We start from the raw sequence: 57671 nt of genomic DNA, 5'->3' as shown, positions 1-57671 counted from the left end.
CTGCGACACCGCATCGACGGGCCCGCCGACGTCGAGGTCACCGGTCGGCGCATCACCGCGATCCGCACCGCCGACGGCTGGCACCGCGCCCGGTTCTTCATCGACGCCTCCTACGAGGGCGACCTGATGGCCGCCGCCGGGGTGCCCTACACGGTGGGTCGGGAACCCGCGAGCCGGTACGACGAGCCGTACGCCGGTTTTCAGCCGGTGCAGGCCTACCGGCGGGGACCGTTCCGGCCCAACACTCTCTACCCGGTCGGGTCGGCACCCCGGATGGCGGCCGGCGACGGTGACGACAAGGTCCAGGCGTACAACTTTCGTGGGGTGCTCACCCGCGAGGCCGAGCGGCTGCCCTTCCCCAAACCGGCCGACTACGACCCGAAGCGCTACCTGTACCTGCGCCAACTCATCGAGCAGCGTGGCATCGCGGGGCTGTCGTCGATCGTCACCCACACCGCGCTGCTGCCCAACGGCAAATACCAGACCAACCAGGCCCTCTTCATCGGCTTCGACCTGCCCGGCGCCTCCTGGGCCTACCCCGACGGAAGCTGGAGCCGCCGCGAGGAGGTCATCGCCGAGCAGGTCCGCTGGCATCAGGGCATGCTCTACTGGCTCGCCAACGACCCCTCGCTGCCGCCGAGCTTCCGCGCCGACGCGCAGACCTTCGGCCTGCCCACCGACGAGTTCCTGGACAGCCCGTACGGGCCGGGCTTTCCGCACGCGCTCTACATCCGGGAGGGCCGTCGCATGGTCGGCGCGAAGGTGCTCACCCAACACGACCTGCGCAAGCCGAACAACACCACCGCCACGCCGGTCTGCTGCTGGAAGTACGGCATGGACTGCCACGTCGTGCAGTACTACGCCGAAGGCGACGACACGATCGTCGGTGAGGGCACGCTCAGCGGCACCGAGAGCAACCCGCCCGTCGACCTCTACCAGATTCCGGCCGAGTGTCTCTTCCCCGCCGCGGGCGGGATCGAGAACATCGCGGTACCGCTGTGCTTCTCGGCCAGTCACGTCGGCTACTCCTCGCCCCGCATGGAGCCGAACTACGGAATGCTCGGCGAGGCATGCGGCGAACTCGCCGCCCAGTCCATCCGGACCGGGCAGCCCGTGCAGGATTACCGCTACCCGGAACTGGCCGCGGCGCTGACCGAGCACGGCAGCGTGCTCGACCTACCCGGGCTGCGGTAGGTGAGCACCGTGGCCGCGCCCACGACGGAACTGACCGCGACGCTCGCCGTCCCCGGCGTGGACCTGCCGGCGTTCCAGCCCGGGCCGCTCAACGCGGGCACCGGCTGGCAGCCGCACCGCGTCGAGGTGCCGCTGCGGGTCCCGGATGCCGTACCGACCGCCGGTTGGGTGCTCAGGCTGGAGTTCGCCGCCGGTCATGGCCCCTGCCCCGACCTGGAGATCGAGGTCGACGGGGCATACCGCGGGCTGTTCCACCCCCGGGTCCGGCGCGCCGACCGTTCCGAGACCTACCGGCACGGGCCGATCGCCGGGGACGTGACCCTCGACGTACGCCTGCCTGCCGCCTGGCTCGGGCCGGGCGAGCACACCATCGCCATCACCACCACGATGGACGTGGCGGCGGCGACCGGACCGGTGCCGGCGGAGCCGGCCGACGCGCCCCGCCGCCACCGCGAGCAGTTCGGCAACCACTTCGGAAGCGGCATCACCTGGCACCGCCTCACCCTGCGTCCCGCCCACGGCCCCGAACCGGCCGGTCCCACGGCGCAACTCGTCGCCACCCCGCTCTTCCTGCACGCCGAGCGGGGGCTGCGGGAGCTGTTGGAGCTGACCGTGTCGGTGCCGGCCCGGTCGGGTTGGCCCCGGCAGGCCGAGGTGCGCATCGGGACCGAGCGCCACCTTGTGGACCTGCACCGACCTGGTCGGCAGTTCGGTGACGTCCGGGTGCGGTTCCCGGTCCCGGAGCCGGCCGTCGGGACCGTCGCCGAGGTGAGCCTCGACGGTGGTACGCCCACCACTGTCGAACTGCGCCCGCCGCGCAAGTGGACGCTGCACCTGATCCCTCATGTGCACCTGGACGTCGGCTACACCGATGTGCAGGGCAAGGTGCTGGAGTTGCACAGCCGCAACCTGGACCGCGCGTTGGACCAGCTCGACCGTGATCCCGGCTTCGCCTTCTCGGTCGACGGCTCCCTGGTGGTCGCCGAATACCTGGCCACCCGCTCCCCGGAGCGGGCCGAACGGTTGCTCGCGGCGTTGCGCTCCGGACGGTTGGCGGTGAACGCCTTCCACAGCCTCTTCCTCTCCGGCGTCGCCAGCCTGGAGGAGACGTACCGGGCCGCCTACCTGGCCGCCCGGCTGCGCGACGAGCACGGTGTGCCGGTCGGCTACGCGAACCTCACCGACGTTCCGTCGTACAGCTCGGCTCTGCCGTCGATGCTGAGCGCGCTCGGTGTGAGCGCGTTCGTCGGCATCGAGAACCACCACCGTGGCGGTAACGCCGACAGCGACGAGCAGCACATGGTCAGCCCGGTGATGTGGGAGGGTGTCGGCGGCGAGCGCATCCTCGCCCACTTCTCCGACACCTACTCGCAGTTGCGGTTCATGGTCGGTGACCCACAGACCCTCGCCGGTGGTGCGCACGCCTTCCCCCGGCTGCTCGCCCGTTACGAGCGGTCCGACTACCTGCCCGACGATCTCGCGGTGATCGGCACCCACGCCGACAACGAGGATCTGGCCGACGGCGACGCCGGCTTCGCCGACCGGTGGAACGCCGTCTACGCGTACCCCCGGATCCGCGTCTCCACGATGGCCGACTACCTGGACGCCGTCCGTCCGTTGGCCGACCGGCTGCCGGTCTGGCGCGGCGACGGCGGCAGTTACTGGGAGGACGGGGTCGGCACCGGCGCCACGGTCACCGCTGAGCACCGGCGGGTGCAGAGCGCTCTGCCGGCCGCCGAGGGCATCGCCGCGATGGTCACCCTCGCCGACCCCCGCTACCGGGTACGCCGCGAGGCACTCGACGCCGCCTGGGACGGCGCGCTGTTCGGCTGTGAGCACACCTGGACGTGGGCACACGGCACCGCCCACCCGCACGGCGAGCAGGTGCACGACCAGCTCGACTGGAAACGGCACCAGGTGCACACCGCGCTGCGCACCGCGCTGGACGAGACCCGTCGGGCGCTCAGCCAACTCGGCGAACTGGTGCACACCCGGGGGCCCACCCTGCTCGTGCACAACCCGCTCGGCTGGCAGCGCGACGTCGAGGTCGAGGCGGAGGCGCTGGCGAGCGCCCCGTTCCTGCTCGACGGTGAGCCGTTGCCGGCCGAGGTGCTCGCCGACTGCAATGGGTTACGGACGTTGCGCCTCACGGTGCCCGACGTTCCCGCGTTCGGCTACCGGGCGTTGCCCGTCGGCGCCGCCCGTACCCTCGCCCCCGGCGCGGAGGACGGCACCGCCACCAGCGCCGCCGGGGCCGCTGACGGTGGGTGGGCGCCGGTCCCCGCACACCTGGAAACCGCGCGCTGGCTGATCACCCTCGACCCGACCACCGGGGCGGTGACCGGTCTGCGGCACCGGCCGACCGGTCGGGAACTGCTCGACCTGTCCGCGCCCTGGCGGCTCGGTGAGGTCCTCTACGTCCGCAACGGCCCCGACTCACTGACCCGGGGAGACCACCTCGAACACACCTCCGTGCCGCACACGCACCCGCCCGCCCCGCGCAGCACGCTGTTGGGGCGGCGGCTCGGCCCGGGGCCCGACGGACAGGTCGAGGTGGACCCACCGGAGTTGACCGTCACCCGGGCACGGGTGCGCCCGGTCGGCGTTCGCCGTACGTACGACGGGTGGCGGTTGCGCACCGTCGGTTCCGCTCCCAGCCTGCCCCGGGTCGAGGTCGACATCCTGCTGCGCGACGGCACCGACCGGGTGGACGTGCTCGTCCGCCTGGAGAAGCAGCGGGTGCTGGCCAAGGAGTCGGTCTACGTGGCGTTTCCGTTCGCCGGCGAGCAGCCGTCGGTGCGCTACGACCGGCAGCAGGGCTGGGTCGACCCGGCCACCGACCACGCCCCCGGCGCCTGCCACGACTGGTTCACCACCCAGTACGGCGTGGTGGTGGAGGCGACCCCGGGCGGCCCGGCGGTGGCCTGGACATCCGTCGACGCTCCGCTGTTCACGGTGGGCGACGTCGTACGCGGGGCCTGGGCGCCGCACTTCGCGCCGGCAAGCGCGCTCTTCTCCTGGGTGCTCAACAACTACTGGCCCACCAACACCCCGCCGGAGCAGGACGGCACGCTGACGCTCCGGTACGCCTTCACCCCGCTCTCCGGCTTCGACCCGGTCGCCGCCGGCCGCTTCGGACGGGAGGTTCGCGCCGCGCCAGCCGTGTCCGAGGTGACCCGGTTGGACAAGTTCGACACCGATCACCGCCCGTTGAGCGCGACGGCCGGCACGCTGCTCGACCTCGACCTGCCGGACTGGGTGCACGCCACCGTCGGCACCGCCCGAGGTGGCGGGCTGCTGCTGCGGTTGCAGGACCTGGCCGGCCGGGCCGGCCGACTGCGGCTGCGTCACCCGGCGGGCAGCACCGGTAATGCCGTGCTCTGTCACGCCGACGAACGGGAGATCACTCGACTGACGCCCGACCAGGACGGTCGGCTGACCGTGGAACTGACCCCGTGGCAGGTCGTCTCGCTCGTCCTGCACGTCCCACATTCCACCGCGACACAATGATTGGAGAGTCGGCCATGCGTGATCCGAATCTGAGCAGACGCCGTTTCCTGACGCTGACCGGAGGCGTCGCCCTCGCCGCCGGCTCCGGCGGCCTGTTGGCCGGCTGCGGCACCAGCGAGTCGACCACTCCGAGGGGGCCAGCCACCGCCAAGCTGCCCGATTACCTGCCGTCCCAACTGGTCAAGCCCGACCTGCCGGCCTCGGCCGACGGGTTGATGGCCGGCTACTACAACTATCCGCGCACCCTGGTCGACGCCTACCGGGACAAGCCCGGTGCGGGTGCGGGGGACGTGTCGGTGCTGACCAACATGTTCAACCCGGCACCGCCGGCAGTGGGCAGTAACCAGTTCTGGCAGCAGCTCAACGGCCGGCTCGGCGCGAACCTGAACGTCACCATGACGCCGTCGGCCGACTACCTCAACAAGCTCTCCACCGTGATCGCCGGCGGCGACCTGCCGGACATGTTGACGATCTCGGCCCGGTTGACCCGCCGGGCGGATGTGCTGACCCGGCTCTGCGCGGACCTCAGCGACCTGGTGTCGGGCAGCGCGATCAAGGACTTTCCGTTCCTGGCGAACATCCCGACCGACTCGTGGTTGCCCACCGCGTTCGGCTCCGGCATCTACGCCATCCCGGTGCCGCGTGCCGTCGTCGGGACCATCACGTTCTCGCGGGCGGACCTGATCCGACAGCGCGGCCTGAACCCCGATCCCGCCAACTACCAGGAGTTCCTTCAGCTGGCCCGGGGGTTGACCGACGCCCGGGGCAACCGGTGGGCGTTCGGCAACCCCAAGCGGGTCATCGAGTTCGTCGGCAACATGCTCGGTGTGCCGAACCTCTGGAAGGAGGAGGGCGGCAAGTTCGTCTCCGAATACGAGACCGAGCAGCGCAAGCAGGCGCTCGTCCGGGCCACCGAGATGTACAAGGAGGGACTGTTCCACCCGGACTCGATCGGCGGCAAGCTGAACCTGCGGGACCTGTTCGGCAACGGCACCATCGCGGTGATCTCCGAGGGTTACGCGGCCTGGGACACCCTCGCGACGACGTACTCCGTCGAGGTGGGCGGGATGGCCGCACCCGGCTACGACGGCGGCGCGGGCACCAACCGCGCCGGTACCGCCATCTTCGCGCTGACCGCCTTCAAGAAGGCCGACCCGGACCGGCTCCGGCAGTTGCTGCGCATCTGCGACTGGCTCGCCACCCCGGTCGGCACCAGCGAGTACATGTTCCGCCGCTTCGGCGTCGAGGGTCAGCACTACACGTGGAAGGACGACGTGCCGGTGCGCACCGGGCTCGGCACCACCGAGGTGAAGCTCCCGTTGGAGTACATCGCCGACGCGCCGCACGTGCTCGGGCCGGGCGACCGGCTTCGGGTGGACGCCCAGCGGGCGTACCAGGAGAAGGTCATTCCGCGGATCGTCCGCAACCCGGCCGAAGGGCTCTACTCGGACGTCGCGGTCGACAAGGCCGGTGAGCTCAGCAAGATCATCGACAACGCGGAACTCGACATCGTCTCCGGTCGCAAGCCGATCGCCCACTGGGACGAGGCGGTCACGGCCTGGCGCCGGGCCGGTGGGGACCAGATGCGCGCCGACTATGAGACGGGCCGGGCCAAGCAGGGCTGACCCGCCGCACTGAGGCCGCCACCGAGTCCGTCAGCGAGAAGAGCGAGAAGAGGAGGAACGAGGATGGCTTCCAGCGTGGTGCCCAGGGGACCGGCGACGGACCCGCACGCCCCGGCGGGCGTCACCGCGGGTGGCCCGGCGAAGGGCCCCGGCACCACCGGAGCGCCTCCACCGTCGACCGGCCGCCCGCCGGCCCCGGCCAACAGAAGACCGTCGGGTTGGCAGCGGTTCAAACGGGACCGCTTCCTGCTCCTGCTCGGGCTGCCCGGGGTGTTCGTGGTCCTGCTCTTCCAGTACGTCCCGCTGCTCGGCAACGTGATCGCGTTCAAGGACTACCAGCCCTACCTGACCATCGCGGAATCGCCCTGGGTGGGCTTCGACAACTTCCGGATCATCTTCAACGGCGACCCGGCGTTCCTCAACGCCCTCACCAACACCCTGATCATCTCGTTCCTGCAGATCGCCCTGGTCTTCCCGGTGCCGATCGGCCTCGCCCTGCTGCTGAACAGCCTGCTCAGTGAACGGATCAAACGGGTCGCACAGTCGATCCTCTACCTACCGCACTTCATGTCCTGGGTGATCGTGGTGGCGTTGTTCCAGCACATGCTCGGCAACGCCGGCCTCTACAACACCTGGGCGCGCATGCAGGAGTTGCCGCTCATCGAGGTGATCGGCAACCCGGACCTGTTCCTCGCCCTGATCACCTCGCAGGTGATCTGGAAGGACGCCGGCTGGGGCACCATCATCTTCCTCGCCGCGATCTCCCGGGTCGACCTGGAGTTGTTCGAGGCGGTCGCCGTCGACGGCGGCGGCCGGCTGCGTCAGCTCTGGCACGTCACCCTGCCCGCCATCCGACCGGTCATCATCCTGCTGTTCATCCTGAAGCTCGGCGACGTGCTCTCGGTCGGGTTCGAGCAGATCTTCCTCCAGCAGGGACCGGTCGGGTTGGAGGCGTCCGAGGTGCTCGACACCTACGTCTACAACTACGGGATCGTCGGCGGCAACTGGGGCACCTCAGCGGCCGTCGGCCTGGTCAAGGGCCTGGTCGGGGCCATCCTGGTGCTCGGTGCGAACAAGGTGGCACACCTGTTCGGGGAGAGGGGCCTGTACGCGAAATGGTGACCTCGACGAAGCGCCGGCCGGGACCGGCGAAGGTGCTGCCGGGCGCCTCACGCGCACGACAACTGAGAACGATCAACGGTGCCGCCGCGCCCAACCTGGCGGTGCGTGGCCTCAAAGGTGTCGTCCTGCTGATCAGCTGCGCCCTGGTGATCGCGCCGTTCCTGGCGGTCATCTCGACGTCCCTGGCCGACCAGGCACAGATCGCCGAGGCGGGCGGTTACGTGCTGTGGCCGCAGAACCCGTCCCTCGACGCCTACCGGGCGATCTTCAGCGGCGGCGTGGTCACCCGGGCCACCCTGGTGTCCATCGGGGTCACGCTGGTCGGCTCGGGCCTGTCGGTCCTGGTCGTCGCGTTCCTGGCGTACTCGTTGTCCCGCCCGGGTAGTTGGGGGCACCGACCGATCCTGCTGCTGGTCCTCTTCACCATGCTCTTCAACGCGGGCATGATCCCCAACTACCTGCTCATCAAGCAGTTGGGCCTGATCGACTCCTACTGGTCGTTGATCCTGCCGACCCTGGTGTCGGCGTTCCAGGTCGTCATCGTGCGCGCCTTCTTCCTGGAGGTGCCGCAGGAGATCATCGACGCCGCCCGGATCGACGGTGCCAGCGAGTTGCAGATCCTCGTCCGCATCATGATGCCGCTGTCCCGCGCGGTGCTCGCGGTCGTGGCGCTCTTCAACGCGGTCAGCTACTGGAGCGCCTTCTTCAACGCCGTGCTCTACATCAACTCCACCGAGAAGTGGCCGCTGCAACTCGTGCTGCGCACGTACGTCATCGACAACACCGCCGTCGGGGCCGACCTGCCAGGTGAGGTCGTGCCACCCCAGCAGTCGCTGCAGATGGCCATCCTCGTCGTCTCGCTCATCCCCATCTGCCTGGTCTACCCGTTCCTGCAGAAGCACTTCGCCAAGGGCGTCGTCATCGGAGCGGTCAAGGGCTGACATCCCCACCACCCAGGAGGAAGCCGTGCAGGAAGACAACAGGCCCCACCAGCACCCACAGCACGACGAGCCGGACCGGTCCGGCGCTCGGATCAGTCGGCGCGCACTGTCCACGCTGGGTGTGGCCGGCGCGGTCCTGGCCGGCGGGCAACTGCTCACCCCGACAGCCGCCCAGGCCAAGCCGGCGGACGCCGACCGGGGCCGACCGAAGGCGGCCGACGCCACCATCGCGAGCGTCGCGCAGTTGCGGACGACGCCCGGCGCGGCCGGCCAGCGGGTCGCCCTGATCGGCTACCACGCCGACCGGCCCGGCGTCGGCGGCGGCGAACTCCACTGGGACGCGAGCAGCACCGAGGCCGACAACGGCGGCACCGTCTTCGCGGTCTCCGGCGTGGCGACCGGGCGCTGGAAGCGCCCGGCGAACAATCGGTTGAGCCTGGCCTGGTTCGGCTGCACGGGCGAGGGTGTGGCGGACGACTCGGCCCGCGTCCAGGCGGCCGTGGACTCCCTGCCCATCGGCGGGGTGATCGAGGCGGGGCCGGGGAAGGTCCGACTCGAACAGACGGTGCGGGTGCAGAACGTGCCGATCCTCTTCCAGGGTGCCGGGGTCACCGACAACGTCGACTACTCCACCCAGTACGTGGTCGCGACGGGCGCCGCCGACGGGTTCCAGTTCGTGGCTGTCCGCGGTGGTGGCCTGCGTGACCTACAGGTACGGGGGGAGGGGCTGACCGGGGGATACCTGGTCGCCACGGAACGCACCGAACTCCAGAACAACTACATGATGACCTTCAGCAACGTCCGGTTCCGCGACGGCTTCAACGGCATGGCCCTGCGCGGCTGCAACTCGATCCGGTTCCTCAACTGCGTCTGGAACGGGTTCCGTGGCGATCAGGTGATCCTGCTCAACGGTGTCGGTGACTTCTCCCGGGCGGATCCGGTCGAGTTCGTGCAATGTGGCATCGCCGCCGGCACCGGCAACAACAACACCGACAACCTCGTCATCGACGGTCTCGGCGGGTCCATCAAGTTCATCGCGACGGCGGTGCTCTTCGGTCGGCACGGCATCTGGTTGCGTAATCGCACCGGACAGGCCGGCCCCAAGTTCCTCTACTTCGAGGGCGGCGGCTTCGAGAACGGCCACGGCGTTCCGGTGCTGCTGGAGGCCGGGGCGCAGGCCCAGTTCACCAACACCTACATCTCCGCCGACAACGAGCACGACGCGGTCCGTGTCGGTGCCGGCTTCACCGGCAGCGCCACCATCACCAACAGCGTCATCCGTGGCTGCGGTCGCAACGGCATCGACATCGGCTCGACCCGGGTCACCGTCACCGGCTGCCTGATCGGCAACAACGGGCGTACCGCTCACCCGTCGTTCTCCCGACCTGTGACCACCGTCGCCGCGAACGGCTCGGGCGGGGTCCGGGTCACCACGAGCGCGCCGCACGGGTGGGAGACCGGTGACCGGATCACGATCGGCGACGTCACCGGAAGCACCGAGGCGAACGGCAAGTGGCGGATCACCGTCGTCAGCGAGACGAGGTTCGACCTGGTCGGCGTCGTGTTCAGCCGGGCGTACGCGGGCGGCGGCGCGGCCTGGCGCAACGGTGCCGGCATCAACATCCGGTCCACCGCGTCCCGTGTGGTGGTCACCGGCAACGCGATCGGTTCGCTGGCCGACGGCATTTCCCGACAGGACTACGGCGTGGTGTGCGACGCCGCCGACGTGCTGGTGACCGGCAACGACCTGGCCGGTAACACGGTTGGGGCGTACCAGATCACCGGTAACGAGACGGCGCAGACCCGGTTCGTCGGAAACAAGGGCGTCGCGCAGTACGACGGTTGGCTCAACGCCCGGGTGGACGGTCCGGTCACCGATGGACTGATCGACTTCGGCAATTTCCTCTACCTGGACGGTCAACGGATCCGGATCGTCCGGGTCACCCGGAGGCTCACCGCCGGCACCTGCAGCGTGCGGCTCGACGCCGACGGGACCGCCGTCGGTGGTGGTGCGCTCAGCACCGACGGCACCGTGCAGGCCACCACCCTCGCCGCCCCGTACGCCCTGGACGGGGTCGGCGGGCCGAAGCGGTTGCGGCTGCGGGTGTCGAACGCCGTCGGTGCGACGGGCCTGGAGGTGCAGTTCGCGTACCAGTTGGTGAGCTGACGGGGTTCTCGTCAGGCGCCGCGTGCGAACAGCGCCAGGCGGACCCGGTTGGGGCTGTCGGTCTTTGCCATCAGGCTGGTGATGTGGGTCTTGACGGTGGTGATTCCGATGTGGAGCCGGTCGGCGATCTCGGTGTTGGACAGCCCCTCGGCGACCAGGTTCAGCACGTCGCGTTCCCGGGCGGTCAGCCCCGGCATGGCCGGTGAGGGCTCGGGGCGGGCGTGCACCGCGCGTTGCACGAGACGTCGCAGCACCTCCGGGCTGAACGGGCTGTCACCGACGGCGGCCCGGCGGATGCCGTCCAGCAACTCGGTCGGGGGCGCGTCCTTGAGCAGGAACCCGCACGCCCCGGCGGTCAGCGCCGGGTAGAGGTGGTCGTCATCGCCGAACGTGGTCAGCACCAGGATGCGGGTGGCAGGGCGCTCGGTGAGGATCCGGCTGGTCGCGGTGATCCCGTCGACGCCGGGCATGCGCAGGTCCATGACGACGACGTCCGGCAGGAGCCGCGCGGCGAGTGTGATCGCCTCGCGGCCGTTGTCGGCCTCCCCGACGACCTCGATGTCGGGTTGGGCGTCGCAGAGCATGCGTAGCCCGGCCCGGATGAGGTGCTGGTCGTCGACCAGCAGCACCCGGATCACGCCGGCTCCGACACGGGCGAGCCGGCGGCGGCGCGGTCGCGGGGCACCGACCGGGCGGACGCTTCGGCGGCTGGGGCGGGGAGCACGGTACGCACCCGCCACCCGGTGCCGGTCGGTCCCGCCTCCAGCCGGCCGCCGAGGACCTCGACGCGCTCGCGCATCCCGGTGATGCCGTGCCCGCCGCCGGCCGGCATGCCCGGCGGCACCCCACCGCGCCCGTCGTCGGTGACCTCCCAGTGCACGGAGCCGTCCCGGACGGCGACCACGAGGTGCGCGAGCGCGGACGTCCCCGCGTGTTTGGCCACGTTGGTCAGCGCCTCCTGGGTCAGGCGCAGCACCGCCATGCCGCGCACCGCGTCGAGGGAACCGATCGCCGGGTCGAGATCGGCTTCCACGGTGACCCCCGCCTGGCGGGCCCGGTCGATGGACGCGCCGATCGCCGCCGGCAGCGCGGACGGTTCGATCGCGGTGAGCGCCGCGTCACCGCGTACCCCGTCGGGGTTGCGCAGCACCGCGACCAGCCGGCGCAGCTCCGCGAGGGCTGCGGTGCCGGTGCCGTGCACGTCGTCGAAGACCTCGTCGACCCGGGGGTCCAGGTCGGTGAGCACGTGCCGTGCGACGCCGACCCGCAGGACCATCGACGCCACATGGTGCGCGACGACGTCGTGCAGCTCGCGGGCGATGGCGCTGCGTTCGTCGGCGCGCGCCGCACGGCTCTCCGACTCGTGCTGGCGTTGCTCGGCCAGGGCCCGCTCGACGGCCTGCCGGCTCAGCTCCCGGTTGGCGCGGATGACGAGGCCGAGCAGCACCGGCACGCCGACCTCCACGGCGAGCCCGACGACCCCGGAGGCGAACCGGCGTGGCGGGTCGCCGATCGAGTCGGTCAGGTCGACCACCACCAGTAGCGCAGTGGCCAACCAGATGGCCCGGGGGCCGCGCGCCCGCATGGTCATCTCGAGCAACGCCCAACTGGCGCCTACCTGGTTGATGGTGAAGTCGTCGATCAGGCTGATGGCGACCGCCAGCAGGGCGGTCTGCGCCACCATGTTCACCACCGGTCGACGGTGCGCCGCCAGCGCCACCGCGAACGCCGGCACCGCGAGGACCCACTGTGCCGTCGTGGGCGTGCTGGTGGAGTGCGGGACGACGAGCAGGTAGCACAACCCGGTGAGGTCGAGCAGCACCATCCGCACGAGTGTGTCCCGCAGGTCGAACAGTCGCACCAGCCAGCTCACGACGGTCAGCCTAGGCGCTGCGGGCCGGTGGCGGCGGTCGCCGGCCGCCGCCAGCGGGTCCGGACCGCGAGGTAGCCAGCCAGGCCGAGCGGTCCGAACAGGATGGTCAGCAGCAGCACCGGAGCCATCACCAGCGCCGGCACCCCCCGTTCCCTGCTGTCCAACCACGCCCACCGCCCGACGAACAGATCGAACGCGATCATGTGCGCCCAGCCCGCCGCCGCCCCGTCGGAGGTGCCGAGCAGGTCGCGTACCCCGGCCAGGGTCGGCGACGCCACCGCCGGCAGCACCTCACCGAACGCCGGCAGCACCAGCAACGCGTAGATCACCACGACCGGCAGCACGATCAGCGGCGAGGCGATGATCCGGGCGGTCCACGACCAGCGCGGCAGCAGGATCATCAGCGCCCAGAACGGCGCAGCCACCGCGAAGGTCAGGGTGAACAGCGTCGCGGTCATGCCGCCAGCGCCAGTTCCGGTCGGCGCCGACGGGCCAGCACCAGCCCGGCGGCGGCCGCGGTCGCGACCACCAGGGCCGCCACCGCGGCGAGGGTGAGGGCGTCCGGCCGCAGCAGCGGCTGTCCGCGCAGCGCCTGCCAGGTCAACATCACCGTGAGTACGCCGTACGCGCCGCCCGCGACGGCCAGCAGCCGGGCGCGGGTGCGCTCGTCCAACCGCGTCGCGAACCGGCTCAGCAGGATCGCCAGGATCGGCAGCGCCTGGAGGGCGTGCAGCCCCACGAAGTGCCCGATGCGCAGGTCACCGCCGGTGGTGCTCCAGCCGACCACTGGCAGGCCCGCCCCGCCGTCGAGCACGCCGACACTGTGCGCCCCGGAGATGCCGTCGATTCCCGGCTCCTGCATGGGCAACACCATCGGCACTGCCGCGAGCATGCCCAGCAGCGACAAGCCGAGCCCCCAACCGACGGCAGTCGAAGCAGCCCGGTCCGGGATCCGCCGGATCAGCACCACGATGCCGATGACGAGGTGCGCGACGAACAGCACCATGATCGCCGCACCCATCACCGTGAACAGCGCGCTGTTCAGCGTGGAGGTGCCGTTGAAGTGGCTGGTCTGCCCGCGTAGCACCTGAGCGACGATCACCATCATCTCGATCACCGACATCGCGACGATGACAGTGACGGCCCACTCAGCGGCACGGCTGCGGCGCGGCAGCAGGGAGAGCATCCAGGCGAGCGTCGCGCCGTACAGCACGAACGACACCGCGAACTTGAACGGCTTGAGCCAGATCGGCGCCCCAGTGAGGACGCGCGGGTCGGCGAGGATGCCGACCCCGGCGACGACGGCGAGCACCGCCATCGCGGACACGAAGACCATCAGGGGGCGGTTCCAGTGCGTCGCCCGGCGCAGCAGAGTTGTCATGCCTGTAGATGGTCGTGGCCGCGCCCGCCGATCGCGTCCGACCGTGAGCCCTGGTTGCGGCCGGTGGTCGGAGCGCGCCTCCTCCCTGGGTAGGAGTCGTCAGGGCCGCAGCCTGCCGTCATCGTGGAGAACAGCGTCCGCCAGCCGTTCGGGGAACATGCGGCGCACACCCGCGGAGTATTCGGCTCCGTCGCCAGGCTGCGTGACCTGATCGCCGTCCACCCGCACCGGCACCGAGACGCTCCAGACGCCCGCGGGACCCGGTGCGGCGTCGCAGTGCGCCCAGGCGAACGAGGAGGAGCCGTCGCGCCCGAGCAGTCGGACGTTGCACGTGCCCGGCCCGCCCAGCAACTCGGCGGGAAGGAGCGTCGCGAGCCGCTCCTCCTCGGCCCGAACGTCAGCCGCGTCGCGGTCCGGCAGCGGGTACGGTGCCTCGGAGCAGCCGGCGAGCAGCCCGATCGCCAACCCGAGCCCGACGGCGTGTCGGCCAGTCACCCGTGCAGCATCCCACCCGGTGGCCGTTGACCGCCATCATCGTCAGGCGGCGGAGCGACCGGGGTGAACAGGCCGAGCACGGCGAAGGAGGCGAACCCGGCGGCTGCCGCGGCCAGGTAACCGGCCCGGGCGCTGATCAGCCTGGCCGCCGAGTTCCTGCCCTGATGAGCCGGGGGTCCGTTTCGCCCTACGGCATCGCCGCCGGTACGTCTCTTCATTCCATACAACGGCACTAAATTCCCGCTTCAGGGTAAGTGCGACCAACACCCCTAACTGCTCCGATAGCTTTCGAAGGAGAGGAAAATTCGGATTCCTCCCTTCGGGTGCACAAGGAGTCAGTGATGAAGCGCAGTGTCGCGTTCGCGGCAGCCCTCCTGGCAGGTCTGACCAGCATCGGATCGATCCCCGGGACCGCCCTCGCCGACGGGGGTGGCCCCGGCTACCACGACGACCGCAAGGGGGGTGATCACCACCACGGCGACGAGGGCGCGGTCTTCGTCCAGACCAACAAGGCCGAGGGCAACACCATCAAGGTGTACGACCGCGACGAGGACGGCCGTCTCACCAAGGCGGGCGAGTACGAGACCGGCGGGCTGGGCGGTTTCACCATCGGCGCGCCGCTCGACGCGCTGGCGTCGCAGGGCTCTCTGACTTATCACAAGGGTCTGCTGTTCGCCGTCAACGCCGGCAGCAACACCGTCACTGTCTTCCGGGTCGACGGCACCAGGCTGCACAAGCTCCAGGTCATCTGGTCCGGCGGTCTGCTGCCGGTGAGCGTCGCGGCCCGTGGCGACCTCGTCTACGTCCTCAACGCCGGTGGCGAGGGCTCGGTGCAGGGCTTCGAGCTGCACAAGGGTCGCCTGTCGCGGATCGCGGACGCCAACCGGTCGCTCGGGTTGCACAACGGCAACCCGCCCGCGTTCGGGACCGCCCCGGCGCAGGTCAAGATCGACCCGGACAGCGAGTTCGTGCTGGTGTCGACCAAGGCCGCCAACGTCATGTTCAGCTACGAGATCGGTCGCCACGGCCAACTGTCCCGCAACCCGGTCATCAGCGACGCGGGGAACACCCCGTTCGGCTTCACCTTCGACACCGACGACACGCTGCTGGTCGCCGAGTCCGGCTCGAACTCGGTCAGCCGGTTCGAGCTTGAGGACGACGGCGCGCTCGACCAGATCGGGCCGTCGGTGCCCAACGGCCAGCAGGCGACGTGCTGGATCCAGCGGGTTGGCGACTTCTTCTACGTTGCCAACGCCGGCACCTCCACCATCAGCTCCTACCGGGTCAACGACCACGGCAAGCTCGAACTCGTCGAGGGCGTTGCCGCCGACACCGGCGGTGGGTCGATTGACATGACCGCCAGCGACGGCTTTTTGTACGTGCAGAACGCCACCGCCGGCAACGTGCAGGGCTACGAGGTGGGCAAGGACGGCTCGCTGAAGCTCGTCACCACCGTGGAGGGTCTGCCGAAGTTCGCCGACAGCATCGGCATGGAGGGCATCGCCGCCTCCTGAGCGCACCACCCGCTGGTCCCGGTCGATCGTCGACCGGGACCAGCGTCGTGTGGTTGGTCACCGGCCGACCTGTCGTGCTGCGCGAGACTACGAGGCCAACCGCTCGTGCGCGGTGCCCGCCGGTGGGGGGAGTTCGGCAGCGCCGTCCGACTTGTTGATCTCTGACCAGACGGCGTCGAGGGAGAGGCCGAGGACGTCGGCGATCGCCGCGATGGTCGGAAAGGCGGGGGTGGCTATCCGGCCGGACTCGATCTTGCGGAGGGTCTCCGGCGAGACGCCCGCGTCCAGCGCGGTGAGGAGCATCGAACGTTCCCCCCGGGCGCGCCGTAGGAGTGCGCCGAGGCGCCGTCCGCGTTCGACCTCTGCGGGAGTGAGCGGCAACCTGACCATTCCCCGATTCTAGTACCGGGATAATATGGCCGGGATACTTATTGGTCAGCCGAGGAAGGCGCCGCATGATCGAGATCCTGAACCCCACCGACGTGCTGCGAGCGAAGGAGAGCGGCGCGCTGGTCGCCGGCATCCTGCAGACCTTGAAGGGCCGCTGCGTGGTCGGCACCAACCTCCTCGACCTCGACCGGTGGGCGCAGTCCATGATCAGCGAGGCCGGGGCCCAGTCCTGCTACGTCGACTACGAGCCGTCCTTCGGGCGCGGGCCGTTCGGCCACTACATCTGCACCTCGGTGAACGACGCCGTGCTGCACGGGTTGCCACACGACTACACGCTCGCCGACGGCGACCTGCTCTCGCTCGACCTCGCCGTCTCCCTGGGTGGAGTGGTCACGGACTCGGCCATCAGCTTCCTCGTCGGCGACGTGCGGCCGGCGGAGAGCGTGGCGCTGATCGACGCGACCGAGCGCGCGTTGCAGGCGGGGATCGCCGCCGCCGGCCCCGACGTTCGCATCGGCGACATCTCCCATGCGATCGGCTCGGTCCTCAGCGCGGCGGGATACTCGATCAACACCGAGTTCGGCGGCCACGGCGTCGGGTCGACGATGCACCAGGACCCGCACGTCTCCAACACCGGGCGTCCCGGCCGCGGATACCGGCTGCGCCCGGGGCTGCTGCTGGCCCTGGAGCCGTGGGTGATGGCGGACACCGCGACGCTCGTCACCGACGCCGACGGCTGGACGCTCCGCAGCGCCACGGGCTGCCGGACGGCGCACAGCGAGCACACCATCGCCATCACCGAGGACGGCGTCGACGTGCTCACCCGGTCGACGCCCTGACCCGCGACACCCCCGGTGCGGTCGGCGTCGGACCGCCCACGGTGGACGATTAACCGGCCGACGAACGGGCACGTCCCTGCGTGGCACCTGCCGGGTCGCGTTCAGAATGAACCGATCGGTCATGTTTTCCGTGATGACGGTCAGGGTCACCCCACCAGAGTCACGGAGGCACGATGTCAACGGTTCGAACGGGTCCGGTCATCGGACTGCTCGTGCAGATCGTTCTGCTGGCGGTGCTGGCGGAGACAGTCGGTCTGGGCGCGGCGGGTTGGGTGGCCGGGCTGGCGTACGGGATGCTCCTGTGCGCCCTGCTCAGCCGCGGGATGTCCCGCTCGGGCGCGGGTGCGCTGAGCCCCGCCGACCGGGTGACCCTGAGCCGGGCGGTCCTCGTCGGCGGCGTGACAGCCCTGGCCGCCGATTCGTTCGGCCGGTCGGCGCCGATCACCCTGATGGTCGTCCTCACCAGCGTGGCGTTGGCCCTCGACGCCGTGGACGGCTACACGGCCCGCCGCACCGGGACCACCAGCGAACTCGGTGCCCGCTTCGACATGGAGATCGACTCCTTCCTGGTCCTGGTGCTCTGCCTGTACGTGGCCCCCTCGGTGGGCGGCTGGGTGCTCGCGATCGGCGCGATGCGGTACGTCTTCGTCGCCGCGAGCTGGGTGCTGGGGTGGATGCGCGGGTCCCTGCCGCCGCGCTACTGGCGCAAGGTCGTCGCCGCCATCCAGGGCGTGGTGCTGACGGTGGCGATGGGCGACGCGCTGCCCGGGCCGCTGACGACCGTCGTGCTGGTGGCGTCACTGGCGCTGCTGGTCGAGTCGTTCGGGCGTGACGTCGCGTGGCTGTGGACGACCCGTCACCTGCGCCGCACCGCCCTCAGCAGCGCCCCGGCCGTGCTGGCCCACGCGAGCGACCAGCCGAGCCACCGCGTCCCGAGTGCCGCCCCCGGGCTGGCCGGGCTGGGATCGGGCCGGGTCGATGGGCTGCCCTGGCCGGAGCGCCCTACGGTCGCCGTGGCCCGACGTGGGATCGCCCGGGTCTGACCCGCCCGGATGCCGCAGCCCAACGAAGATCATGGAAGGATGCCCGGGTTGTCGCTCTTGACGCGCGTACGTCAGCTGCCGAGCCAGGGACGGAGACCGATGGGGGGCGAGGACCCGGACGCCACCGCCGGCAGCGGAGCCGAGGGTCGGCCGCGGCGCTCCTTCGCGGCCCGGCTGACGACCGTCCTGGCCGCGCTGCTCGTGCTGCTGGTCCTGACCGTGCCGTACGACTTCGGTCGGCTCAGCCCGGCGGCGTTCGTACGGATCCCGCTGGAAGCGCTGCTGGTCGTGGCCCTCCTGCTCGCCCTGCCGTCGCGGGGCAGCCGACTGGTCGCGACGCTCGCCGGCCTGGCCCTCGGCCTGCTCGGCTTGCTGAAACTGCTTGACCTGGGGTTCTCCGCCTCGCTGAGCCGCGCGTTCGACCTGGTGCTCGACTGGGCGTTGCTCGACGAGGGGTTCGCGTTCCTCAGCGAGTCGTACGGTCGGCCCGCCGCCATCGGTGCCGCGATCACCCTGGCGGTGGTGCTGGTGGGTCTACCCACACTGGTCACCCTGTCGATGCGACGACTGCGCGGGCTGGTGGTCCGGCACCGCACCGGGACCACCCGGATCGTGGCCGCGCTGGTGGTCGTCTGGGTGGCCTGCGCCGCGTTCAACGTGCGGGTGGTCGAGGGCGTGCCGGTCGCCGACACCTCCGCGACCACCCTGGCCAACGGGCACGGCTTCCAGGTGCGCCTGCGTCTGGACGACCGCGAGACGTTCGGTGCCCTGATCGAGGCCGACAGATTCGGCGACACCCCCGGTGACCAGCTGTTGACCGCGTTGCGCGGCAAGAACGTGGTCGTCGCTTTCGTGGAGAGCTACGGCCGGGACGCCGTCGAGGACCCGGAGTTCGCGCCGCAGGTCGGTGCGGTCCTGGACGGCGGCACCAGCAGGCTGAGCGCTGCGGGTTTCGCCGCCCAGAGCGGTTTCCTCACCTCGCCGACCTTCGGCGGTGGCAGTTGGCTCGCGCACGACACCCTGCTCTCCGGCCTCTGGATCGACAACGACCAGCGCCACCGCACCCTGCTGGCCAGTGACCGGATGACCCTCAACGGCGCCTTCCGGCGGGCGAACTGGCAGACCGTCGGCGTGATGCCCGCGGTCACCAAGGCCTGGCCGGAGGGCTCCTTCTTCGGCTACGACCGGTTCTACAACGCCAAGGCGCTCGCCTACCGTGGCCCGAAGTTCAGCTTCGGCACCCCGCCCGACCAGTACACCCTGGCCAGTTGGCAGCGCCTGGAGCAGGCGAAGCGCGACGGCAACGTGATGACCGAGTTGGCGCTGGTGTCGAGTCATGCGCCGTGGACGCCCGTCCCGCCGATGCTCGACTGGGCCGACGTCGGCGACGGCGCGGTCTACCGCGGGGCCGGCGTTGGCAGGTCGGACGACAAGCGCCGCAACACCGCCCAGATCCGGGCGGACTACCGGAAGTCGATCGAGTACACCCTCGGCGCCCTGATCTCCTACGTGCAGACCTACGGAGACGACGACCTGGTGTTCATCTTCCTCGGTGACCACCAGCCCGCCGCGGTCGTCACCGGCGAGAACGCCAGCCGAGACGTACCCATCTCGATCATCACCCGGGACCGGGCGGTGCTGGACCGGATCTCCGGGTGGGGCTGGCAGGACGGGCTCAAGCCCGGGCCGCAGGCACCGGTCTGGCGGATGGACGCCTTCCGGGACCGGTTCCTGACCGCGTTCGGCCCGTAACCCGGCCACCTCTCTCACGGACTGGACCCCGACAGATGACGGCTACCACCCACACCAGAATCGCCGCGCTCCGCACCGACCCGGCCCTGTCCCTGCTGCACCGGTCGCTGGACGTCTACTACGGCGATCCCGAACGCGACGCGAGGATGGACGCCTTCTACTCCCGCTTCGTCAGCAGCGGGGACCTCGTCTTCGACATCGGCTCCCACGTGGGCGACCACATCGGCAGCTTCCGTCGCCTCGGCGCCCGGGTCGTCGCCGTGGAACCGCAGCCGCTGTGCCTGCGCGCCCTGCGGGCGATCTACGCCGAGGACGACCAGGTGACAGTGGTCGACGCCGCCTGTGGCGCGCTCCCCGGACGAACCCGCCTGCACGTCAACTCCGCCAACCCCACGGTGTCGACCGCCTCGCCCGACTTCGTGCGGGCGGCGAACGGCGCGGGCGGGTGGGAGGGCGAGGTGTGGGATACCGAGGTCGAGGTCCCGGTGGTCACCGTCGACGCGCTGATCGAGACGTACGGCGTGCCGACCTTCGCCAAAATCGACGTGGAGGGGTTCGAGGACGAGGTGCTGGCCGGCCTGAGCCGCCCACTGCCCGCGCTCTCGTTCGAGTTCACCACCATCGCGCGCGCCGTCGCCTACCGGTGCCTCGATCGCCTGACGGCGCTCGGCTTCGACGGTTTCGACGTCGCGTTGGGCGACGACAAGTCGATGACCTTCCGACGTTGGATGTCCGCGACCGAGCTGGCGACGTACCTGCGCGACCTGCCGCACGCGGCGAACTCCGGCGACGTGTACTGCGTGGCCCGGGACAGGCTTGATGATCTTCCACTGGCCGAGTTCGCGTTTCCGGGGCCGCTGCGGGACAAGCTCGTGGGCGCGATCCTGTCCGGGGCGAAGACCTCGACCACCGGCCTGCTGGTCGGGTACGAGCACGCGAACGAGCCGCTGCCCGAGGTGGGCCAGCTGTCCGCCGTGGTGGACTCGGCGGGCCGCCGGGTCGCGGTCATCGAGCTGACCGACGTACGGGTGATCCGGCTCGCTGACGTCGACCTGTCACATGCCCTGGCCGAGGGGGAGGGCGACGAGTCGGTGGCGCAGTGGCGCGCGGGGCACGAGACGTTCTGGCACAGCGCGGAGGTGCGCGCCGAACTGGGCGACCCCGATTTCACGGTGGACGACGACACGCTGGTGGTGACCGAGCGTTTCCGGCTGGTGCACGTCGCCTGAATCGGGTGTCCACTATGGATCGGAGCGGGCCACATCGTCGCGTACGCTCACCTATGCTCGGCGGGTGATCCCCCCGGCACTCGAGATCCGTGGCCTGGTCAAGACCTTCGCGGCGCATCGCGCGGTGGACGGCGTCGATCTGACCGTCCACCCCGGCACGTTCCACGGCATTGTCGGGCCCAACGGCGCCGGCAAGTCCACCACCATCGGAATGGCCGTCGGCCTGGTCACCCCGGACTCCGGGCAGATCCGGATCCTCGGCCACGACGCGCTGCGCGAACGGGGCCTGACCCGCGCGCTGACCGGCGTACTGCCCGACGGCCTCGACTTTCCCGAACGTCTCACCGGTGCCGAGCTGCTGCGCTACAGCGCCGGCCTGCGCGGGCTGCCCCGGGCCGCGGCCACCGACCGTGCCGCCGAACTGATCGACGTGCTCGGCCTGGCCAAGGGTGCCGGCACTCCGTTGGCTGACTGCTCCACCGGCACCCGCAAGAAACTCGGCCTCGCCCAGGCGCTGCTGCACGCGCCCCGGCTACTCGTCCTCGACGAACCGTTCGAGGCGGTCGACCCGGTCTCCGCGGCCACCATCCGCCGGGTGCTGCGCCGGTTCGTGGCCGGCGGCGGCACCTGCGTGCTGTCCACCCACTCGATGCTGCTGGTCGAGCAGATGTGCGACGAGGTGACGGTGATCCATCAGGGCCGGGTGGTCGCCGCCGGGCCGGTCGCCGAAATCGCCGGCGGCGGCAGCCTGGAGGACCGGTTCGTCGAGCTGGTCGGCGCGGACGCCTCCGGCAGCGCCGGTCTCGACTGGTTGACCGGGGCACGATGAGCGCCGAACCGCTCGTCGCCGGCCGGTCGGCTGGCATCCTCCGCGCGACTACCGTGCCGGCCCGGATGCGCGCGACGATGCTGCGCCGCTCGCTGCGCGAGCATCCCGGACCAACGGTGGCCGGCCTGGTCGGTCTGCTCGCCGCCGCCTGGCTGATCCGGTACGCGCTCCACGGCGACCAGCACACCCTCGGCCTGCTCACCGGGGCGTGGGTGCTCGGCTGGATCGTCCTGCCGCTGCTACTCGGCGGCGGGCGCGGCCGGGTCCACCCGGCCCACCTGCGGTTGGAGCCGATCGGCGACGTCCCGGCCGCGATCGGTCTGCTCGCCGCCTCGGCGATCGGCATCGGCCCGGCCGTCTCGCTGGTGGCGCTCGCCGCCCTGCCGGTGCACGCCGCTCGCTACGGCACCGTCGCGGTCCTCGTCACCGCCTTCGGCGCGCTGCTGCTCTGGCTGCTCGGGCTGATCGGCTCGGCCATCGCGCTGGAGGTCGTCGGCCACGCCGGTGGCCCGGTCGGGGCGCTGCTCACCGGCATCTTCACCGGCACGGCGATGGGCGTCGCCGGGTCGCTCTGGGCGGTCTTCCCGTGGGTGTCGGTCCTGCTCGTGGCCGCGCCACCGGAGGTGGCCCGGGCCATGGCGTACGTACCGAGCGGTTGGCCGGTCACCGCCGCGACCGGGCCAGCCGGGCAGGGCGTACGCATGATGGCAACCCTGGTGGGCATCGTGGCGCTCTGCGCCGCCGCGTACCTGATGCTGGTTCGGCGGGTGCTCACCGCCGGCGTGCCGTTTCGGCCACGAGCGACCACGGTGGTGTCACGGCCCCGAGCGGGGCGCGGGCCGCTGGGGTGGGTGCCGGCGGCGACGCGGGCGGTTGCGGGTCGGGAGCTGCGGTCCTGGGTGCGGCATCCGCTGCGGTTGCAGTATCTGGCGTTCGCGGTGGTGTACGGGGCTCTGCTCGCCGGCCTGCCGCTCCTGTCTGACGTGGACCTCCTGCTGCCGTGGGCCGGACCGTTCGCGGTGCTCGGCGCGGCGGCGATGTCCGCCGGGCTGGTGGGGCTGGACGGCACCGCGTTGTGGCTGCCGCTCACCACGCCGGGCGGCGAACGTGCCGAGGTCCGGGGCCGGGCCGTGGCGTGGTTGGTGCTGGTCGCCCCGATCGGGGTGCTGCTCACCGTGGCCGGCGTCGTCCTCGCGCCCGACGTCGACGCGCTGGCCGCGCTCTCCACCCTGCCGGCCCTGCTCGGTGCGGGCGCCGCGGTGCCGGTGTGGGTGTCGCTGCTGCGCGTGCGCCCGGTGGCCGACCCGCGACACCCCACCGCGGCCGACAACCCGACCGACATCGTCAGCGTCCTGGTCGCCACCACGGCGGGACTGATCGCCGTCGCACCCGTGCTCGCGCTGGTGGTCTGGGGCCCGCCCGAGGTGGCACCGCTCCTGCCGCTGGTTGGGTTGTTGTCCGGTGCGGGGGCCTGGTGGGGTGGCCTGTGGCTGGCCGACGAGCGCCTCGCCCGGCGCGGGCTGGAGGTGCTCGCCGCGGCCGGCCAGCGCAGCCGACCCCCGGAGACGGTGCTCCCACTGACCTGGGACGCGCAGTGGTACCGGGAGAACAAGACGACCGCGTGGGCGCTCGGGTTGCTCACGGTGGGGTGGATCCCGGTCATCCCGCAGGGGCTGATGCCGTTGGCGTTCGGAATCGACGGTGGGTGGATAGTGGCCGGCCACCTGGACGGCGGCGCGCGTACGGCGGTGGGGTTGGGCATGGTCGGTCTGGGCGTGGCGATGCTCCTCGCCGGCCTGGTGCTGTGGGATCGCCGCCCTCAGCCGGCGAGCTAGGACTGCTGGGGAAGAGCGTCTAACTCGACTGCGTAGGCTCGGCTACATAGACGCCCTTTCCTGGATGCCCCTCAACCAGTCCACGGTCCTTGAGGATCGTCATGACCCGGTTGATCGTGGAGATGTGCACGCCGTACTGCTCGGCCAGCTGGCGAGTGGACGGTAGCTTCTCGCCCGGCGCGAGGTCTCCAGACTTGATCTTCTCGGTGATCTCGGTAGCGATGCGCCGGTAATCGACCTTCTCAGTCGGCATGAATCGATCTCCGTGGGGTCCCTGGTTTCGGCACCCCAATTCGATCACGAGCAGACCTGTTCCAACAAGTTCCATGATCTTGCTTGACCTGCTCCTACAAGTTGGAATAGGTTGTGTCTGGTCGGGTTCCCTGGTTTCGGCAAACTCCGAGGTTCCCGGCGACAAGCCCACCTGGGGGAGCGCGAGGCACGGACTCTGCCCCCAGGTGGGACTCATCATGATCGCGGGAAGGGTGCGACCATGCCGATCGACGAGCCGGCCTCCAAGGCGACTGAGCTGTTCATTGCCAAGAGGGTGTTGGACGCGCATTGGACTCGGGCAGTCGACCGACCATGGCGGGTAGGTGGCTGCCCGCAGTGTCAAGGTCGCAATGACTGTCCGCAGCTTGATTGGGCAATCGAGGTGACCGCACAAGCAGCGGCGTTGATGTTCCAGAAGCGTTGACCGGCACCCGTCGATCGTTGTCGGACTGTGGCTGCGGGGAGTAGTCAAGATCTCAGCTTCGTGGTTGGTCCTCGTAACCTTGGTCCGCCAGACTGCGCGCTATGGGTGAACGAACGCGCAGGTGGGCGTGGGTGGCAGTCTTCGTTGTCGGGCTGATTCTCTATTTGGCGGTGCTGCGGACTCTCGTCAGCACCAAGAATCCGAACTTCGTGCCGGCGTTGATTCTGCTCGGGGCGACGCTGGTGCCGTTGACGTTCCTGACGTTCGCGCAGGCCCGTACCGGGCGGTGGCAGGTGCCGGCGTCGGTGTTGGTGACGTCGGCGTTCTTCGGCGGTGTGATCGGCACGGTGGTCGCCGGCACCCTGGAGTACGACACCCTGCGCGGGCTCGGCACCCTGCCGATGCTGTTCGTGGCGTTGATCGAGGAGTCGGCGAAGCTGATCATCCCGGTGGTGCTGCTGTTCACGGTCGTGGCCCAGCATCGCCGCCGGGTCCCCTCCGACGGGCTGATCATCGGTGTGGCGGCCGGTATGGGCTTCGCCGCGCTGGAGACGATGGGGTACGCCTTCACCGCGCTGCTGAGTTCGCAGGGCAACATCGGCGCGGTGGAGCAGACGCTCTTCATCCGGGGTCTGACCGCGCCCGCCGGGCACACCGCCTGGACCGGGCTGACCGCCGGTGCGCTCTGGGCGTTGTTGGCGAGCCCGAGCGTCGGTCGGCTCTTCGGGTTCATCGGCACATTCCTGGGCGTCGTCGTCCTGCACACCCTGTGGGACACGTTCTCCGGGTCACTGGTCTTCGTCGTGTTGGCGATCATCAGCATCGGCTGGTTGTTCTGGGAGCTGCGTCGCTACCGGACCTTCAGCGACCAGCGGATCGGCCAGCTGCGGCCGCACTGACCGTACGCCATGCCTCTCCATGCCTGCTCGACAGGCCGGGGGCATGACTGTTGGTGATCCCGCTGCGACCGGGCCGGCACCTCATCTAACGTCAGAGTGTTCATATTTGGCGTGATTGGTCGGGAAGGTGCGGCGATGGGGGTGCGGAGCTGGTTCGAGGGTTGGCCGGTCTACCGGCAGCTCACCGGCACGGACCCGTTGGGCCGGGGTGCGGCGGCGAAGTCCGACGGGTCCCGCGCGCTGACCGCCCGCACCGACACCGCCGATTCGATGGCCCGTTCGGTCTGCCCGTACTGCGCCGTCGGCTGCGGGCAGCGGGTGTTCGTCAAGGACGGGCAGGTCACCCAGATCGAGGGTGATCCGGACAGTCCGATCTCGCGGGGTCGGCTCTGCCCGAAGGGTTCGGCGAGTAAGAGTCTGGTCACCAGCCCGCTGCGGCAGACCACGATCCGTTACCGCCGTCCGTACAGCACCGAGTGGGAGGACCTTGACCTCGACACGGCGATGAACATGATCGCCGATCGGGTTCTGGCCGCCCGGGACGAGACCTGGGAGGACGTCGACGCCGAGGGTCGGCCGCTCAACCGGACGTTGGGTATCTCCAGTCTGGGTGGGGCGACGCTGGACAACGAGGAGAACTACCTCATCAAGAAGTTGTTCACCGCGATGGGGGCGCTCCAGATCGAGAACCAGGCCCGTATTTGACACTCCGCCACCGTCCCCGGTCTGGGGACCAGCTTCGGTCGTGGCGGTGCCACCCAGTACCAGCAGGACCTGTCGAACTCCGACGTCATCGTCATCCAGGGTTCGAACATGGCCGAGGCACACCCGGTGGGCTTCCAGTGGGTGATGGAGGCGAAACGCCGAGGGGCGAAGATCTTCCACATCGACCCACGGTTCACCCGCACCAGCGCGCTGGCTGACTCGTACCTGCCGATCCGGGCGGGCACCGACATCGCGTTGCTCGGCGGGGTGATCCGCTACATCCTCGACAACGAGCTGGACTTCCGGGAGTACGTGGTCGCCTACACCAACGCGGCGACGATCGTGACCGAGGAGTACGTCGACACCGAGGACCTGCACGGGCTGTTCTCCGGCTTCAACGACGACAACGCCACCTACGACCAGGCCAGTTGGCGCTACCAGGGCCACAGCCAGAATCAGACGACCCGTGACAGCGAGACGCAGCGGGAAACCGCTGCCGGCCTGGAGAACGAGTCGCACGGCGCACCGGTCGGTGGCGAGACCGAACGCGACGAGACGTTGCAGCACCCGCGCTGCGTCTACCAGATCCTCAAGCGGCACTTCGCCCGCTACACCCCGGAGATGGTGGAACGGGTCTGCGGCATCCCGCAGGAGAAGTTTTTCGAACTGGCCCAGGCGTGGACGGAGAACTCCGGTCGGGACCGCACCGGGATGCTCGTCTACTCGGTGGGGTGGACGCAGCACAGTGTGGGTGTGCAGTACATCCGCACGGGCGCGATCATCCAGTTGCTGTTGGGCAACATGGGCCGTCCGGGCGGTGGCGTGATGGCGCTGCGGGGGCATGCGAGCATCCAGGGTTCGACCGACATCCCGACGTTGTTCAACCTGCTGCCCGGCTATCTGCCGATGCCGCACCATGCGGAGCACCCGAGCTTCGACGAGTGGGTGGACAGCATCCGTCACCCGGGGCAGAAGGGTTTCTGGGGCAACGCCCGCACCTACGCCGTCAACCTGCTCAAGGCGTACTGGGGCGATGCCGCCACCGCCGAGAACGACTACTGCTACGGCCACATGCCCCGAATGACCGGCGACCACGGCACGTACCAGCAGGTGCTCGACATGATCGACGGGAAGATCAAGGGGTACTTCCTGCTCGGGCAGAACCCGGCCGTCGGCTCCGCCCACGGCCGGGCGCAGCGGCTCGGAATGGCCAACCTCGACTGGTTGGTGGTCCGGGATCTGTTCATGATCGAGAGTGCGACGTTCTGGCAGAACGGTCCCGAGGTCGCGACCGGGGAGATCGTGCCGCAGGAGTGCCGTACCGAGGTGTTCTTCCTCCCCGCCGCCTCCCACGTGGAGAAGGAAGGGACGTTCACCCAGACGCAACGGCTCTTGCAGTGGCGGGAGAAAGCCGTCGAGCCGCCGGGCGACGCCCGCTCCGAACTGTGGTTCTTCTACCACCTCGGGCGCATCATCCGCGAACGGTTGGCGGCGTCGACCGCGCCGCGCGACCGGGCGTTGCTCGACCTCGCCTGGGACTACCCCACGCACGGTCCGCACGCGGAGCCGAGCGCCGAGGCGGTGCTGCGCGAAATCAACGGGTACGACGTGTCGACCGGCCGGCCACTGGCGTCGTTCACCGAGATGAAGGACGACGGCTCCACCGTCGGCGGCTGCTGGATCTACACCGGGGTGTACGCCGACGGCGTCAACCAGGCGGCCCGCCGCAAACCCGGCGCGGAGCAGTCCCAGGTGGCCCTCGAATGGGGGTGGGCGTGGCCGGCGAACCGGCGGATCCTCTACAACCGTGCCTCAGCCGACCCGGACGGCAACCCGTGGAGTGAACGCAAGCGCTACGTATGGTGGGACGCGGAGAAGGGCGAGTGGACCGGCTACGACGTGCCGGACTTCGAGAAGACCAAACCACCGACCTACCGACCGGAGCACGACGCCTCGGGCGTGGCGGGCATCGCCGGTGACGACCCGTTCATCCTCCAGGGTGACGGCAAGGGCTGGTTGTACGCGCCCACCGGGGTGCTGGACGGGCCGCTGCCCACCCACTACGAGCCGGTCGAGTCGCCGGTGCGCAACCCGCTCTACCGGCAGCAGGAAAACCCGACCCGCAAGGTCTACACGCACCCGATCAACACGTTGAATCCGAGCCCGCCGCAGGAGCACAGTCAGGTGTTCCCGTACGTGTTCACGGTCAGCCGGCTCACCGAGCACCACACCGCCGGCGCGATGAGCCGGAGCGTGTCCCCCCTCGCGGAGCTGCAACCGGAGATGTTCGTCGAGGTGTCCCCGGAGCTGGCCGGCGAGGTGGGGCTGACGCACCTGGGCTGGGCGCACCTGGTCACCAGCCGGGCGGCCATCGAGGCGAAGGTGCTGGTGACCGACCGCGTCACGCCACTGCGGGTGGATGGTCGGATCATCCACCAGCTCTGGCTGCCGTACCACTTCGGGTTTGAGGGCCTGGTCACCGGCGACTCGGCCAACGACCTGTTCGGCATCACCCTCGACCCGAACGTGCTGATCCAGGAGAGCAAGGTCGGCACCTGCGACATCCGGCCCGGACGACGCCCCAGCGGACAGGATCTGTTGGACCTCGTCGTCGACTACCGGCGGCGGTCGGGGAACCTCGTGCACCGCTACCCACCGATGGTCACGACCGACGTCGCCGACAGCAGCAGCGACCAGGAGGCCTGACCGATGCCCCACGCCAACGCCCTGTACGGGCCGCTGGACCCCGCACCGGACGCCGGTTACGAGAACCCGCCGCCGCGGATGGGGTTCTTCACCGACACCAGCGTCTGCATCGGCTGCAAAGCCTGCGAGGTGGCCTGCAAGGAGTGGAACGGCGTCCCCGAGAGCGGGCTCGACCTGCTGGGCATGTCGTACGACAACACGGGCGCGTTGACCGCCAACTCGTGGCGGCACGTCGCGTTCGTGGAGCAGCCCCGCTCGGTCGGCTGGGCGACTCCGGCGTTCGAGGAGGAACCCGACGGGCCATCGGTCAGCCCGCTCACGGCTGCCGTCGGCGCGCGTACCGGCGCCGACACCGGAACGTACCCGGGCCTTGCGCCCGGCGCGCCTGGCGCGGCGGCCCGCATGTCCGGCGGGCCGGAGTTTCTGGGGATGCCGGGTGCGCAGCCGCCGGGGCGGGGGTCGGGTGCGGAGGGTCGTACGGATTTTCGGTGGTTGATGATGTCGGACGTCTGTAAGCACTGCACGCATGCGGCGTGTTTGGACGTGTGTCCGACGGGTTCGTTGTTCCGGACGGAGTTCGGGACGGTGGTGGTGCAGGAGGACATCTGTAACGGGTGTGGTTACTGCATTTCGGCGTGTCCGTACGGGGTGATTGATCAGCGTAAGGGTGATGGTCGGGCGTGGAAGTGCACGCTGTGTTATGACCGGTTGGGTGCGGGGATGACGCCGGCGTGTGCGCAGGCGTGTCCGACCGAGTCGATCCAGTTCGGCGTTCTGGATGAGTTGCGGGAGCGGGCCGCTGCCCGGGTGGCGACGCTGCATGAGCGGGGTGTGCCAGAGGCGCGTCTGTACGGGCACGACCCGAACGACGGCGTCGGTGGTGACGGGGCGTTCTTCCTGCTGCTGGACGAGCCGGAGGTGTACGGGCTGCCGCCGGACCCGGTGGTGACCACCCGCGACCTGCCGAAGATGTGGAAGCGGGCCGGTCTGGCGGCGGTGACGATGGCGGTCGCCGCGGCGGTCGCGTTCCTGGGTAGGCGGCCATGAGCGACGAGACACCATCGAACGAGCCGGTCGGTGCCCGGTTCCGCGATTTCCAGACCGGCCTCGACCAGCCCGACGGGAAGCGCCACCGGCAGACCCCCAGACGAGGCGGGGACGGCGGTGAGCAGCTCACCGTGCCGCCGGCCGACTTCGCCTCCTATTACGGCCGGCCGGTTCTGAAACCACCGGTGTGGAAGTACGACATCGCCGGCTACCTGTTCACCGGGGGCCTTGCCGCCGGAAGCGCGCTGATCGGCGCGGGCGCCCAACTGACCGGACGACCCGGGCTGCGCAAGGTGGGCCGTTGGACAGCCCTCGGCGGCGTCGCCGCCAGCACGTACCTGCTGGTCCACGACCTCGGCCGGCCGGCCCGGTTCCACCACATGCTCCGGGTCGCCAAGGTGACCTCGCCGATGTCGGTCGGCACCTGGATCCTCGCCGCGTTCGGCCCGCTGGCCGGCGTGGCCGCCGTCGCCGAGCTCGCGCCGCTGCTCCCGCAGCACGGTGTGCTAGGCCTCGCCCGGCGGATCGCACCGCCCATCGGCAACGTCGCCGGCCTGGCCGCGGCAGCCACCGCGCCGGCGCTGGCGACGTACACCGGGGTGCTGCTCGCCGACACGGCCGTCCCGTCCTGGCACGACGCCTACCCATCGCTGCCCTTCGTCTTCGCCGGCAGCGCGCTCGCCGCCGCGTCCGGGGTCGGACTGATCGCGGCACCGGCCGAGGAGGCCGCCCCACTGCGGCGACTCGCCCTGGCCGCCGCGGCCGTCGAGTTTGGCGGCGGACACCAACTGGAGCGACAGGGCCTCAGCGGCGAGCCCTACACGCACGGACGCAGCGGCCGGCTGGTCAAGGCGGGCCGCGCCCTGCTCGCGGCGGGTACCGCCGCCGCGCTGGTCAGCCGACGCAGCCGGTTGCTGTCGGTGCTCTCCGGCGCCGCCCTGGTGGCATCGTCGGTCGCCACCCGGTTCGGCGTTTTCGAGGCGGGGCGGGTGTCGGCCCGCGATCCGAAGTACACGGTCGTGCCACAACGGGAGCGCCGCGACGAGAACCGGTCGACGATCACCCAGCTCTGAACGGATCGGCGAAAACAGCGGGCGCCCCTCGACGGGGCGCCCGCTGTTTCGATCCACATCCGGGCGGGACGCGTCAGCCGGTGAACAGCTTCGCGGCGGTGATGGCGGTCTGGATGATTCCGTACCCGAGGAGCACCGCGACCAGCAGCCACGACACCCAGAGTCGCCCGGTCTGGTTACCGACGCGCGGCGGCGCGGGCGGCTGGCTCTTTGGCCCGAGAGCGACCGGCTCGGTGACGGTGGCCTTCGCCACGGGTGAGGTCGGCCCTCGGCTCGGTTCGTGGAACCGTTCGGGCACGGAACGGACCAGCAGGTTCGCGATGAACCCGATGGCGAGGATGCCGACCATGGTGAACAGCGCGGGCCGGTACGCCGCCGCGGTGAGGGTGCCGGGCTTGCCCTGCGTGTCGAGGATCCCGTTGACGATCAGCGGACCGGCGACACCCGCTGCCGACCAGGCGGTCAGGATCCGACCGTGGATGGCCCCGACCTGGAAGGTGCCGAACAGGTCCCGCAGGTAGGCGGGCATGGTGGAGAAGCCACCGCCGTAGAAGGAGATGATCGCGGCGGCGATCAGCACGAAGACCGCGGTCGCGGCGTGGCCGGCCACGGCGAGCAGGAGGTACAGCACCATGCCGACCCCGAGGTAGACCATGTAGATGGGCTTGCGGCCGATGAGGTCGGACGTCGTGGACCAGACGAACCGCCCGGCCATGTTGAACAGCGACAACACTCCCACGAAACCGGCTGCCGCGGACACCGAGACCGTGGTGGCGGTCCCGTTGTCCCGGAAGAAGTCCTGGATCATCGGGCTGGCCTGCTCGAGGATGCCGATGCCCGCGGTGACGTTGCAGAAGAGCACGATCCACAGCAACCAGAACGATCGGGTACGCACGGCGTTCGACGCGGACACGCTCGCCCTTGTCACCAGTGGTTTGGTGGCGACGCTCGCGGGGTCGAAGCCGGCGGGGCGCCAGTCCGGCGCCGGCACCCGGACGTTGAACGGGCCGAACATCATGATCACGAAGTAGCCGATGCCAAACGTGACGAAGAGCGCAACGAGGGCATGCCCCGACGCGACGGCAGCCGGGTTGCTGGGGTTGTAGCCGGAGTCGTAGAGGGAGAGCAGTTGGCGCGCGAGCGGGCCGGCGATCAGGGCACCGCCGCCGAACCCCATGATGGCCAGGCCGGTGGCGAGGCCGGGACGGTCCGGGAACCACTTGATCAGTGTGGAGACGGGCGAGATGTAGCCGATGCCGAGCCCGATGCCGCCGATGACGCCGTATCCGAGGTAGAGGAGCCAGAGTTGGTGGGTCGCGATGCCGAGCGCGCCGACCAGGAACCCGGCGGCCCAGAAGCAGGCGGAGACGAACATCGCCCGGCGGGGTCCGTTGCGCTCCACCCAACGACCGCCCACCGCCGCGGACGAACCCAGCATGACGATGGCGATACTGAAGATCGCCCCGATCGCCGTCTGGCTGGTGTCGAAGTGCGCGATGAGGGAGTTCTTGTAGACGCTCGTCGCGTAGACCTGGCCGATGCACACGTGCACGGCCAGTGCGGCGGTCGGGATCAGCCAGCGGCTGTATCCCGGGGGAGCGACCGTGTGCCGGGGATCGAAGACCGACAGCATGGGCATCGTCCACACCTCCTGCGGCTGAGTGGGCCGCGACGTTGCCGAGCTGTCCGACCCGGCAGTTGGCCGAGCGACGCCGCCGCGGGGCGGCCTGGCGCACGTCTGGCGTCAGCCGGTTACCGGCTCAATCTCACGTTACGTGTCGGCCTGTTCACGCCAAGTGGTTACCGAAAAACACGGGATGGGGACGTGCCGAACGGGGGCGGGCCTACCGGCCCGCCCCCGACTGCTGCCGTACCGTTTCAGTGAATCGCGACCTTCGCCGCCGCCTCCTCCTGGGCGCGTCGTTCGTCCCCGCTGAGCGTGTGGAGCGGCTTCTCCTTGATGAACAGCACGACGAGCAGCGCGAGCAGCGCGATCGGCGCACCGACCAGGAAGAGGTCGGCGGTGGCGATGCCGTAGACGTCCTGCACGATGCGCAGCACCGGCTCGGGCAGGGTGGACAGGTCGGGCACCTCGGCGGAGCCACCGCCGGCGGTCGCCGCCGGGCCGAGCCGCTCGGTCGTCAACGAGGTCACCCGGCTTGCCAGGACCGCGCCGAGGGCGCTGACTCCGATCGCGCCGCCCATGCTGCGGAAGAACGTCAGCACGGAGGTGGTCGCGCCGAGCTCGTGAGCCGGCACGTCGTTCTGCGCGGCGAGCACGAGGTTCTGCATGAGCATGCCGACGCCGACGCCCAGCACGGCCATGTAGATCGACAGTACGACGACGCTGGTGTTGGCGTCGATGGTGCCCAGCAGCAGCATCCCGACGGTCATCACCGCCGCGCCGGCCACCAGGTAGGCCTTCCAACGGCCGTACTTCGTGATGAGCTGCCCGGCCACCGTCGACGAAACGAGCAGACCGAAGATCATCGGAAGGCTCATCAGGCCCGCGACGGTGGGTGACTTGCCCAGCGAGATCTGGAAGTACTGGGACAGGAAGACGGTGCCGCCGAACATCGCGACACCGACCAGCACGCTGGCGACCGTGGCCAGGGAGACCGTGCGGTTGCGGAAGATGCTCAGCGGGACGATCGGCTCGGCCGCCCGGGACTCGACGACCACGGCCAGCGCCAGCAGGACCAGACCCCCGATGACCATCAGGGCGGTCCAGCCGGAGGCCCAGTCGAACTTGTTGCCGGCCAGCGACGACCAGATCAGCAGCGTGGAGACGCCCGAGGTGATGAGCAGGGCGCCCAGCCAGTCGATCGTCGCCTTGCGGCGGACGACCGGCAGGTGCAGGGTGCGCTGGAGCAGGACGATGGAGATGATGCTGAACGGGACACCGATCAGGAAGCACCACCGCCAGCCCAGCCACGACGTGTCGACGAGCAGGCCGCCGATCAGCGGACCGGCGATGGTGCCCACACCGAAGACCGCGCCGAAGATGCCGGCGTAGCGGCCCAGCTCACGCGGCGGGATCATCGCCGCCATGACGATCGTGGCCAGCGCCGTCATCCCGCCGGCGCCGACGCCCTGGACGACACGGCTGAGCAGCAGGACCTCGACGTTCGGCGTGAAGCCGGCGATGAGCGAACCCACCACGAACAGCCCCAGGGACAGCTGGATCAACAGCTTCTTGCTGTACAGGTCGGCCATCTTGCCCCACAGCGGCACCGTCGCCGTCATGGCGAGCAGTTCAGTGGTGACGATCCACGTGTAGACGGTCTGACTGCCGTGCAGATCCGCGATGATCCGCGGCAGCGCGTTCGCCACCACCGTGGAGGCGAGGATGGAGACGAACATGCCGACCATCAGGCCGGAGAGGGCCTGGAGAACCTCACGAGGCGACATGCGCGTGCCGGCGTCGGCGCCGACGTCGGCGCTGTCGGCGGGCGGGGCGGTGGTGGTCATTGACGCTTCCTTGTCGGGTTTCTGGGGCAGGGGCTGGCCCCGGAGCTGATGCGGCGGGGCGGGAACGTGCGGGTCAGGAGGGGGATGGCGGATCCGCCAGGCCGCCGGCGATCGCGGCGAACGCCTCGTCGACGAAGTCGTGCAGGGGTCGGGCGTCGTCGCCGGTGGCCCAGCGCAGCATCGCGGTGCGGAAGGCGGCACCGGCGACAGCGACGACCAGCGGCGGGTGGCCGTGGTCGGGGCCGACGCCGAGGCGGGTGGCGACGACCGCGACCATGGCCTGCTCGGTCGCGCTGTTACCGGCCACCAGCCGGGGCAACAGCGCCGGGTTCTGGGCGATGACCGTCAGCCGCAGCCGCCACAACTCCCGGTCGGCCTGGATCGAGTCGATCGATTCGGCCAGGGCGAGCCGCACGGCCTGCAACGCTGGCACCTGCGCGGGGGCGGCCGCCAGACGCGCCACGACCGCGTTGCCGTCGAGCGCCGGATCGTCGGTGAGGGCCTCGTCCTTGCAGGTGAAGTAGTTGAAGAAGGTCCGTGAGGAGACGTCCGCAGCCTCGCTGATCTCCTCCACCGTGACCTGCTCCAGGCCGCGTTCGGCGACCAGCCGCAGCGCGGCGGCGGTCAGCGCGGCTCGCGTCTGCGCCTTCTTGCGGTCGCGCCGCCCGGTGGCAGGTTGGTCGGTGTCGGTCACGCGGGCGAGGCTAGGACCAAACTTGCACAGCCTGCAAGTTTTTAGACTGTGAAGTGATCTTCCTGACCGGGGACGCTAAGCGGAGATCGACGGACCCGGTCGTTCGGGGCGCGGCACGGCACCGGTGGTCTCCAGGATGAGCGCGGCGACCAGGTCCGGGTCGTCGCTCATCGGCACGTGCCCGCAGCGGGACATCGTCACCACCCGTGCCGCCGGCAGCCCCGCACGGGCCCGCTCGGCCTGGTGCACGCCGAAGATCCGGTCGCGGTCGCCCCAGCCGATGGTCACCGGCACCGCCGCCTCCGACAGCCGACGGCAATCGAAGCGATAGTCGCGGGCGGCTCGGGCCACGGCGTTGAAGCCCAACCCGCGTCGCAGAGCCAGCGCGTCGCCCAGCGCGCGCTCGACATCGAGCTGCGTGGGGCGGGCCAGCAACGGCGCGAAGCACAGCGCCCGGAGGTACGCCGAGCGCAGCGCGACCCGCATGACCGGCGTGGGCAGGTACGAGTTGGCCCGCAGCGTCCGGAGGATGGCCAGCGCCCGTCGGCGCTCCGCCGGGGTGAAGAAGCCGGCCGGGGAGAAGGCGGTGACCGAGGCGACGGCCCCGGTGGCGGCAAGCTCCAGGCCGATCGCGCCACCGAGGCTGTAGCCGGCGACGTGCGGACGCTCCAGCCCCCACTCGGCCAGGGCCGGCAGGACCCCGGCCACGGTGGCGGCCATGTCGGCGGGCATGCCGGCGCCGGGCACCGGAGAGTTCCCGAATCCGGGCAGGTCGAGCGCGATCACCTCGTGGTGGGCGGTGAGTCGGTCGAACACCGGCTCCCACGCCTGATGGCGGTGACCGATGCCGTGGAGGAGCACGAGCGGCTCTCCGCTGCCCGCCCGTCGGAAATGAATGCTCATGGCCGGTCTCCCACCGACGTCCTGCCGAAGGATCGCCCGAGCTGGCGCACCTCGTCCTCCATCTGGTCGACCATGCTCCGGCCACCGAACCGGGTGATCACCGCGTCCGAGAGGCCGCTCAGCACCACCGGCCGCAGCGCCTGCACCAGGGCGAGCGACCGTGGCACGTACACCTTGCGCTTGCGGCGCTCGATGCCGCGCAGCAGGGCCTCGACGCACTGCTCGACGGGTACGACGGTGGACAGCGGCCAGGGCAGCCGGCGCAGCGCCGTGCGGAACGACGCCAGGTCGTCACGGATGTCGCGGACCAGGTCGGTGTCGATCCAGATCGGATGCGCCGTACCCACGGTGACGCCGCGTGCACGCGTCTCCAGGCGCAGCACGTTGGCGAACTGCTCCACGCCCGCCTTGGACGCGCAGTAGGCGGCCATGCCGGGCATCGCCGCGAAAGCGGCGGCCGACGAGACGATCAGGACGTGGCCGCGGGCGGCGGTGACGTGCGGGAGCGCCGCGCTGACCGTACGGATCACGCCGCAGAGATTCACCTCGACGGTCCGGATCAGCGCGTCGACCGGGCCCACGGCGACGGTGCCGAGGTTCGCGATGCCCGCGTTGGCCACGACAACGTCGATGCCACCGAAGCGGTCCACCGTCGAGGCCACCGCGGCGTCCAACGCCGCCTGGTCGGTGACATCACACTCGTACCAGTGCGCGTCGAGCTCACCGCTGAGCTGCCTGAGCAGCTCACCTTCCAGACCGACGAGGGCGACCCGGGCCCCGCGGGCGGCGGCCTCGCGGGCCAGCCGGGCTCCGATGCCGCGCGCCGCGCCGGTGATGAACAGGACCTTGCCCGTCAGGTCATACCGCATCGGCGTGCTCCCGCTCCGGATCGTTGGGGGTGTCTCCGGTCGCGGCGATCCGGTAGTCGGCCGGGCGGAACCGGCGCAGCCGCAGGCGGAAGCTGGTGGCGAAGCCCGGCCAGATGGTGGTGTTCCGGCCGGTGGCGTCGAGATACCAGCTGGAACAGCCGGTCTGCCACACGGTGCCGGCCATCTTCTGGTCGACCCGCTCGGTCCAGCGTCGTTGCGCCTGCGCGGTGGGCTCGATGGCCTGGACGCCCTTGGCCCGCATGTGGCGCAGGGCCGCGAGCACCAGATGCAGCTGCGCCTCGATCATCAGCACCACCGAGGTGTGCCCGAGCCCGGTGTTCGGGCCGAGCAGGAAGAACAGGTTGGGGAAGCCGGCGATGGTCGTGCCCCGGTACGCGTGCATGCTGGGTGTCCACGCGTCGCCGAGACTGCGCCCGCCCCGACCGTGGATGCGCCGGACGACGGGGGAGTCGGTGACGTGGAAGCCGGTCCCGAGGATGATCGTGTCCGCCCGGTGGTGCACGTCGTCGTCGGTGACGAGGCCGTCCGGCACGATCCGGGCGATGCCGGCGGTGACCACGTCGACGTTCGGTCGGGTGAGCGACGGCCAGTAGTCGTTGGAGATCAGCACCCGCTTGCAGCCCATCGCGTACCGGGGGGTGAGCTTGTCCCGCAGTTCCGGGTCGGGCACCTGACGCCGCAGCGTACGCAGGGACAGGCGCGAGGCGAGGCGGTTGACCGCCGGGTGCAGGAAGCCCACGCCCATGCTCTCGCGTACCAGGTAGAGCCCGGCCCGGGCGGCCCGCTGCGCCCCGGGCACGGCGCGGAACGCGGCCTGCTCGACCCCGCTGATCCGGCGTGACAGCCTCGGCATGATCCAGGCGGGGGAGCGCTGGAAGAGCGTCAGCTTCTCGACCGTCGGCTGGATCTGGGGCACGAACTGAACCGCCGACGCCCCGGTGCCGATGACCGCGACGCGCCGGCCGGTCAGGTCGTGGTCGTGCTGCCAACGGGCGGAATGGAACACCGTGCCGGCGAACTCGTCGAGCCCGGGCAGGGCGGGCACGGCCGGGTCGCTGAGCGGGCCGGCGGCGCAGATCAGGACCCGGGCGCTGTGGTCGCCGCCGGAGGTGCGCACCAGCCAGCGTTGGCGCTGGTCGTCCCACCTCGCCTCCCGCACCTCGTGGCGCAACCGCAACCTCGGGCCTATGCCGAAGCGGTCGACGCAGCCGCGCAGGTAGTCCCAGATCTCCGGCTGGCCGGAGAACGTGTTCGACCAGCGGGGGTTGGGGGCGAAGGAGAACGAGTAGAGGTGCGAGGGGACATCGCAGGCGCAGCCCGGGTAGCTGTTGTCCCGCCAGGTGCCGCCGACGTCCGCGCCCCGGTCGAAGACGAGGAAGTCGGTGAAACCGGCCCGTTGGAGGCGAATGGCGGCGCCCAGGCCACCGAAGCCGGCGCCGATGATGGCAACGTCTGTCTCCATTCACTCCTCCGTGAGCCCGGGCGCGGACGTCGGGTCGGCCGCGGGTGGCCAGGGCGCGTCGCCCACCCCGGTGATCCGTACGCCGCCCCAGGGATCGATCTCGGCCAGTCGGGCGGCCCGGACGCGGTCGGCGATGCGTACCTCGACGTTGCGCCGGCCGGAGCGCAGCAGGTGGGCCACCCGTGCGTCGGGCTCGATCCGTCCGCCCCAGTGGAAGCGCCCGTCGACCGGCTCCCACCGCCCGCTCAGGTGCACCCGGACCGGGGTGCCCTCGACACCCGCCGGGCCGTGGTAGCTCACGGCACGATCCGCTCGTGGGCGCGGGTGAGCTCGTGCGGCAGGTCGGCGCTGGCCCGAACCCCCTCGATGCCGCTCCACAGCAGAGCGGTCAGGTAGTCGGTGAGGGCGGTCCGGCTGATCGGCTGGCCGTGCGTGGTCCACCAGTCGCCGACCGCCTGCACGAAGCCCACCAGGCCGTACGCCCACGGCTCGGCGGGGCCGGCGTCCAGGCCCAGCGTCCGGAGCCGGTCGCCGATCACCCGGGCGAGCCCGGCGGCCACCTGCCGGCTGGTGCCGGCGACCACCCGGTGGATGCCAGGATCACCGGACTGGTGCATCAGGAACCGGTAGAGCCTCGGCTCCGACTCGATCACGCCCAGGTAGGCGTCGATCGTCGCTTCGACCAGGTCACGCTCCTCGCGGACCTGTTCGACAGCGGGCGCGATGGTGTCGACCACCCGGGCCGCCACCACCTCGCTGACCGCGACCCAGAGCTGCGACTTGTCGGCGAAGTAGCGGTAGAGAACCGGTTTGCTGACGCCGGCGGCCGCAGCCACCTGCTCCATGTCGACCTCCGGCCCGTGCCGCAGCAGCGCCTGCACGGCGGCCCCGACAAGCTCCTGCCGTCGTTGCTCACGATGGTCTGCCCAGCGGTCTCGGCGGCCGTTGCCCTTCGCCTTCTGCTCGCCGTCAGGGGGTGGGGCCGACGGCTCGGATGCATTGACATCGGTCAGCGGCGATTGCATGCTACTAGTCGTAACAGTTACTGGCCGTCACGTCAATATGGAGGAGCCATGGAGACGGCGGAAACCGGGCGCGCGGCGGTCGCCGAGCGACTACTCGCGGCCTCGCTGCGGACCAGCTACGACCCCACCGTCGACATCGACTGGGACGCTCCGCACACCTCCGGCGCGTACTGGCTCCCACCACAGCGCAGCAGCCTCTACGGCACACCACTGTGGGAGCAGCTCAGCGAGGAGCAGCGCGTCACGCTCACCAGGCACGAGGTGGCCAGCGCGGCCAGCGCCGGGCTGTGGTTCGAGACGATCCTCATGCAGATGCTGATCCGCGAGTACTACCGCGCCGACCCGACCAGCCGGCCGGCCCAGTACGCGTTGACCGAGGTCGCCGACGAGTGCCGACACTCCATCATGTTCGGTCGGTTGATCGAGGCGATGGGTTGTCCGGTCTACCGGGCGAGCACCATCGACCACCACCTCGGGCGCTTCCTCAAGGCCACCGCCAGCGGCCCCCGGATGTACGCCGCGATCCTCATCGCGGAGGAGATCCTCGACGCCTTCCAGCGCGAGATCATGGCGGACGAGTCGCTTCAGCCGCTCATCCGGATGGTCTCCCGCATCCACGTGGTGGAGGAGGCGCGACACGTCCGGTTCGCCCGCGAGGAACTGGCCGCCGCGGTTGCGGCCACCGGCCCGGTGGGCATGGCGTACGCCCGACTGTTGGTCGGTCGCGCCGCCTACACGATCGCCAACCGCCTGGTCCATCCCGACGTGTACGCGGCGGTGGGCATTCCGCCGGCGGTCGGTCGTGCCGCTGCCCGCGCCAACCCGCACTGGCGCGCCACCCTGCGCTGGTCGGCGGCGCGGGTGCACGACAACCTGGCGGGCGTTGGTCTGGTGGCGGGGCCGGGGCGTCTGCTGTGGGCCCGGGCCGGGCTGATCTGACCCGTGTCCCTCCGTCGAGCGGCGTGGGGCCGGCCGTCTCCGGCCGGCCCCACGGCGCCCGGGTGGCTCACTCGTCGCGGGCGAAGCCACCCTTCGGCGCGATGATCTCCAGGTTCGTGCCGTCGGGGTCGTTGAAGTACGCGACCTCGGTGCCGACCGCCGCCGGCGGGTTCACCTCGCCGGACGCGAACGTGTACGGCTGCCCGAGAAACTCGAACCCGGCCTCGCTCATCCGGTCGTGGACCGCGCGCACGTCGTCGACGTGGAAACACAGGTGCATCGAGCCGGGTCGGTTGGCCGCCACCTGGGCGACCTCGCCGACCGGCTCCTGGAACTGGATCAGATCAATGCCGAGGTTGTCGAGGTTGAAGGTGGCGTACCGCAGCTTCGTCGTCGGCAGCCCCTGCGACTGGGCGAAGCCGGCGCCGTGCATGCTCTCGTCCCGAACGACCGGTTCCGCGCCGAGCAGGGCCTGGTAGAACGCGACCGAGCGGTCGAGGTCACTCACCGCGATCCCGACATGCGCGGCCTTCTTCAGCCCGATGGACACGGTCGAGGGGTTGGGGAATGCCATCTTGACTCTCCTTACCAGCGTTCTTCTCAGCCGGTGTTGCTGATGATCTTCAGGTCGTACCCACCCCTGGATCAGTTCAACCGGCCGTGGCGTCAGGCCCGTTCGACCCGCACCTGCTGGTGGTCGGTCAGCCGGAGCCCCACGCCGCGAACGACATCGATGGTGGCCCCGGTGCCCAGGTCGTGCAGCTTGCGGCGCAGCCGCTTCACCAGCGACTGCACGTCCGCCTTGCGTTCACGCCCCTCGTCACCCCAGACCGACCGGTGCAGCTCGGCGTAGGTCCAGACCCGGGCCGGCTCGGTGATCAGACAGGTCAGCAGGTCGTGCTCCAGGCGGGTGAGGTCGATCTCACGCTCTCCGCAACGGGCGCTGGAGCGGGCCGAGTCGATCACCAGGGCGGCGGTCGGTGCCGGCTCGGCCGTGGCGGTGACCTGCTGCGGAGCGGCGATCAGCCGGCGCAACTCGTCGAGGTCGGCCACCAGCAGCAGCGGTGCGATGCCGTCGAGAAGCTCCGCGAGCCGGATGCGCTCGGCCGGCGACGGGGTCACCGCGATCAGCAGTGGGAACGGCCCGTCGGCCGGTTCGCCCCTGTGCACCGTTGCCTCGTCGTCCTCGGCCACCGCACCGCCCGGGATCGATGGGCATCCCTGCCCAGCTCTCGTCATGGTCCTGACAATGATTGGCAAGCGCGCCGCGAGCCAGGGCAACTCTTAGCGACAAGTTGCTCACGGCAAGTTCTTGATCGTCCGTTCTTCTCGATCATAGTGTCCACTCGGGCAACCGGCGTGACCCGCGCGGTGCATGGGGAGGTCCACCATGGCCCATCACACCCTGGGTCGTTCTGAGGAGGCAGCACCGATGTTCAGACGTCCACAATGGCGGCGCACAGCCAGATCACTGGTGAGCGCCGGCGCGGCGACAATCCTCGCCGCGACATGCTTGGCCACCATCAGCTCCGGCGCGCAGGCCGCGCCGGGCGGCGAGATGGGGGCGGGCACCTCGACCGGGGACAAGATCCGACCGGAGCTCGCCAAGCAGCTCCAGGCCAAGAGTGAAGGCGACTTCTGGATCCGGTTCAAGGACAAGGCGGACCTGAGCAAGGCCAGCGCCATCAAGGACTGGTCGAAGCGCGGGACGGCGGTGGCGGACGCGCTGCGCAAGACCGCCGCGGCGAGCCAGGGCAAGATCCGGGCCGACCTCGACAGCTCGGGCACGAAGTACCAGACCTTCTGGGCCACCAACGCCATCAAGGTGAACAGCGGCTCCTTGGCGATGGCCCAGAAGTTCGCCGGGCACTCGGAGGTCGAGGGCCTCTACGCCCCGGTCGCGTACAAGGTGCCCGAGACGACCAAGGGCACCGACGAGAAGACCGTGAACGCCCTGGAGTGGGGCATCGCCAACATCAACGCCGACGACGTCTGGTCCCAGTACGGCGTCACGGGCGAGGGCATCACCGTCGCGAACATCGACACCGGGGTGCAGTTCGACCACCCGGCGCTGGTGAACTCCTACCGGGGCAACAACGGTGACGGGACGTTCGACCACAACTACAACTGGTTCAACGCCGCCTCCGCCGGCGGTGCCTGCGCGACCGCGCCCTGCGACGGCGACGGTCACGGCACGCACACCATGGGCACCATGGCCGGCGCCGACGGCGCCAACCAGATCGGTGTCGCCCCCGGGGTCACGTGGATCGCGGCGAACGGCTGCTGCCCCAGTGACGCCGCTCTGATCGAATCCGGTCAGTGGATGCTCGAGCCGCTGGACCTCAACGGCCAGAACCCGGACGCGAGCAAGCGACCGAACATCATCAACAACTCGTGGGGCACCCGCGACCCGTCCAACGAGCCGTTCATGGAGGACGTGACGGACGCCTGGACCGCCTCCGGGATCTTCGGCACCTGGTCCAACGGCAACAGCGGGCCGGCCTGCCAGACCAGCGGCTCGCCGGGCAGCCTCGTCAGCAACTACTCGACCGGCGCGTACGACATCAACAACAACGTGGCCGGCTTCTCCGCCCGCGGCGTCGGTCAGAACGGCGAGATCAAGCCCAACATCTCCGCGCCGGGCGTGAACGTCCGGTCGAGCATCCCGGGCAGCGCCTACGGCAGCATCAGCGGCACCTCGATGGCGGCACCGCACCTCGCGGGCGCGATCGCGCTGCTGTACTCGGCGGCCCCGTCGCTGATCGGTGACGTCAACGCGACCCGTGCGCTGCTCAACGGTGCCGCGATCGACAAGGCCGACGACCAGTGCGGTGGCACCGCGGCCGACAACAACGTCTACGGCGAAGGCCGACTGGACGCACTCGCGTTGCTCAACGCCGCCCCGACCGGCGACATCGGCACGCTGACCGGCACGGTCACCGACGCGTCCTCCGGCACCGCGGTCGCCGGGGCGACCCTGACGCTCACCGGCCCGACCGCGCGTGAGCTGACCACCGGCGCCGACGGCAAATTCTCGACCCAGCTCCCCATCGGCGACTACCAGGTCGCCGTCGCGGCGTTCGGCTACGGCAGCGTCACCAGGACGGCGACGATCGCCAAGGGTACGACCACGACGGTGAACGTCGCCCTCACGGCGGTGCCGAGCGTCAACGTCACCGGTGCGGTCACCGACGGCTCCGGCCACGGCTGGCCGTTGTACGCGAAGGTGACCGTGACCGGGGTGTCCGGCGTCTACGACTACACCAACCCGGCGAACGGCCGTTACAGCATCAAGCTGCCGGCCGGGCAGACGTACACCCTGAAGTACGAGTCGCAGTACCCGGGCTACCAGACCGTCACCAAGGAGGTCGTGGTCGGCTCGGGCAACGCCACCGCCAACGTCGCCGTGCCGGTGGAGAGCAATGCCTGCACCACCGCACCCGGGTACACGTTCGGTTCCGACGGTGAGTACGAGACCTTCGACGCCACGACCACGCCGGCCGGTTGGACCGTCGTGGACAACGCGGGCAGCGGTCAGGTCTGGAAGTTCACCGACGACGGCAACCGGGGCAACCTGACCGGCGGCACCGGCAACTTCGCAATGATCGACAGCGACGACTACGGGCCGGGCACCAGCCAGGACACCTCCCTGGTCAGCCCGGTGGTCGACCTGACCGACGTCACCGCCCCGGTGATCCGGTTCAACCAGGACTTCAACCAGCTCAACGACGACACCGCCGACGTCGACCTGAGCATCGACGGCGGTGCCACCTGGACCAACGTGCTCCGCCAGGAGACCGACGTCCGGGGACCGAAGCTGACCGAGATCCCGATCCCGCAGGCCGCCGGTCAGGCGCAGGTGCAGGTGCGGTTCCACTACTACGACGCCTCGTACGAGTGGTGGTGGGAGATCGACAACGTCCTGATCGGCAGCACGGTCCTCTGCACGCCGGTCGACGGCGGTCTGGTCGTCGGCAACGTCCGCGACAAGAACGACGGCAGCTACGTCAACGGCGCGACCGTCACCAGCAAGGACCGGCCGGCCGAGAAGGCCGTCACCGTGGCGACCCCGGACGACCCGGGGCTGGCCGACGGCTTCTACTGGATCTACTCGTCGCTGACCGGCTCGTACAAGTTCACGGCGAGCGCCGGCAACTACGTCAGCCTGACCAAGTCGGTCGACGTCGAGGCCGACTGGGCGACCACCGCGAACTTCCAGCTCGCGGCCGGCCGACTGTCGGTGACGCCGACGGAGCTCAACGCGACGCTCCAGATGCCCAGCGGTAAGACCAGCAAGACGTTCACGGTGACCAACACCGGCGGGGCGCCGGTCGAGGTGAAGTTCGGTGAGCGCGACAACGGGTTCGAACTCCTGCGGGCGGACGGGTCCACGGTCACCCGCCAGCAGGTGCTCGGCTCCAGCGGCGCGCCGGAGCAGCGGCTCACCGTGCCGACGTCGTTCGCCGCCAAGGCGTCCGGCAAGGAGGCCAAGGCCGCCGCCTCTGCGGTCGGCCCGAACGCGGCGCCGTGGACCGACATCGCCAACTACCCGTCCGTGATCATGGACAACCGGGTGGTGAACCTGGACGGCAAGGTGTACTCGATCGGTGGCGGCAACGGTACGGCGTCCACCACCAAGAACTACGTGTACGACCCGGCCGCACAGACCTGGACGGCGATCGCCGACCTTCCGGGCGCCCGCAACGCCGTGGCCGCGGGCGTGGTGAACGGCAAGATCATCGTGACCGGTGGCTGGGCCGACGCCGGCCCGGACTCCGCCACCTGGTCGTACGACCCGGGGACGAACACCTGGACCGAGCTGGCCGACAACCCGGCACCCCGGGCCGCGGCCGGTCAGGGCGTCGTCGACGGCAAGCTGTACACGGTCGGTGGCTGCACGACGTCGGCCTGCACGCCGATGTCGAACAGCGTCGTCCAGTACGACCCGGTCACCGACACCTGGGCGGCGATGGCCAACTACCCGAAGTCGGTGGCCTTCGCCTCCTGCGGTGGGATCGACGGCGTGCTCTACTGCACCGGCGGCAACGACGGTTCCGCCTCGCAGAAGTCCAGCTACGCCTTCGACCCGGGTGCCAACACGTGGACTGCCATCGCTGACGCGCCGAGCGACAACTGGGCCAGCTCGTTCGCTGTCGCCAGCGGCAAGCTGCTCGTCGTCGGTGGTTCGCAGGGTGGGGCGATCAGCAACGCCGGCTTCGCCTTCGACCCGGCCGCCGGTTCGTGGTCCAGCCTGCCGAACGCCAACGCCCCCCGGTACCGGGGCGGCGCGGCATGCGGCTTCTACAAGATCGGCGGCTCGGCCGGCAGTTTCGACGCGACCGCCAACAACGAGGTGCTCCCGGGCTTCGAGGGATGCACCGAGGCGGCGGCCGACGTCAGCTGGATGACCATCGACAAGACGTCGGCCACCCTCGAGCCGGGTGAGAAGGTCACGGTCACCGTCGGCCTGACGGCGAACGTGGACCAGCCGGGCACCTACCTCGGCTCGGTCGGAATCTCCGAGAACACCCCGTACTCGGTGGCGCCGGTCGCGGTGGCCATGACCGTGAACCCCCCGAAGACCTGGGGCAAGCTCATGGGGACGGTCATCGGCAGCAGCTGCCAGGGTGGGACTTCGCCGATCACCGGCGCGGTCGTGCAGGTCGACTCGTGGGCGGCGTCGTACACCTTCGCCACCGACGCCGAGGGCAAGTACGCCTACTGGGTGGACCGCCGCAACAACCCGCTCACGATGATCGTCGCCAAGGACGGCTGGAAGCCGCAGACCCGCCAGACGAAGGTCAACACCACCACTCCCACGGTGGAGAACTTCGGGTTGGTGCCGATCAAGTGCTGACGCCTGAACGCTGACGCACGATCCGGCCCGTCTGGTCTCCGACCAGGCGGGCCGGACCACGTTCGGGGGGCGTCAGACGAGGGCGGGCCGGACCAGGCCCGAGGGGATCAGACGGGGGCGAGCCGGAAGCCGACCCCGCGTACCGAGTGGATCGTCGCCGCCGCGTTGAGCCGGGCGAGCTTGCCGCGCACCCGGCGGACGACCGAATGCATGTCGGAGCCCCGACCGAGGTGCCGGTTGCCCCAGACCTCAAGGTGCAGGCGCTCGTAGGTCCAGACCTGACCGGGCGCGTGCACCAGGCAGAGCAGCACATCGTGTTCCAACCGGGTCAGGTCGATCTCCTGGTCGCGCCAGCGCAACACCCGACGGTCGGAGTCGACGGCCAGATCCGGTGGCGGTGGCGGCGGTTGTGGGCTCGGCGTCACCTCGGCGAGCGCCGTCCTGGTCGCGGGAGCCGGGACGGGAGACGCCTCGACCACCCGGAGGAACTCTCGTGCCTGGTCGACGGTCGAGACGATCAGGAAGGCGTCACTGCCGCCGAGCAGGCGGGCCAGATGTCGCCGCTCGGCCGGCGAGGAGGCGATGCCGATGACGAGGCTGGCGGCGGGAACTCCCTGCATTTTTCCAACACCTTCCGGTTCCCCAACGTACTCCGGATGGATTTTTCACACCGCCGAGACATCGATCGGTGTCCTGACCCTAGTGGTGGTTGATCTCGGCTGGGTAAAACATAGTTGCATGTAAGCATGTGAATGCCACGGCGCTGTTCACGTCCGCCTCGGCCCCACCGCCGACCATGCGCTCTCTCGCAAGCGGCGGGGGTGGTTGTGACAGAACCAAGACAATCCGAGCACGGCGTACGGACCTGGCGGGGCGAGCATGGTCGCCATGACCATCGGATCGTTGTACTCCGTGGGGCGCTCGACGTCCGGCCCGGCACGACCGCTGCCGTCCGCCCGCGCGACGGTGCCGCTGGGGCTTCGGCTGCTCGCGGCGGCGCTGTGCGGTCTGCTCGCCCTGACTCTCACCGCCGCTGTCTTCGTGCGGACGTATGCGGGGCAGTGGCTCGACGGCGTGCTCCTGCCGCGCGCCGAGCGGGGTGGGGGGTACGAGCAGCAGACCGTGCTGGTGGGCCCGGCCAAGACCGTGCTGGCCACCTTCGGCAGCCCGACCCTCATCGCGTCCCTGCTCGGCGTGGTGCTGCTGGTGGGTGTGCTCCGCCGACGGGTGGTGGCGGGGGTGGTCGGCGTGGGCATGGTCGTCTGCGCGGTGCTGGTGGCCGGCGCGGTGAAGGGGGCGCTGCCCCGCCCGGATCTGCAGATCGACAGCTCCACCACCCACAACAGCTTCCCCAGCGGTCATGTCGCGGCGGCGACCGCGGTGCTGCTGGCCTTCATGCTGGTCCTGCCGGGGTGGGCCCGGCGCTGGCTGGCCGTGCCGGGCGCGGCGGGTGTCTCGGTGATCGCCGCCGCCACGATGATCGCGGGTTGGCACCGGTTCAGCGACGTGCTCGGTGGCGTACTGCTGGGGGTGACCCTGTTCTGCCTGGCCGCGGCCGCGTTGGCGGCCTGGCCCGGCGACCGCGGCGCGGCCGGCGGTGCGGACGGCGGCAACCTCTGGCGCGGGCTGGCCGAGGCGGGCATCGGACTGGTCGCGCTGGTCTGGGCGCTGATGGTGATCGTGCCCGGTCTGGCCGCGTCCGTGCAGCGCGGGGTGCTGGTCGCCATCGTGGCCGCCGCCGCGTCGACGATGTTCCTGGTGGGCGCCGTGGTGTTCCTGGTGCGTTCGACCGATTTCCCGACGTCGCGTTCGCCGCGAAGCCCCGGGCGGCCGCAGCCATCGACCGAAACGCGAAAGATCTCATGATGGGATACTTGACGACATGTCCCAGGTGCTGTTGATCGAAGACCACCAGACGGTGCGCGACGGACTGCAGTTGGCGCTCACCCGACAGGGCCACACGGTGCACGCCGTGGAGACCGGTGAGCAGGGGTTGGCGCGGTTGCGCACCACGCCGTCCGATGTCGTGGTCCTCGATCTCATGCTGCCCGGGATGGACGGGTTCGAGGTCTGCCGCCGGATCCGGCAGCTCGGTGACCTGCCGATCATCATGCTCACCGCCCGCAACGACGACATGGACGTGGTGGCGGGCCTGGAGGCCGGCGCCGACGACTACGTGGTCAAGCCCGTGCAGGCCCGGGTCCTCGAGGCGCGCATCCGCGCGGTGCTGCGCCGGACCGGGGGCGACTCGCGGCGCGGCGGCGACCGGGCCGGCGTGGAGCAGCACGGCGCGTTGACCATCGACCGGGCCGCACTGGTGGTCAGCAAGGACGGGACGCCGGTCAGCCTCGCCCCGACGGAGCTGCGGCTGCTGCTCGAACTCTCGCACACGCCGGGTCAGGTCCTCAGCCGCCAGCAACTGCTGGAGGCCGTGTGGGAGCACGGGTATCTCGGTGACTCGCGACTCGTGGACGCGTGCGTGCAGCGCGTACGCGCCAAGATCGAAGCGGATTCGTCGTCGCCCGTCTACATCCAGACCGTGCGGGGCTTCGGATACCGGTTCGGGCCGCTGTGACGTTCTGGCGCTCGATCGCCGCCCAGGTATCGGGCCTACGGGTCCGGCTCATCCTGGCGTTCGCGCTGCTGGGGGTGACCACCACGTCCATCGTGGCCAGCGGCAGCTACTTCCAGGCCCGGACCGTCATTCTCCAACAGGCGCAGGACGCGGCCGTGTTGTCGCTGACCGACCAACTCACCAAGGTCTACCCGATAAGTCAGATCCCGCCGACCCAGGCTGAGCTGGACCTGTTGGCCCAGCGGCTCTCCGACCGGGAGGGGTTCGCGGTGGTGCTCTACCGCAACATGCGGGGGCAGGGCTCCCAGACCCCCGCCCCGCTCACTCCCGAGCTGCGCCAGGCGGTCAGCGACGGCCAGATCGCCTGGCAGCGTGTCTCGCTCAACGGCCAACCCTGGCTGCTCATCGGCACCCAACTGAAGCTCGACCGCACCGACGGCACGTCCCAGGCGTCCGGGCTGGAGGTCTACTCGGTGCGCAGTCTCGTGCCCGAGCAGCAGAGCATCGACCGGCTCGCCACCAGGGCGTGGCTGACCGGCGGGTTCTCCCTGGTCCTCGCCGTCCTGCTGGCCCTGCTGTCCGCCCGCGGAGTCCTGCGACCCGTCCGCGACCTGGGCCGGGCGGCGCGTCGCCTCGGTGAGGGCGACCTGAGCACCCGGCTGACGGTCCGGGGTGTCGACGAACTGGCCGACGTGGCGCGGACCTTCAACGAGACCGCGGGCACACTGGAGCGTCAGGTCGGTGAGCTGCGGCGGATGGAAGCCGATGCGCGCCGTTTCGTCGCCGACGTCTCGCACGAACTCCGTACGCCGCTGGCCGCGATGACGGCGGTCACCGACGTGCTCGACGAGGAGGCCGACCACCTGCCCGGGGACGCGGGCCGGGCCGCTCGGCTGGTCAGCCAGGAGGCGCAGAACCTCACCCAACTGGTCAACGACCTCATGGAGGTCAGCAGGTTCGACTCCGGCACGGCGCGGCTCGCCCTCGACGAGGTGGACGTGGGCGCGGCGGTGACCGCGACCCTGCGGATCCGCGGCTGGGTCGACCGGGTACGCGCCGACCTGCCGCCCGGGGTGCTGGCCCGGCTCGATCCCCGCCGGCTGGACGTCATCGTCGCCAACCTGGTCGGCAACGCCTTTCGGCACGGTGCCGAACCGGTGTCCGTGCGGCTGAGCGCCGACCCGGACTGGGTCACCATCGAGGTGGCCGACCAGGGGCCGGGGCTGGACCCGGAGGTGCTGCCGCACGTCTTCGACCGCTTCTACAAGGCCGACACCGCGCGTACCCGCTCCGAGGGCAGTGGTCTGGGCCTCGCCATCTCCTGGGAGAACGCGCGGCTGCACCGCCACGGCGAGCGACGGGGGGCCCTCGTCGCGGGCAACGGCCCGGCCGGCGGCGCGGTCTTCACCCTCCGGCTGCCCCGCGAGACGACGGACGCCGGAGGCGACCGGTGAGCGGCCGGCGGACCGGCCGCGCCCTTCTTGCCGGCGGGCTGCTGCTCAGCACGCTGCTGGCAGCGGGTTGTGGGGTACGCCCCAGCGACGTGATCACCGGTCGGTCAGCGGTCAGCGGCCCCGCCCAGGGCTTCGGGCTCTACCTGGTCGCCCAGGGCGACATCGTGCTGGTCGTCCGTCCGGCGAGGGCGGTTCCCGACACCGCCACCATCCTCGCCCTGCTCGCGGCCGGCCCGGCGGAGAACGAACGCCGCCAGGGCTTCACCAGCGAGGTGCCGGCCGGATTCGACCCGGTCACGGTGACGCCCACGGCCGATCAAACCGATGGCGTCACCGTGCGGACCGCCACCGCGGCGCGGGCGTTGTCGGTGAACGCGGTCCACCAGATCGTCTGCACGGCCGCCGACGCCGCGGCGCGGACCGGCCTCGCGACGAGTACCGGTCCGGTCACCATCGTCGGGCCGGACGGCGCCCGGCCGCCTCGGCGGTGCCCGATCCGCTGACCGGGCACCGCTCACCTCACACCAGGTCGACCGCTCGTGCCTGCCGGGGCAGCCCGCTGTGGTGGCTGTGGTCCTGGTCCGCGAGCGCGCCGGAGATCAGGATGTCGATCAGCGCGGCGAACCCGATGCCGGCCTGCTGCCAGATCTGCGGGAACTGTGACGCGGCGGTGAAACCGGGGAACGTGTTGACCTCGTTCACGATGGGCTCCGGCGACCCCTCGGTCGGCAGGAAGAAGTCGACCCGCAGCAGGCCGCGGCAGTCGAGGGCCTGGAAGGCGCGGATCGCACGGTCCTGAAGCACCTCGGTGGTCGCCTCGTCGAGCGGGGCGGGGATCTGGAAGATCGCCCCGCCGTCGTACTTCGCGTCGTAGTCGAAGAAGCCGGCGCCGGTCACCCGGATCTCCAGCGGCGGGCCGGCCTGCACCCGGCCGTCCGGGTGTTGGAGGACGGCCACGTCGATCTCGCGCCCGCGCGCCCCCTGCTCGATGAGCACCTTCGGATCGACCTGGCGGGCCTGCTCCACCGCGGCGGGAACCCCCGCCCAGTCGTCCACCTTCACGACGCCCAGGCTCGACCCGGCCCGGGCCGGCTTCACGAACACCGGCAGCTCCAACCGACGCTGGTCATCGGGGGACAGGTCCTCGCCCGGACGCAGGGTCACCCCCGGGCTGACCCGCAGGCCCTCCGCCGCGAGGAGCCGTTTGGTGACCCCCTTGTCCATGCCGGCGGCGCTGGCGAAGACACCGTTGCCGACGTACGGCACGCCGAGCCACTCCAGCAGCGACGACACCGTGCCGTCCTCGCCGTACGGGCCGTGCAGGGCCGGGAACACCACGTCCTGGGCGCGCAGCACGCGCAACGCCGCCGGCAGTGGCGTCGGTTGGCCGTCGACGTGCCACCCGCCGTCGCGGTCGATGAGCACCTCGGTGACCTGGTACTGCTCACGGTCCAGGTGGGCGAGGATGCTCGCCGCCGAGCGGCAGGACACCTCGTGCTCACCGCTCTGCCCGCCGTACAGCACTGCCAGTCGGGTTGTCATGAATTACGTGCCCTTCCGTGGAGGTGGTCGCGGGCCACCCGGGCCCCGATGCCGGTCAAGATCTCGTGGGGGTTGGTGTCGGCCCAGCGGGCCCACTCGACGACTGTCGGCGGGCCCTGCTCACCCTCGGCGGGGCCGAACACCACGACCGGGTCGCCGATCGCCACGGGAAGATCCCCGGCGTCGACCACGCACTGGTCCATGGCGATGCGTCCGACGACCGGGCACCGTCGGCCGGCGAGCCACACCGAGGCGCGACCGCCCGTGGCCCGCGGCAACCCGTCGGCGTAGCCGAGCGGCAGCAGCGCCAGCGTGGTCGGTGCGTCGGTCACGTGCTCGGGCCCGTAGGAGACGCCCGTCCCGGCCGGCACCCGCTTGACGTTGACCACGCTCGTCCGCAGCGTCATCGCGGCGTGCAGCCCGAACTCGCCCGGACCGCCGGCGCCGAACGGGTCCACGCCGTACAGGGCGATTCCGATCCGGCAGAGGTCGAAGCGGGTCCGTGGCGCGTCGAGCGCCGCTGCCGAGTTGGCCAGGTGCACGAGGTCGGGGTCCAGGCCGGCCGCCCGCGCGGTCCGCAGCGCCTCCTCGAAGATCGCCACCTGCCGGGTGAGCTCGGGGGCGCCCGGCAGGTCGGCGTCGGCGAGGTGGGACCACACCCCGCGCACCCGGATCCCGCCCTCCCGCTCGTACTTGCGGGCCCAACCGACCAACTCGGGCCAGTCGTTCCCGGCGGCCCCGTTGCGGGACAACCCGGTGTCCGCCTTGAGCTGCACCATGGCCGGTACGCCCAGCAGACGGGCCGCGTCGGCGACGGCGTGCAGGTGCGTCGTCGTGGACACGCCGACGTCGACGCCACACTTGATCAACATACCGAAGTCGTCGTTCGGGCCGTGCAGCCAGCTCAGTGTGGGCGCGGTCACACCCGCGTCGCGCAGGGCCAGCGCCTCGGCCGTCGAGGTCACCCCCAACCAGGTGGCGCCGGCACGCAGCGCGGCCCTGGCCACCGGCACCGCGCCGTGGCCGAACCCGTCGGCCTTCACCACCGCCATCAGCGCGTTGCCGGTGACCGACGCGATGGCCCGCACGTTGCTGGCGATGGCGTCGAGGTCGACCAGGGCTTCGGCCAGGGCGCTCATCCGGCCGCCGCCAACCGGCGCTTGGCGGGGAGCGCGAACAGCCAACCGGCGCGAACCGCCAGCAACCCGCGGTGCACGGCCAGGCTCAGGCCGATCACCAGACCGGTCAGCAGAATCGGATAAATGAACACGATCAGGACCTGAGCGGACCCGCCCAGCCCGGAAACCGGTACGAGCAACAGCCGGTGCAGCAGGGCCAGGACCGGCATGTGGATGACGTAGATCGGCAGGGTGATGCGGCCGAGCCTAGCCAGCGGATCGCTGAGCGCCGACCACCGGGCCAGCCGGGCAGCGGCGGTTATGCCGAAGATCACTGCCAGCACGGAGACGGCCGGCCACACGCCGAACCACTGCTGGGCGCCGGTCACCGCCATCGCGGCGAGGGCGAGGACGTAACCGCCCGAGGTCAGCAGCAGACGACGCCGGTTGGCGGTGGCGGCCCACTGCTGGATCTGTGGCCGCAGGTGCAGACCGGCGAGGAAGAAGACCAGGTTCTGGTAGAGGCCGGCGCGGTTGCCCGGGGTGTCGAGCAGGCCGGCGGCGGCGATAGCGGACAGCGCGGCGGCGGGGACCAGGACCACCGCCCGGGGCACCCGACGGGTCGCCTTGGCGATCGTGAAGTACAGCGCCAGGGCGTACAGGTACCAGAGGTTGGACGGGGTGATGGTGAGCTGCTCCAGCAGACCGAGAGCCGAGGTGGCACGGTCGGTGGGCAGTTGCGGCGCGGCGGCGAGGACCACGGTGTGGATCAACAGCCAGATCGCGTACAGGTAGAGGAACCCGGCGATGCGGCCGCGGGCCACGAGCCGCCACGGCCGCTGGGCGGCGTTCGCCGCGAAGACGCCCGAGATGGTGAAGAACAGCGGCATCCGCAGCGGGAGGAACTGCTCACCCAGCGTTCCCCAGAAGCCCGGCACCGGTAGGCCGATGTGCCAGTCGATCTGGAGGTAGTCCTTGACGACGACGTGCCACAGAACGACGAGGACGATGCAGACGCCCTTCGCGGCATCGGCCCACTGGGCCCGCTGGGACGGTCCTGCGGCGGACGCGGTCCCGGCCCGGTAGCGGTGGCGGAACCGGACGCGCGGGGCGGCCGGGCCCAGGTCGACGGGCCGGTGCTCGGTCGGAGACAGCTGTTGGATCACGTACCGAAAGCTGCCAGCCGGATATCCGCACGGGATCCACGAATTGTCATGACCCGGTAATGGATGCCGCCGGAGTCGATTCCGAGCGGGCCCCAGCGGACGCCGGGCGGCACTAGGCTCGGTTTGGAGGTGCCGAACATGAAGCTCGGGCTGCACTACTGGAACTACTCGATCCCGGCCGACCCGGCCGCGATCGCGCCGACCCTGGCGCAGACGGCGACCACCGCCGAGCAGGCCGGTGTCGCATCGTTCACGGTGATGGATCACTTCTTCCAGATGGACGCGGTGTTCGCGGCCGAGGAGCCGATGCTGGAGGCGTACACCACGCTGGGCTACGTCGCGGCGGCGACGCGGCGGATGACGCTGGGTGTGCTGGTCACCGGTGTGATGTACCGCTACCCGGGGTTGCTCGCCAAGACCGTGACGACCCTCGACGTGCTCTCCGGCGGCCGCGCCCGCCTCGGCATCGGCGCCTCCTGGTACGAGCGGGAGCAGCTCGGGCTGGGCGTGCCGGTGGTCCCGGTGGCCGAGCGGTTCGAGCGGTTGGAGGAGACGCTGCGCATCTGCCGGCAGATGTGGAGCGCCGACGACGGCCCGTTCAACGGGCAGCACTACCAGCTCGCCGAGACCATCAACTCACCGCAGCCGTTGAGCCGCCCGCACCCGCCCATCATGATCGGTGGCGGGGGCGAGAAGAAGACCTTGCTGCTGGTGGCCCGGTATGCCGACGCCTGCAACCTGTTCGGTCGCGGTGGCACCGACGACATCGCCCGCAAGCTGGATGTGCTGCGCGGGCACTGCGCCGCCGAGGGCCGCGACTACGACACCATCGAGAAGACGGTCGTCGCCGCCCAGGCGCCGTTGGACGACGTCGACGCGTTCCTCGCCGAGGTCGCCGCGTACGCCACGCTCGGCGTGAGCGAGGTGCAGGTGACACCGGATCGGCACCCGGTCGAGTTCGCCCAGCGGCTCGGCGACGAGGTGCTGCCCCGGTTGGCCGACATCGGCTGATCCGCCACGACGGTGCGGGCGGCCCTCGCCACGACGGTGCGGGTGGCCATTGTGAACGAAGGGCCGAATCCCGTGAAGCACGGCGACCCGCACCGCAATCAGTTCCCAACGCCCCATTCCGACGGGATGAGCGGGATCACATTTGGTCGTCCGCTGCGACTGCCGAAAATTGTCCGACGGCGTGCCAGGTAGCCTCGCCGGGTGTCACGGATCTTGCCGCTTCTTGTTACCGATCGGTATGACGTCGTCGAGCTCATCGGCCAGGGCGGAATGGGTCGAGTGTGGAAAGCCCGCGACCCAATGCTGCAACGGGACGTCGCCATCAAGGAAATCGTTCCGCCGCCCGGCCTGACCAATGAGGCGCGACAGGAATTGCGGATCAGGTCACTTCGAGAGGCCCGGGCTATCGCGCGACTCGACCACGTCAACGTCGTCCGGGTCTTCGACGTGTTGTTGAGTGCCGACGGTGACCCGCAGATCGTGATGGAGTACGTGCCGTCCCGGTCGTTGCACGACACCATCACCACCGACGGCCCCATTCCGCCGGCACGGGCCGCCGAGATCGGGCTGGCCGTGCTCGGCGCGCTGCGCGCCGCCCACCGCGCCGGGATCATGCATCGGGACGTCAAACCGGCCAACATCCTCGTCGGCGCGGACGGCCGGATCGTGCTCACCGACTTCGGCCTGGCCACCGCCGTCGAGGATGTGAACCTGACCCTCAGTGGTGTGGTCCTCGGCTCGCCCGCGTACGTCTCTCCCGAGCGGGCCATGCGCGGCACGGTGGGTCCGGAGGGGGATCTGTGGTCGCTCGGCGCGACCCTGTACGCCGCCGTCGAGGGCCAGTCCCCGTACGCCCGGCCGTCGAGTCTGATGAGCCTCAGCGCGCTGGTCACCGAGCCGCCTCCCGTGGCGCGACGCGCCGGACCGCTCGCGCCGGTGCTGGCCGGGCTGCTGCGTAAGGACCCGGCCGAGCGGATGGACGCCGAAACGGCCGAGCAGTTGCTCCAGGCGGCGCTGGCCGGCACCCCGGCACCCATCACCGTGACGTGGCGTCCGGCGTCCGGCGCGCCCGCACCAGCGGCGATCACGTCCGCTCCGGTCGGCGCGTCCGACGTACCCCGGTCGTCGACGACAGCGGCGGCGGACGGTCCGGGACCGGCCCGCCGACGGCGGACCCGGCTTCTCGGCGGCCTCGCGGCCCTGGTCGCGCTCGGCCTGGCGGTCGGGGTTCCACTGGCCACCCGCGGTGCGTCGCGGCCGACCGGCAGCGGGGCCGAGTTGGTGGACGCCGCGGCCGTGCCGGGTGCGCCGTCGACGCCCGCTGCCGCACCGGCGGGCGCTACTCTCCCGCCGATCTCGTGGTCGGTCTACCGGGACACCAGCGGCTTCTCCGTGCCGGCGCCCCGCGACTGGCGGATTGCCCGCCACGGCCAGCAGGTGGAACTCCACGAGCCGGGCGGCGAACGGATGCTGGTCGTCACCCGGACCGACTCGCCACCCGGCGACCCGCTGGCCGAACTGGGCGGACCGGCCGTGGGCGAGCGGTACCGCGGCTACCACCGAATCGAGCTGCTCGCCGTCGACTACCAGCTCAAGGCCGCCGACCTGGAGTGGGTCTACACCAGCGAGGCGGGTACGGCGATGCACGCCCGCCGGCGCACCTTCACGACGGCGCAGCGGCAGGGTTACAGCCTGGCCTGGCTGACACCCGAGTCCGACTGGGCGGTGGCGGGGACGGACGCGTTCCGGGAGATCACCACGGGCTTCCGGCCGGCGGCTACGGGAGGCGTCTCCCCGTCCGCCACGCCGGACCGTCGAGTGTCACCGACGCCGAGCGCACCCCCGGCGCGGTCGGGCAACCAGCTCGTCGGGGTGGCGAGCAACCGCTGCCTGGACGTCAGCACGCCCGATTCACCCGACCCGGTCCGGCTTCGGATCTGGGACTGCCGGGACGACCGCGCGTCGCACCAGCTCTGGGCGGTGCGGGCGGACGGGAGTGTGCGGTTGGGTGGGCGCTGCCTCGACGTGCTCGGCGCGTCCAGCGACGCCGGGGCGGCGATCCAGCTCACCACCTGCAACACGACCCCGGCGCAGCGGTTCACCCTGAACGAGGCCCGGCAACTCGTCAACGCGCACAGCGGGATGTGTCTGGGTACGGTCGGCCAGAGCACCGTGAACGGTGCGCTGATCGAGCAGCGCAGCTGTAGCGCCGGCACGAGCCAGCTGCAGTGGACCCGCAGATAGCGTCCGGACACCGTAGGGCCGTCCTCCCGGTGCGGCGGAGGACGGCCCTACGGTGGCGGTGTCAGACGACCGAGGCGGGGAACCGTTCCCACACCCGGTGCGCGGCCAGCAACTGCCGCACCGCCGTCAGCGCCTCGGTGCCCGAGCCCGCCGCCACGACGCCCGGGGTGCCGGCGACGCCGGCCTGCTCCAGCACGGTGACGCCCGCGCCCCAGGCGCCGATCGCCTTGGCGTGCCGCCAGCACTCCTCGACGAGCAGCAGCACGCGCGGGTCCACGGTGGTCGGGTCCGGCCGGCCCGCCTTGGCGTCGCGGGCGGGCAGGGCGTCCGGCGCGGGCGCCGGCGCCGCGGCCAGCAGGACCGCGTCGAATTCGACCGACCGGCCGGTGGCGAAGGTGCGCTGCACCGGCAGGCCGCCCACCACGCCGCCGTGCGGGGCGATCAGCAGCGGCAC

At 70.6% G+C, this 57671-nt stretch carries 47 protein-coding genes and 4 pseudogenes (2 of these 51 cut by a window edge); 28 read left to right on the top strand and 23 right to left on the bottom strand.

Translation table 11 applies throughout. The annotated features are described in order from the left end of the window. From EV382_RS10910 to EV382_RS10885, 6 genes are all read left to right on the top strand, one after another. A protein-coding gene (locus EV382_RS10910; protein ID WP_130401449.1) for an FAD-dependent oxidoreductase crosses the window boundary here: on the top strand, nt 1-1194 show its 3' portion. The gene continues 378 nt to the left of window position 1, outside the view; 1194 of the gene's 1572 nt are visible here — the last part of the coding sequence; its start codon lies off the left edge, out of view; its stop codon occupies nt 1192-1194. 9 nt (nt 1195-1203) lie between these two features. Beyond that, a complete protein-coding gene (locus tag EV382_RS10905) occupies nt 1204-4704 on the top strand; it encodes a glycoside hydrolase family 38 N-terminal domain-containing protein (protein ID WP_130401448.1) in 3501 nt (1166 codons plus the stop codon). A gap of 14 nt (nt 4705-4718) precedes the next feature. Then, nucleotides 4719-6329 (top strand): extracellular solute-binding protein, encoded by a 1611-nt coding sequence (locus tag EV382_RS10900; protein ID WP_165435760.1) that lies wholly within the window; start codon nt 4719-4721, stop codon nt 6327-6329. 63 nt (nt 6330-6392) lie between these two features. Further along, entirely contained in the window at nt 6393-7451 is a 1059-nt protein-coding gene (locus tag EV382_RS10895) for an ABC transporter permease (RefSeq protein WP_130401446.1), read from the top strand. Next, nucleotides 7445-8392, top strand: coding sequence for a carbohydrate ABC transporter permease (locus tag EV382_RS10890; RefSeq protein ID WP_130401445.1), 948 nt, complete (start codon nt 7445-7447; stop codon nt 8390-8392). Before EV382_RS10895 ends, EV382_RS10890 begins: the two co-directional genes overlap by 7 nt. A 25-nt stretch (nt 8393-8417) precedes the next feature. Beyond that, nucleotides 8418-10559 (top strand): right-handed parallel beta-helix repeat-containing protein, encoded by a 2142-nt coding sequence (locus tag EV382_RS10885; protein WP_130401444.1) that lies wholly within the window; start codon nt 8418-8420, stop codon nt 10557-10559. 11 nt (nt 10560-10570) lie between these two features. Here the strand turns inward: EV382_RS10885 and EV382_RS10880 are convergent, their stop codons facing one another. The 6 genes from EV382_RS10880 to EV382_RS10855 form a co-directional block, all read right to left on the bottom strand. Further along, entirely contained in the window at nt 10571-11197 is a 627-nt protein-coding gene (locus EV382_RS10880; protein ID WP_130401443.1) for a response regulator transcription factor, read from the bottom strand. After that, nucleotides 11194-12432, bottom strand: coding sequence for a sensor histidine kinase (locus tag EV382_RS10875; protein WP_130401442.1), 1239 nt, complete (start codon nt 12430-12432; stop codon nt 11194-11196). Before EV382_RS10875 ends, EV382_RS10880 begins: the two co-directional genes overlap by 4 nt. Before the next feature lie 5 nt (nt 12433-12437). After that, nucleotides 12438-12890 carry an ABA4-like family protein gene (locus EV382_RS10870; protein WP_130401441.1) on the bottom strand — a complete coding sequence of 151 codons (453 nt, stop codon included), beginning with the start codon at nt 12888-12890 and terminating at the stop codon, nt 12438-12440. Further along, nucleotides 12887-13813 carry a hypothetical protein gene (locus tag EV382_RS10865; protein WP_130401440.1) on the bottom strand — a complete coding sequence of 309 codons (927 nt, stop codon included), beginning with the start codon at nt 13811-13813 and terminating at the stop codon, nt 12887-12889. Before EV382_RS10865 ends, EV382_RS10870 begins: the two co-directional genes overlap by 4 nt. A 99-nt stretch (nt 13814-13912) precedes the next feature. Then, nucleotides 13913-14308: a hypothetical protein gene (locus tag EV382_RS10860; protein WP_130401439.1), complete on the bottom strand. Its 396-nt coding sequence runs from the start codon at nt 14306-14308 to the stop codon at nt 13913-13915. After that, nucleotides 14305-14526: a hypothetical protein gene (locus EV382_RS10855; protein WP_130401438.1), complete on the bottom strand. Its 222-nt coding sequence runs from the start codon at nt 14524-14526 to the stop codon at nt 14305-14307. Before EV382_RS10855 ends, EV382_RS10860 begins: the two co-directional genes overlap by 4 nt. A gap of 123 nt (nt 14527-14649) precedes the next feature. Here EV382_RS10855 and EV382_RS10850 point away from each other — a divergent pair, with 123 nt between their 5' ends. Then, on the top strand, nt 14650-15822 hold the full coding sequence (locus tag EV382_RS10850) for a lactonase family protein (protein ID WP_130401437.1): 1173 nt from the start codon (nt 14650-14652) through the stop codon (nt 15820-15822). An 87-nt stretch (nt 15823-15909) separates the two neighbouring features. Here the strand turns inward: EV382_RS10850 and EV382_RS10845 are convergent, their stop codons facing one another. Further along, nucleotides 15910-16212 (bottom strand): helix-turn-helix domain-containing protein, encoded by a 303-nt coding sequence (locus EV382_RS10845; RefSeq protein WP_130401436.1) that lies wholly within the window; start codon nt 16210-16212, stop codon nt 15910-15912. Nucleotides 16213-16277: 65 nt separating this feature from the next. On the opposite strand from EV382_RS10845, the gene map reads away from it, so the two are divergent. The 7 genes and pseudogenes from map to EV382_RS10815 all read left to right on the top strand — a co-directional run bounded on the left by map (nt 16278) and on the right by EV382_RS10815 (nt 23739). Then, nucleotides 16278-17051: a type I methionyl aminopeptidase gene (map, locus tag EV382_RS10840; protein ID WP_130401435.1), complete on the top strand. Its 774-nt coding sequence runs from the start codon at nt 16278-16280 to the stop codon at nt 17049-17051. Nucleotides 17052-17224: 173 nt separating this feature from the next. Then, nucleotides 17225-17917 (top strand): annotated as a pseudogene (locus tag EV382_RS10835) (CDP-alcohol phosphatidyltransferase family protein); the annotation flags it as partial. 276 nt (nt 17918-18193) lie between these two features. Beyond that, the gene (locus EV382_RS10830; RefSeq protein WP_130401433.1) at nt 18194-19846 is read left to right on the top strand and encodes a sulfatase-like hydrolase/transferase; all 1653 of its coding nucleotides are present in this window, start codon (nt 18194-18196) and stop codon (nt 19844-19846) included. Nucleotides 19847-19881: 35 nt separating this feature from the next. After that, a pseudogene (locus EV382_RS10825) lies at nt 19882-20646 on the top strand (FkbM family methyltransferase); the annotation flags it as partial. Next, nucleotides 20647-21075, top strand: coding sequence for an ASCH domain-containing protein (locus EV382_RS33360; RefSeq protein ID WP_244236930.1), 429 nt, complete (start codon nt 20647-20649; stop codon nt 21073-21075). A 64-nt stretch (nt 21076-21139) separates the two neighbouring features. Beyond that, complete coding sequence (locus tag EV382_RS10820; RefSeq protein WP_130401432.1) at nt 21140-21904, top strand: ABC transporter ATP-binding protein; 765 nt, start codon at nt 21140-21142, stop codon at nt 21902-21904. Beyond that, nucleotides 21901-23739, top strand: a complete 1839-nt coding sequence (locus tag EV382_RS10815; protein ID WP_130401431.1) for a hypothetical protein — start codon at nt 21901-21903, stop codon at nt 23737-23739. The genes EV382_RS10820 and EV382_RS10815 overlap by 4 nt, the downstream gene beginning before the upstream one ends. Nucleotides 23740-23758: 19 nt before the next feature. On the opposite strand, the gene EV382_RS10810 is transcribed toward EV382_RS10815, so the two are convergent. Beyond that, on the bottom strand, nt 23759-23992 hold the full coding sequence (locus EV382_RS10810) for a GntR family transcriptional regulator (RefSeq protein ID WP_130401430.1): 234 nt from the start codon (nt 23990-23992) through the stop codon (nt 23759-23761). Between the two features lie 240 nt (nt 23993-24232). On the opposite strand from EV382_RS10810, the gene EV382_RS10805 reads away from it, so the two are divergent. The 5 genes and pseudogenes from EV382_RS10805 (at nt 24233) to nrfD (ending at nt 30866) form a co-directional block, all read left to right on the top strand. After that, nucleotides 24233-24436, top strand: a complete 204-nt coding sequence (locus EV382_RS10805) for a hypothetical protein (RefSeq protein ID WP_130401429.1) — start codon at nt 24233-24235, stop codon at nt 24434-24436. A gap of 131 nt (nt 24437-24567) precedes the next feature. After that, nucleotides 24568-25335, top strand: a complete 768-nt coding sequence (locus EV382_RS10800) for a PrsW family intramembrane metalloprotease (RefSeq protein ID WP_244236625.1) — start codon at nt 24568-24570, stop codon at nt 25333-25335. Between the two features lie 135 nt (nt 25336-25470). Beyond that, nucleotides 25471-28719: pseudogene (fdh, locus tag EV382_RS10790) on the top strand (formate dehydrogenase); the annotation flags it as partial. Nucleotides 28720-28749: 30 nt separating this feature from the next. Further along, nucleotides 28750-29793 carry a 4Fe-4S dicluster domain-containing protein gene (locus EV382_RS10785; RefSeq protein WP_130401425.1) on the top strand — a complete coding sequence of 348 codons (1044 nt, stop codon included), beginning with the start codon at nt 28750-28752 and terminating at the stop codon, nt 29791-29793. After that, nucleotides 29790-30866: an NrfD/PsrC family molybdoenzyme membrane anchor subunit gene (gene nrfD, locus EV382_RS10780; RefSeq protein WP_130401424.1), complete on the top strand. Its 1077-nt coding sequence runs from the start codon at nt 29790-29792 to the stop codon at nt 30864-30866. Before EV382_RS10785 ends, nrfD begins: the two co-directional genes overlap by 4 nt. A 73-nt stretch (nt 30867-30939) precedes the next feature. Here the strand turns inward: nrfD and EV382_RS10775 are convergent, their stop codons facing one another. The 8 genes from EV382_RS10775 to EV382_RS10740 form a co-directional block, all read right to left on the bottom strand. Beyond that, on the bottom strand, nt 30940-32499 hold the full coding sequence (locus tag EV382_RS10775; RefSeq protein WP_130408678.1) for an OFA family MFS transporter: 1560 nt from the start codon (nt 32497-32499) through the stop codon (nt 30940-30942). 245 nt (nt 32500-32744) lie between these two features. Further along, the gene (locus EV382_RS10770; RefSeq protein WP_130401423.1) at nt 32745-34337 is read right to left on the bottom strand and encodes an MDR family MFS transporter; all 1593 of its coding nucleotides are present in this window, start codon (nt 34335-34337) and stop codon (nt 32745-32747) included. Nucleotides 34338-34410: 73 nt separating this feature from the next. Further along, entirely contained in the window at nt 34411-35031 is a 621-nt protein-coding gene (locus EV382_RS10765) for an acyl-CoA-like ligand-binding transcription factor (RefSeq protein WP_130401422.1), read from the bottom strand. Between the two features lie 75 nt (nt 35032-35106). Beyond that, a complete protein-coding gene (locus EV382_RS10760) occupies nt 35107-35934 on the bottom strand; it encodes an alpha/beta fold hydrolase (protein WP_130401421.1) in 828 nt (275 codons plus the stop codon). Continuing rightward, nucleotides 35931-36803 carry an SDR family oxidoreductase gene (locus EV382_RS10755; RefSeq protein ID WP_130401420.1) on the bottom strand — a complete coding sequence of 291 codons (873 nt, stop codon included), beginning with the start codon at nt 36801-36803 and terminating at the stop codon, nt 35931-35933. The genes EV382_RS10760 and EV382_RS10755 overlap by 4 nt, the downstream gene beginning before the upstream one ends. Next, complete coding sequence (locus EV382_RS10750; RefSeq protein WP_130401419.1) at nt 36793-38286, bottom strand: flavin-containing monooxygenase; 1494 nt, start codon at nt 38284-38286, stop codon at nt 36793-36795. The genes EV382_RS10755 and EV382_RS10750 overlap by 11 nt, the downstream gene beginning before the upstream one ends. Then, nucleotides 38287-38586 (bottom strand): DUF4873 domain-containing protein, encoded by a 300-nt coding sequence (locus tag EV382_RS10745; RefSeq protein ID WP_130401418.1) that lies wholly within the window; start codon nt 38584-38586, stop codon nt 38287-38289. It abuts the gene before it with no gap. Then, nucleotides 38583-39311 (bottom strand): TetR family transcriptional regulator, encoded by a 729-nt coding sequence (locus tag EV382_RS10740; protein ID WP_130401417.1) that lies wholly within the window; start codon nt 39309-39311, stop codon nt 38583-38585. The genes EV382_RS10745 and EV382_RS10740 overlap by 4 nt, the downstream gene beginning before the upstream one ends. 48 nt (nt 39312-39359) lie before the next feature. Between EV382_RS10740 and EV382_RS10735 the strand changes: the two genes are divergently transcribed. Further along, nucleotides 39360-40250, top strand: a complete 891-nt coding sequence (locus EV382_RS10735) for an AurF N-oxygenase family protein (protein WP_130401416.1) — start codon at nt 39360-39362, stop codon at nt 40248-40250. A 67-nt stretch (nt 40251-40317) separates the two neighbouring features. Here EV382_RS10735 and EV382_RS10730 read toward each other — a convergent pair whose 3' ends face one another. Further along, nucleotides 40318-40824, bottom strand: a complete 507-nt coding sequence (locus tag EV382_RS10730; protein WP_130401415.1) for a VOC family protein — start codon at nt 40822-40824, stop codon at nt 40318-40320. A 92-nt stretch (nt 40825-40916) separates the two neighbouring features. Then, nucleotides 40917-41489 (bottom strand): winged helix-turn-helix domain-containing protein, encoded by a 573-nt coding sequence (locus EV382_RS10725; RefSeq protein WP_130401414.1) that lies wholly within the window; start codon nt 41487-41489, stop codon nt 40917-40919. Nucleotides 41490-41724: 235 nt separating this feature from the next. Here EV382_RS10725 and EV382_RS10720 point away from each other — a divergent pair, with 235 nt between their 5' ends. Then, nucleotides 41725-46107 (top strand): S8 family serine peptidase, encoded by a 4383-nt coding sequence (locus EV382_RS10720; protein ID WP_244236624.1) that lies wholly within the window; start codon nt 41725-41727, stop codon nt 46105-46107. Between the two features lie 107 nt (nt 46108-46214). Here EV382_RS10720 and EV382_RS10715 read toward each other — a convergent pair whose 3' ends face one another. Continuing rightward, a complete protein-coding gene (locus tag EV382_RS10715; RefSeq protein WP_130401412.1) occupies nt 46215-46727 on the bottom strand; it encodes a winged helix-turn-helix domain-containing protein in 513 nt (170 codons plus the stop codon). Nucleotides 46728-46995: 268 nt separating this feature from the next. On the opposite strand from EV382_RS10715, the gene EV382_RS10710 reads away from it, so the two are divergent. From EV382_RS10710 to EV382_RS10695, 4 genes are read left to right on the top strand one after another with little or no spacing between them, the layout of a single operon-like run. Further along, entirely contained in the window at nt 46996-47973 is a 978-nt protein-coding gene (locus EV382_RS10710; protein ID WP_130401411.1) for a phosphatase PAP2 family protein, read from the top strand. A gap of 16 nt (nt 47974-47989) precedes the next feature. After that, a complete protein-coding gene (locus EV382_RS10705) occupies nt 47990-48682 on the top strand; it encodes a response regulator transcription factor (protein WP_130401410.1) in 693 nt (230 codons plus the stop codon). Then, nucleotides 48679-50136 carry a sensor histidine kinase gene (locus tag EV382_RS10700; protein ID WP_165435758.1) on the top strand — a complete coding sequence of 486 codons (1458 nt, stop codon included), beginning with the start codon at nt 48679-48681 and terminating at the stop codon, nt 50134-50136. The genes EV382_RS10705 and EV382_RS10700 overlap by 4 nt, the downstream gene beginning before the upstream one ends. Next, nucleotides 50133-50639 (top strand): hypothetical protein, encoded by a 507-nt coding sequence (locus EV382_RS10695; RefSeq protein ID WP_244236623.1) that lies wholly within the window; start codon nt 50133-50135, stop codon nt 50637-50639. Before EV382_RS10700 ends, EV382_RS10695 begins: the two co-directional genes overlap by 4 nt. Before the next feature lie 16 nt (nt 50640-50655). On the opposite strand, the gene EV382_RS10690 is transcribed toward EV382_RS10695, so the two are convergent. Genes EV382_RS10690 through EV382_RS10680 form a run of 3 tightly spaced genes read right to left on the bottom strand, consistent with a single transcriptional unit; the run spans nt 50656 to nt 53962 of the window. Next, nucleotides 50656-51678, bottom strand: coding sequence for a D-alanine--D-alanine ligase family protein (locus EV382_RS10690; protein WP_130401409.1), 1023 nt, complete (start codon nt 51676-51678; stop codon nt 50656-50658). Further along, on the bottom strand, nt 51675-52817 hold the full coding sequence (gene alr / locus EV382_RS10685) for an alanine racemase (protein ID WP_130401408.1): 1143 nt from the start codon (nt 52815-52817) through the stop codon (nt 51675-51677). The genes EV382_RS10690 and alr overlap by 4 nt, the downstream gene beginning before the upstream one ends. Beyond that, nucleotides 52814-53962, bottom strand: coding sequence for an acyltransferase family protein (locus EV382_RS10680; protein ID WP_130401407.1), 1149 nt, complete (start codon nt 53960-53962; stop codon nt 52814-52816). Before EV382_RS10680 ends, alr begins: the two co-directional genes overlap by 4 nt. 138 nt (nt 53963-54100) lie before the next feature. Here EV382_RS10680 and EV382_RS10675 point away from each other — a divergent pair, with 138 nt between their 5' ends. The 3 genes and pseudogenes from EV382_RS10675 (at nt 54101) to EV382_RS33355 (ending at nt 57217) form a co-directional block, all read left to right on the top strand. Continuing rightward, nucleotides 54101-54973, top strand: coding sequence for an LLM class F420-dependent oxidoreductase (locus EV382_RS10675; protein WP_130401406.1), 873 nt, complete (start codon nt 54101-54103; stop codon nt 54971-54973). Nucleotides 54974-55174: 201 nt separating this feature from the next. Then, nucleotides 55175-56755 (top strand): annotated as a pseudogene (locus tag EV382_RS10670) (serine/threonine-protein kinase); the annotation flags it as partial. Nucleotides 56756-56791: 36 nt separating this feature from the next. Next, on the top strand, nt 56792-57217 hold the full coding sequence (locus EV382_RS33355; protein WP_425271982.1) for an RICIN domain-containing protein: 426 nt from the start codon (nt 56792-56794) through the stop codon (nt 57215-57217). 61 nt (nt 57218-57278) lie between these two features. Here EV382_RS33355 and EV382_RS10665 read toward each other — a convergent pair whose 3' ends face one another. Next, nucleotides 57279-57671, bottom strand: the 3' portion of a protein-coding gene (locus EV382_RS10665; protein ID WP_130401404.1) for a catalase. It continues 1869 nt past the right edge of the window; 393 of the gene's 2262 nt are visible here — the last part of the coding sequence; its start codon lies off the right edge, out of view; it ends in the stop codon at nt 57279-57281.

The sequence above is a fragment of the Micromonospora violae genome (assembly GCF_004217135.1).
Classification (GTDB): Bacteria; Actinomycetota; Actinomycetes; order Mycobacteriales; family Micromonosporaceae; genus Micromonospora; species Micromonospora violae.
This window is presented reverse-complemented; position numbering and strand designations above follow the sequence as displayed.

Coding starts and splice junctions, on each gene's coding strand:
- EV382_RS10900 (WP_165435760.1), top strand. CDS start 4,719: ATGCGTGATCCGAATCTGAGCAGACGCCGTTTCCTGACGCTGACCGGA.
- EV382_RS10895 (WP_130401446.1), top strand. CDS start 6,393: ATGGCTTCCAGCGTGGTGCCCAGGGGACCGGCGACGGACCCGCACGCC.
- EV382_RS10890 (WP_130401445.1), top strand. CDS start 7,445: ATGGTGACCTCGACGAAGCGCCGGCCGGGACCGGCGAAGGTGCTGCCG.
- EV382_RS10870 (WP_130401441.1), bottom strand. CDS start 12,890: ATGACCGCGACGCTGTTCACCCTGACCTTCGCGGTGGCTGCGCCGTTC.
- EV382_RS10865 (WP_130401440.1), bottom strand. CDS start 13,813: ATGACAACTCTGCTGCGCCGGGCGACGCACTGGAACCGCCCCCTGATG.
- EV382_RS10855 (WP_130401438.1), bottom strand. CDS start 14,526: ATGAAGAGACGTACCGGCGGCGATGCCGTAGGGCGAAACGGACCCCCG.
- EV382_RS10850 (WP_130401437.1), top strand. CDS start 14,650: ATGAAGCGCAGTGTCGCGTTCGCGGCAGCCCTCCTGGCAGGTCTGACC.
- EV382_RS10845 (WP_130401436.1), bottom strand. CDS start 16,212: ATGGTCAGGTTGCCGCTCACTCCCGCAGAGGTCGAACGCGGACGGCGC.
- map (WP_130401435.1), top strand. CDS start 16,278: ATGATCGAGATCCTGAACCCCACCGACGTGCTGCGAGCGAAGGAGAGC.
- EV382_RS10830 (WP_130401433.1), top strand. CDS start 18,194: ATGGGGGGCGAGGACCCGGACGCCACCGCCGGCAGCGGAGCCGAGGGT.
- EV382_RS10815 (WP_130401431.1), top strand. CDS start 21,901: ATGAGCGCCGAACCGCTCGTCGCCGGCCGGTCGGCTGGCATCCTCCGC.
- EV382_RS10810 (WP_130401430.1), bottom strand. CDS start 23,992: ATGCCGACTGAGAAGGTCGATTACCGGCGCATCGCTACCGAGATCACC.
- EV382_RS10805 (WP_130401429.1), top strand. CDS start 24,233: ATGCCGATCGACGAGCCGGCCTCCAAGGCGACTGAGCTGTTCATTGCC.
- EV382_RS10785 (WP_130401425.1), top strand. CDS start 28,750: ATGCCCCACGCCAACGCCCTGTACGGGCCGCTGGACCCCGCACCGGAC.
- nrfD (WP_130401424.1), top strand. CDS start 29,790: ATGAGCGACGAGACACCATCGAACGAGCCGGTCGGTGCCCGGTTCCGC.
- EV382_RS10775 (WP_130408678.1), bottom strand. CDS start 32,499: ATGCTGTCGGTCTTCGATCCCCGGCACACGGTCGCTCCCCCGGGATAC.
- EV382_RS10770 (WP_130401423.1), bottom strand. CDS start 34,337: ATGACCACCACCGCCCCGCCCGCCGACAGCGCCGACGTCGGCGCCGAC.
- EV382_RS10760 (WP_130401421.1), bottom strand. CDS start 35,934: ATGAGCATTCATTTCCGACGGGCGGGCAGCGGAGAGCCGCTCGTGCTC.
- EV382_RS10755 (WP_130401420.1), bottom strand. CDS start 36,803: ATGCGGTATGACCTGACGGGCAAGGTCCTGTTCATCACCGGCGCGGCG.
- EV382_RS10750 (WP_130401419.1), bottom strand. CDS start 38,286: ATGGAGACAGACGTTGCCATCATCGGCGCCGGCTTCGGTGGCCTGGGC.
- EV382_RS10740 (WP_130401417.1), bottom strand. CDS start 39,311: ATGCAATCGCCGCTGACCGATGTCAATGCATCCGAGCCGTCGGCCCCA.
- EV382_RS10735 (WP_130401416.1), top strand. CDS start 39,360: ATGGAGACGGCGGAAACCGGGCGCGCGGCGGTCGCCGAGCGACTACTC.
- EV382_RS10730 (WP_130401415.1), bottom strand. CDS start 40,824: ATGGCATTCCCCAACCCCTCGACCGTGTCCATCGGGCTGAAGAAGGCC.
- EV382_RS10725 (WP_130401414.1), bottom strand. CDS start 41,489: ATGACGAGAGCTGGGCAGGGATGCCCATCGATCCCGGGCGGTGCGGTG.
- EV382_RS10715 (WP_130401412.1), bottom strand. CDS start 46,727: ATGCAGGGAGTTCCCGCCGCCAGCCTCGTCATCGGCATCGCCTCCTCG.
- EV382_RS10710 (WP_130401411.1), top strand. CDS start 46,996: ATGACCATCGGATCGTTGTACTCCGTGGGGCGCTCGACGTCCGGCCCG.
- EV382_RS10705 (WP_130401410.1), top strand. CDS start 47,990: ATGTCCCAGGTGCTGTTGATCGAAGACCACCAGACGGTGCGCGACGGA.
- EV382_RS10690 (WP_130401409.1), bottom strand. CDS start 51,678: ATGACAACCCGACTGGCAGTGCTGTACGGCGGGCAGAGCGGTGAGCAC.
- alr (WP_130401408.1), bottom strand. CDS start 52,817: ATGAGCGCCCTGGCCGAAGCCCTGGTCGACCTCGACGCCATCGCCAGC.
- EV382_RS10675 (WP_130401406.1), top strand. CDS start 54,101: ATGAAGCTCGGGCTGCACTACTGGAACTACTCGATCCCGGCCGACCCG.